Below are 48,752 nucleotides of genomic sequence, written 5' to 3' on the forward strand. Positions count from 1 at the left end.
CGCGATTGATCCTGCATTAAGGCGTCCAGGTAGGTTTGACAGAGAAATTGAGATTAAGGTTCCGGATAAGCGTGGAAGATTGGAGATACTACAGATTCATACGCGTAATATGCCTCTTGATACTGACGTAGATCAGGACAGAGTAGCAGCAGTAACTCATGGGTTTGTTGGTGCAGATCTTGAATATTTGTGCAAAGAAGCAGCTATGAAGTGCCTAAGAAGATTGCTACCTGAACTCAAATTTGGAGGAAGAAAAGCTTGCCCCAGAAGTTTTAAATAAACTTATAGTAATGATGAACGATTTCGAAAATGCTGTCAAGGAAGTAATGCCGTCAGCTATGAGAGAAGTCTATCTGGAATCACCAGATATCCCATGGACAGCAATAGGCGGTCTCGAAGACGTAAAACGCGAATTGCAGGAAGCCGTTAAGATACCCTGATTTGTATACTAAGTTAGGACATTCGATGCCCAAAGGATTACTTATGCATGGACCTTCTGGCACTGGCAAGACACTATTGGCAAAAGCTGTAGCCACGGAATCTGAAGCAAATTTCATTAGTGTCAGGGGACCAGAACTGTTGAGCAAATGGGTTGGAGAATCTGAAAGAGGTATTCGTGAAATTTTTAGAAGAGCTAGGCAAGCAGCGCCGTGCGTAGTTTTTTTTGACGAAATTGATTCAATAGCTCCTACCAGAGGAATGGGCGGAGATAGTATGGTTACTGAACGTGTAGTTTCTCAGTTGCTTACTGAACTCGACGGTATTCAGGCCCTATCAGGGGTAGTAGTTCTAGCTGCAACAAACCGGGCTGACATGATTGATCCGGCATTACTTAGGCCAGGAAGATTTGATAAGATCGTGTTCGTGCCGATGCCTGATAAGCCCGCAAGACAGAGAATCCTTGAAATACACTCTAAGGATAAACCTATTGGACCAGATGTCGATGTATCGAGAGTTGCTGAACTGACCGAGGGATTCAGCGGCGCTGACACAAGTTCCGTAGCAAACACGGCAGTTTCCTTGGTGTTACACGAGTATTTGGCAAAGTATCCCACTCCAGAGGAAGCAGCTAAACATGCTTCTGAGGCTCATGTAATGATGCGGCACTTTGAAGAAGGTGTAAAGAAGATTAAGACTCAAAGAGAAGGCAAACCTGGCGAGAAGGTAACCGTCCCATATTATAGGTAGCAAATAGAACGATCTTATACATAAGTGGGATGCTATGAGTTGATAGACGCTGCGAGTACCAATTTGTGGACCTAAAAATTTTCCAGACGGCTTGTGCAAATCCGAACCTCCTAAAATTATTGAAACGAAGTACTTTAGTCAAATACCTTGTCTGAAAAGAGATTTGTAGGAAACAAAATTGGTGGGTGATTCTGATTCAATATTCCAATTTGATATGATAGCTTTTGCATAAACTCATGATGCTATGTTGTGGTGGTGGTCGGCTCTTTATAGAATACTTGGATCACAAAATCACTGGCAAGTAATTTTGTCTTGTATTTCATGTTCCTTGGCCTTGTTCTTAACCTATACCCGCAACACGGGCACCATATTCCATTCCAATCTATGAATTCTTCACAGACTTGGCACCGTTTCTGTCCACTAGCATAGCGTCCCAAACCACTTGGTTTCCTAGCCTTATGACGTATACAGGTACCTTTGCAAGTCAGAAGATCGTCAAGCCTCCATACATAATATTCAATGAACAAAAATATATTTATATCTTGCCATGAATGTCAATATCTAAGTACTATCATGACTAACTTTGAAAAGGAGATTGCGCTAGATTAACACATATATGCCATTCTAAGCAGTCTTAGTATTTCTTTGAGCCCTTTGAATTCTAGTAAAGCATAACAATATTGACTTTGCATTATTTTAGAATGATAAACGTTGATTTTGATTGTCGCCATCTAAAGTATAAATGTAATTGGTAAGCTACGCTCCAGTTTAGTTATCTAAACAGCTAGTGATCTAAAGGATGAATTGAAAAAGGAATTGTTCAAATTAGGTCCAAAGTCTGGATTATATTTGCGGCCAGTTGCAAAGTCAATTAAATCGTTAAACGACTTTTTATGCCTTTAAATAACCAGATGTTTACAACTAGTAGGGTATTTCTGCAGCTATCTAATTTGGTGGGGCGGCGCAGTTGTACCAAGGTTCTATGAAACGTACTAGCCACATCATCCATAATAGGTATTGTAATCATCTGGTCATAATAAAAAGCTTCTTAACAATGTGTCTTGTATAAAATCAAATACTTTATTTGTAGCAGGAGGGTTCAAATTTATTCTTCCGTATTTCTAATCTGTTTATCATGTACTGTACTTAAAGCACTAGGAATTCTAGAAAGAACATTCTACTGACAGTCGGTACGTTAAAAGTAAAAAATGGTACTTGTTAATAGTCTTCTTTAAGGCCGACACCAGTCAATTATTATTTACGAAATAAAATAGATTGCTTCGACTACAAAAACTGCAGAAAAATTGTCGATAAGGGATGTCGAAGCGTACAAAGAGAAAAGGGAATGTGGGGTGTAAACGAAACAGTCTAACACAAATTTCAGTGGTTCCATAAGCATTCAACGAAACGTGTAACATCGATAGTACTAGGCAGAGAGTTGCCACCTATGTTGGTATCTGAAAGTTTTACCTAGCTCTGCAAGTACTACCGCTAATAATTATGATTAATATAACTCCATCACGTGATTAAAAAAGATGATGTGGTCTGAGGTCTATCGGCCGAGAACAGTAGAGCAGATGTTTGGAAACGAGGATGCCAGGATAAATGTGATCAAATGGCTGTCAAAATGGATTGACGGAGCTAGGCCTCTACTCTTAGTTGGCCCAAGCGGAGTTGGGAAGACAACGCTAGTCAAATTATTAGCACTTAAATTTGACTACGATTTAGTTGAAATGAATGCTAGCGACACCAGAAACAAGATAGATCTTGAAAGGTTAATTCTTCCACTGTTTAATAACAAAAGCGTGTCTGGAAGAAAAGTATTGCTATTTTTGGATGAAGTGGATGGAATATCCGGAAGAGAGGATTTAGGCGGATTAGAATATTTGATCAAAATAATGAAGGAGTCAACTATCCCTGTCATTATGGCCGCTAATACTCAAGATAATGCGAAGATTAAACAACTGTCAAAAGTTTGCAAGACTGTAAAGTTTAGTCCGGTACCTCCCAGAATTCTAGCTATATTCTTAGATTATGTGCTACGCAGTCATGATAAGAAGTTGGACGTAAAAGAAAAAAAATTAGTTATAGATCGCAGCAACGGAGACATTCGGGCTTTGCTGAACAATGCCCAAGCAAAGGTTGCTGGCTATGACGCAGTAGCAAATGATGTCTCCGAAATAGATATTGCGACTGCCATAAATGGATATTTCTCGTCTATTAATAGCCTAGAGGCAATGAACTACATCTCCCACGCAAATGCAACTTACTCAGATCCACGATTTGGCATGTCCTCTGATGAGAGGAGAAAAGATAAGCTTAATGCTTTCTTTTCCAGCATAGTCTCGTCAAGGATTCGGTATGATAGCATAGCCTCACTTCTTGATGTACTTTCCAAGGTAGATTTGGTTGTAGGACGCATGGCAAAAAATAGGCGATGGAGTCTATTGAGATATATAGATTACATGATCGCATACGGTCTTTTTGAAAATTCTAGGAAGCTCGGGTTAAAATATAACCAATATAGTATGATCTGGCCAATAATGGCGCCGATTTCTGCAAGAGGTCAATTAATGAAGAATTTGCTTCTTAAATTCGCACTAAAGACACACACATCGAAGAGCATATTCGGATCGCTGTATCTACCGTATCTAGTGAAGATTATGCATGATAATAACATAGATCCTAGAGAATTAGTAGTAGAGCTGAATTTGGATCAAAAAGAAGGCGAAGCACTAGCGAGAGAATTGGAAATAATGGCAAAAAAAGATCGGTAGTACATGTATTGGTTTTGACTACTGGTGCTAATAATTACGGGTTAAAGGACATTGTTAGTGAAAAAAGCCGTTAATAAGCAATATTTGATTACCGGCTCTTTTCGATCTGCTGATCAAGAAAACTATCTGTTTATAATAGTCAGAATCCCACAAGTTTGGTTAATTTCCCATTCATTAGACAATATTCAGAAGAAATCAAGGCAAGACCTCTACACAGCACTCATCACTTGTGAGATCACTCCTCCAAGGGTGATGATTATACCAAATACGGCAGTCAGATTGTTACTAAGCTGTAGTTTTTTAATCATTCTAATGTTGAGATCACATCGCAGAGAAGAGGTGTTAACTCCTAAAGAAAAATCAGAAGTTGAATTGTGAATGAAATAGTTCTAATCTGCTAAAACCTACTAACACCAAAGTTCTACCATAGTTTTAGAAATCTCAGAATAAAGCTACTATGCAAAACCAAAGGAATACATTCAGTATACACACTGGCTAATGCAGTAACCTCTTCTCATGATAGTTTCCCCATGTCGATAACTGGACTTGTAAATTAAGCAAGTTATCTAAGTATAGTAGCTAACAATATTCCGTTCAAGATAACTTTACAACCCTTGGTTAGGTATACAGATATTGAACAGAAATAAGTATGAGGCGGGATTCGTGAGAAGCAGTTGAGTTTGATCATTTTCGAATCTGTTCATCTGCAGACCGGTCAAGTGGTCAAATCTTCATTCTTGATCAGTGTCACAGAAGATGTGATATTAGCTATTTTTTTTAAATCAGTCCCAAGAGCTCTATTGAGATCTTCAATTGTACCTGCCTCGACTCTAGCTATGATGTCATATGGACCAAAATAGAGACTATCTGCTTCAACAACCTCTGATAATTCTCCGAGCTTAGCCAACACTTCTTCTAGGAAGCCGGTGTTACAAGTTATCAATACATATGCTATTGGCATAGTGATTTACTCTGTTCGTAAATAATTCTTCTAAAATATTTCTGGCACATGTTGTTAGAGCTAGCTAAAATCGTGATGACGAATGTAACATAACTCTTATTATATAGTAGAATTAAAGGCAATGCTGAAGTCGAGCTAAATTCTATCCTAGCCATTACTCATAACAATATATTTGGTTGAACCCTGCAGATCAATAGCCATCTGTTTTTTCGCTCCAGCCATATATCCTATTGAGATTTTTAATATAAATTCGAAGATATATACTTATGTTATGAAACGCAGGATTGACTTGAACCTGGTCTGATTGATTCCCTATGAGTCTAGGAAGTATGTCTCAAATTAGAAGCAGTCACTTGGACAGGTTTTTTAATGTAGTAGCAACAGCTTTAAGGATCAATTTAATTACTTAGAATCATGATTCGGTGCCGTCTCTTTATTGAGCAATTGCCAAATTCTTTAAAATTGCTCAAAGACCAGCCTCTATTATTCTTCCCTTCCAGTTAGTTAGTCCAGCAGATTCGGCCCCCTAGTGAATTAAAATCCGATTCATAGACCTTACATAAATGCACTCATAACATATACTCATTTATTTTTGGGCAAGCCGAAGAGTTAATATACTCTATTTTCATCTGCATTTGATTTAATTTTTATCGGTGTCCAAGGTTTACTAGGATCGACGATTTTTTAATGTTTGAAATCTGAGGAGGCTGATAGTGGCCTTATGTCAATCTAGGTTTGTATTAATTATGGGTGGTATCAATTTATCATATTCCCTTGTCCTAATTTCTAATTTTATCAAAAGATAAGCCTATTATTGTGTGCCATGTAATTCACTTTTTGATGGGGAAATTTTCTAGGAAGTATTTTCTGAGTCTATCTGCATTTGTATTACTTATCTTTATGTCGTCGCGAAAAACCTCTGTGATCCCTTTTAAAATTTTGCCCTTGTATGCCCTGATTTTTAAAAATGAAGGGGCATCTATCGATTCTGCTTGAACGAGTTCCATTTTTAATGCCGGACCTCTGGAAAGCATACCTTGCTCTGCTTCGCCACGAATCATGGAATCGTTCTCTTTATCTCTGTGTGGCCTATCAAATTGCATCGTATGTAAATTTATCTTATCTTCTATTACTACCCTTAATTTGTTCGCATCCTTCTCTAGCTTGAATGTATACTTCTCAAGTCCTTCCACCTCAATTATATTTCCTACAGACTTGTTTTTATTGCCGTCTATATTCGCAAAACCTGTCGCCTTCCAGACTACTCCTTCTTTTCCCACCGTTATCTTAAACCTTCCACCATCTCCACTAATCATGAGATGGGAGTCAATAACCTTTTGAAGATCATTGGTAGTCATAGATTTTACTGGGCCCCTGAACCACTGATTTTTTTTCTCATCAAAATCGTTTAGTCCAGAATAATGAACGAGATAACATTCTTTCACATTCCACGTTCTAAGCAAAAAATATGACTCACTTACTGAAATCATTCCAGTCTCGGGATGAGGGTTATAGGTTTGAGTGCCGAGAATCAAAAGATCTGGGTTCCACATCAGGTTCTCGTCTACATTGATCAGTGTCAAAAAATCCCAACCCATGATGATTTTTTTGTCCTGGAACTTAATGACATAGATAACAGAGCCAGGAGGGGTATTTTCGCCATGATTTGCAGGAACAGGTATAACATGTAGGGGACCTATTTTGACATCTTCATTAGCTAGAATCGGGGTAAAATTCAAATAATTTGTTTCCATTATGGTCGGAAATTTTTTTGTTATTTGCTCAAGGCACTCTTTCGTGCAATAAATAGTGATGGTACACGAAAATTCTTTGGCCTTGTCTGCAAGTTTAGGAAGATCGCTTACATGATCATCATGGGAGTGCGTTATAAGGACGGCATTAGGGATTTTTGATAGTGGCAATTCTAGTATCGGATTGATGCCGGAACCATGTGCAAGTTTCTCTAAGCTTCCCACTACGCCCTCACCTATGTCAACCAACAAATGAAAGATGATTTCTGATTGGGAAGCTGAAGCGAGTGTGCTGAAAACAGAGCAGGATGTATTCGCTTTTAATTCCTTTTGATTTATTTCGGCTGCTCTCTCAGAATGTTTCTCCTCGCCAATTGTAGAGACAGGGGGAAGAGTTCCATTGATTCTTACCAATAGCCCATCTACTGCTTTCATCTGAATGCGTGGAGAATCAGAGACCGATTTATTTACTAAAGCCATCAAATATCATTATTTGAATGTCTTATATATTGTATTTACGAAGGTCAAATACGGATTGATTCTGTGATGCAAATCATTTCATTTCTGTGGGCTAGGCTCACCCTCTTTAGCGCGCTTCAGCTGAAGTACAGCCTCATCTAAGGGTAGCTATGTTATAAAGGGCCCACGAAGCCTTTAACAACGACCTCTTCTAGGATCTAAGTACATAGATGGATAAGAAATTTTGAACAATGTAACCGATACTCAAAATAGGCTCCTAAAAATATACTTATAAAACCAGAATTATACATCAGTGTCAGATTATGTAGAAACGCGGGGGTTGCCAAGCCCGGTCAACGGCGTGAGATCAAAAAGATGGCTTACCGACACGACGCTCAGATGTATCGATTGACTGAGGTACCTCATCCCTTAGGGGTTCGTGGGTTCGAATCCCACCTCCCGCACCTGTATTTCAATACTCCTGAATTATATTTACATTATTATTAGAAAGAATAGTGGATTCCTGTAAAGAAGTTACTTCAGAAGTATGCCAACTACTTGGACAGATCGTTTTCATGTTCGACTTAGTCAAAGGAATATAAGCCAGGTACATTCTCTGATAACATGACATATCATCTACTCAGAAAGGAAAGTCATCCAATTCTTTCTATATATGCTATTATGTCTCTTCCTGTATATTCTAATCCATGCCATTGAAGAGTATATCTGCTCACAAAATATTTCTAAGAATGGAATCTGCGCTCTACAATGGGAATCTACCTAGACCAACTGCACTTAAGGGCCTTCAGGCAGAGCAGCAAGATCCATTCAAAATCCTTATTGGAACTATTTTATCAGCCAGAACTAGAGATGAAATTACAACGAGGGTTGTTCATAACTTGTTTAAGAAATTTAAGAATGCTAATGCACTTGCTGAGGCAGACTTAGAGGATATCAAATCCATCATCCGAAGTATTGGTTTCTATAACGTTAAAGCCGAGCGAATTAAGAAGGTATCGCAATTAATAGTCAAGGGTTTTAATGGAAAAGTTCCAAACGACATTAAAGATCTTATTGAATTACCGGGTGTGGGGCGGAAAACCGCCAACTGCGTTTTAGTATATGGATTCAACAAGGCTGCAATTCCTGTTGACGTACACGTTCACCGAATTTGTAATAGATTGGGACTTGTTGATACTTTGAATCCAGAAGACACCGAAATGGAGCTGCGACGAATTCTTTCTAAGAAATATTGGCTAAAAGTGAATAATACGTTGGTTATGTATGGCCAAAATATTTGTCTTCCTATAAGACCAAATTGTAACTTATGCAGTGTAAGGACAGATTGCAAATTCTATCGTACAATCATTCTACCCTCTCATAACTTGACAGGGAACAAAAAGGGCCAGCGGGTAACCTAATTTTGCATTTATTGTATGGAATACAATATTTGGAGTCTTAAACCTCGTGTTATTATTGTATGAATCTAATGCAGGAAACTGAGTAATTGCAACGAGTGCTTACGACAGTCCGACTCAAACAACAAACAAACTGACTGTTTGAGAATTTAGTGAATAATCTTTTATGTTTTTAAGTTAGGTGCTCTATTATTATCTAGATTGAACACCCCGCAAAGACGACGTAATCGTGCTACTAGATCGCAAAAGAAAATAGACCCTACTGAAGGTGCTGAGAAGGTGAAGGATATCGCAAAGACTATTCGTGCTGCCTCATACACGGCAAGAGATACAGTAAAAAAATTTCATGAGAGTGGAGCTATTACAGATCTTGCCGAAGCAGTACATGAGGCAGCTGTTGCAACTAAGGATACAGCAAACGAAATCAGTGATACTTCTAGAGAGATTAGAGATAGTCACGTAGCTGGCGATACGGCTAGTGCTGTTGAACAGACTGCCAAAGCGGCAGGTGAAACATTAGTAGCTGTAAAACAAACAGCCAAACAGCTCCCACGGGCGGCGCCGAGAACTACTAAAACCATTACAACAAGAGCCAGAGGTACACGGAAGGCAATTAAATTCATTAGAAATAAAACTGAAAAGAGAGTAAAAAACAATACTGCCAAAGCAAAGAACACGATGCCTAGAGTCAAACGAAAAGCAAAAGCATCATTGGCCGGGCGCAGGCAAACACCGAGACGGGAAAATAGCAAGTAGAAAAAAGAATTCAGGTTAATCTTGAGCAATTCCATTTTTTAGAAAATGCTTGAGCATTGCTATTAACGAGAATGCCGGTATTAGTTATATGATCCCTTCTTCCAAGCATACTGATATGGATCTTAATGTCCCAATTTTGCTGCAGTAATCTATTTTTTTTTGATTCGAAATATGACCCGATGGTATAGAAATTACAAATCATTCAGCAACGGTTTATATCGATTTTCAAGAGTATACATCATTGACCAATTCAACAATCTTATTATTTTCGCAAAATCAACTAAAAATAGATTGCAAACTGAGCGTGACCAAAAAGATGCAGCTACTGTTCCATAGCTTGTGATGAATAAGCTTAGGATAGCCGGCTGAACACTAGCAAGAGTCCGTTCAAATATACGCAATAATGAATAGAATCATCGCACCAGCCATGGTACATGCCCACAATATTTTGTTCCAATCGAAGATTTTCTGTCCGTCTAACACTCCAAATGGTAACATGTTAAACATCGCTATCCAAGCATTGAATGAAGCACCTGCATATAGGTATGACTGATATGGGTACAAGTGGGTTGATATTAGAAATGAAAATCCCATTATCAAATTAGTTAGTGGTCCAATGAGTGCAACCCTTCCAAACCTATTCTTGTCTGATAATCCAACCATAACTGCTCCTGGAGCTATAAACTTGAATGGCATAATGGGTAGTGCTGATATTGCTGTGATTATGAGGCCGTACAGCTGTGCGCGAAACTCGGCCCAGCTTCCATAGTATTGGGCTAAGAACTTATGAGCCAACTCGTGAACTAGGAAGGCGCTTACGAATATTGCAAGGATTTGCCATGAAACATGTCTGTAATGGTTAAGGGATAATCCCACTCCCACTATTAATATAGTAGCAACCACAAGATGTAACAATTCTGTTTTTGAACTCTTTATCCTTATGGCTCTTGAGACAGATCTTCCAACACTATTACTGAATGATCTTTGTGCACCGTTACCATCATTGGTGCGCTGTATCATGAGTCTTCTCTTTTCGGCAAAGTCATTAATGAAGGGACATGAATGATACATAGGAATCCTATGAAGATGACAAAAAAAATTCCCACAATAGTTGCACCGGAACGGTATGCTTTCTTCAGCGCTACACTTCTTACACTTCATTAATCGTATTTCAATTAATATGTAAATTTTGGATATATTAACTCAATCCCCCTACAGAACTATTTTAGAGCAGTTACCTAACTAAGTACTTACAAAATTACCTAACTATTATTCAACTAATCGAGATTAAGAGAAATTTAAGTGACCAGAAGGGTAAAATAGCCAACGAGTTCACCTTCTCGAATGAAAATCGGAATAATATCAGATACACATGACGACCTGGAGAATGTTCATAAGGCTATAGATCTTTTTAATGATGAGGATACAAATTATGTAATTCATGCTGGTGATTATGTCTTTCCAGGGGTGGTTAGAGAATTTCAAAATTTGGGCGCAAAATTTATTGGTGTACTTGGCAATAATGATGGTGAAAGATCACTTCTTCTAAAAAGCTTTCTTGATATTGAAGGGGAATTGAGGGGAGAATTAGGTGAAATAGATCTCGATCGGTTGAAGTTCGGAATATATCATGGAACATCGAAGGAAATCAAGGAGATGCTCGTCAATAGCGGCAGATATGATATCCTAGTTTGTGGTCACACTCATATACGAGAATCAACATTGGCTCTCAATGGAACAGGCAAAAACAATAAAAAAACGTTGGTTCTTAATCCTGGAACTGCCCACAAGAAAGTAGCAAGCAAATCCAGAGCATTTGAAGAGAGCGGGGTTATAATATTCGACACCCAAACTAAAGAATATAGATTTGTTGATCTATAGCTCTCGCCAGCAAAATGAGAAAATTTATAAACAAGCATTTGGATGAAGTACAAATTTGTATCGTAAGGACGTAGCTATATTTATGCCACAGTCCACTTTTGATTATGTTTATGATTATTCTAGGTACGTTAGAATGTGTTGATAAGTATGGTTTAACTCTATAACGTGATTTGGCCATAAATCTTTACACATATTCAAGTAATCTCAACATGAGTCCTGATAACGCCAAAGTGGAGCAACATGATCCAGACATTAAGATCGACATTAATAAAACTTCAACCGTACAATTGTTATTTATAGGTCAGTAATCATGGAATTCATTCTATCGACATCTCCGTATCTAAACAATCTAATGAAAATTTGATTCGTCTAAAATCAGACAAACAATGATTATAGACTTATTTATCATGAAGTTCTTCTAAGTTCGTATAAAGGATACTTCTGGTATGACTATTACATGAACACAAATACTAGAGCAACATCAACTATATTTGTACTCCTCGTGGTGACGACAACATCCTTCCTCTTAGTCGCATCAGGCGCAATGGCCGGCCTAGCAGCTAGTTCAGACCTCTCTCACGGTAGCGGCAAAAAAGGTGACCATGGCAGAACCGATAATAGCGTAAGTGAAAGTGGTAATAACATTATTAATAGTACAAAAAATAATAGTCCTTCGTTTACAACAACTAATGAAAATCCAAACTTGGATAATCTCTTGGCATGTGAATCAGGTGCAGCAAATGGATCAGGCCACATTACTATGAGCGAAGTTATGAATTGTTATTTGCAATTCTCCCGCGGTTCGGCTAGTTCTTTGGCAGTTCTAGGAGACCATCAAAATTCAGATAGCAAAGGAGGTGGCAGTGGACTAGGTTTGACTTCAGGCCACCATGCCAATTCCAAAACTATAACTCACTCTAGTCACCATAAGGGCGCAGCCGACTCGACTAGTCCAGGTCATAATCATACTACCACCAGCTGACCATAATATCAACGAGCAGAGCCAGTTCGTCTCTATCTTTTTTAATTACCTACGAAAGTTCAATTACCATATTCTGATCAATATCAACTTATAGTTAATTCTCAACTTTATCATAAAATTTAAAGATTAATCATATTGAAACCTGAACTTTCTAGATTTGGATACTGATTCTTTATGTTCCTCCACTTAATTAATATATCTTTTAAACTAATAAATTCAATTATGTATTAGTGTAATTTATAGGAGTCACACTTGTATTATATAGATCAGATATTTTTGATGTAATTATCTTAGACTGGGGGATAATTCCTTGTTCATATTTTGGCCAGTCTCTAATGTATATATCTGTAGAGCCATTAATAGAGCATATCAAAAATGTCTTCAAAATAGACCAATTACCAGTAGAATATCAGAAAGCCTCAGGTATGTTCATTGTATATTATAATTGCAAGACACACAAACAACATCTGAGTGCAATCAAACAGATGTTAGGAAGCTATATAGTTCAATAAGAGCATGAGAAAAATATGTGATAGATTTATGCCCACTCTCAATTATCTTCTAATGAGTTTTAGAAACCATACCTTTGCCCGGTGAACCCCTGGAAATGTAGACTCCTTTGCAATTACTACTGGACAATTCAACTGATTCAATACGGACAGTAGATTATTGTTATTGAGGAAACTGAGGCTGCTAATACTTGAGCCAGTGACAACTAAATCAGGTTGAGATGCGTTAACAGCAGATAAAATTAAATTTGCAAATTTTTCACTATTCCTTCTCGTTTCGTCTGACAAATAGATCTCATTGAATTCAACTCCCACCTGTTCAAGGTACTCCTTGCGTTTGTTGTCTTGCGTAAGACGATCTTCAAATTCCCTAGAGTTACCCTCCTGCTGGTCTTCTACTCTTTTAATTATGGCCAATACACTAACATTGAACTTTCCGGAATGTTCCAACCAGCTCGTAGCCTTAAGAACAACATTTGAATCAAATCCACCATCATATAAAACCACCATGTTCTTCTTTAAATTTAGGTCCGTTCGGCGATCTGTTTGATTGGAACTTGACCATTGCTCTAGTGAGGGCTCTAGGACAAAATCATCTCCAGTTGTTCTGATAGCTAGTACATCACAGGTAATCAAGGTCTGGAGTTTCCTATTGTTCCTGTATGTTTCAAAATCAATAATTACTAAATTGATTTTTTGTTCTTCGATCGTTGCTAATATCGCTTCGCTTGTATCATGTGAGATCCTAAACAGGTGATGACTCAAAATATTCTCTCCTTCTAGCATTTTTTCTAGGGGCTCAAATGACTTTCTAGCAGCATCTGCGAATGCAGTTCCAGCTGATAATGGGGTCTGTGTCGGTACTGTAAGTACCCTCAATACATTAACTTCCCCATCATTTTCTTTTGCAACTCTGATTGCGTATTTTATTAGCCTGTCAGGATTTTCCGGTGTGTATGGGATCAAGATCCTGTATTCCTTTCTAGTTAAATCTCCTTCACTAGTTACAAGTGGAGCATAATGCTCTATTTCCTTTTTAAAGGTGTACATACGATAGAGTGCAAAGCCGACGATAATCCAAAGGAATGAGATAAACCAACTCATTGGTTGGGTAAAAAGTAGATACAAAGCCAATCCAAGTTTAAGGAAAATACCAACAATTGGTATTATTGGAAAAAAGGGTATCTTAAATCCATAATCTAACTTATCGCCATAAATCCGTCTTATGTTAATCACTGCGATATTCACCTGTGTAAATAGTAATAGGAAAATAACCCCAGCAGCAACTGCGATCTGATCCAATGGAAGCGTGTATGCCATTACTGCCATTATGACGCCAGAGATTACTATGGCTACGTGAGGAGTTCTATACTTTCCATGAATAGCGCTCAGACGGTGTGGCAAATTGTAATGCCTTCCCATCGCAAATGCAACTCTGGAGGAAGAAAACGTGGTAGCATTTAGAGCGGCTAGACTAGATACAATACCTCCTAGCAGCACTATAAATGCGCCATAGGGGAGAAAGAAGCCAGCAGCTCTAGTTATACCTAGGTCTCCGTAATGGCCTATGAATTTCCAGGCTGGAATCCCTTTCGGAAATATTGCACCTATGGAAACAAACGCAACGAGACAGTAAAGAACAACTACTACCGCAAGTGAAATAAAAATAGCTCTAGGAATATTTTTCTTCGGGTTTTTCACTTCCTCGCCTGTTTGGACAATTATCTCGTAACCTTCAAACGCTATAAAAGTTAGCCCCATCGCTGCTACGATCCCGCCAATACCATTAGGAATAAAATCAGCGAAATTGCTTCTCCATTCTGGATGATTGTGAATAGTCCAAAGGCCGGCCCCGATCAAGGCAGCTATTGTCCCTAGCTGGACTACTGTAACTATTGTTCCAGCCTTGCCTGTTTCCGAAACCCCTTTGACATTGATATATGTGAATGCAGCTATTGACGCGACAGCTATTAATTTATCAAGAGGAATAATTCCCAAAAGTGAATGTTCTCCGACCATGTTCAGCATCCTTAAAAGACTGAACACAAATGAACCAAATCCTACCGCATACAAGCTTCCTGCCACGATATGCGCAAACCATGCCATCCAGCCACTTATGAACGCGTTCGGTCTGGGGAGCCCTTCTCTAACCCAAAGATATCCACCACCCGCTTCTGGGATGGCAGATCCGAGTTCAGCGTATCCCATTGCTGTGAATAGGGTAATTACTGCATTAATTATGAAGGCAATTATAACAGATCCGCCTGCTAAACCAATCGCTGAACCGGTTAAGACAAATATAGCTCCTCCCACTAAACCAGCCACGCCGATCATCAATACATCTACAAACCCCAGTGAACGTACTAAGTGCTGGTGTGGGGTATCCTCATTATGCGGGATAGACAAATATTCTATCTACTCTCGCCCCTGTATATTCAATATTAATTAAAGGTTTAGGAGTTTGTGCCCTGCAATTCGCGAGCTTCTAGAGGGAGATATCAACTTCAATATGGCTACGGAAGAACCACTAGTAGACCGGGCATAATTCCCTATTCATATTTCGAATATCCATTTATAATTCGGTAAAGCTAGTCCTTGGCTCAGATGTTTTGTTGACAAACCATCAGTTCCACCCAACTTGATTATTACAAGCGCAGAACACAAACAGCATCCGAATACAGTCAAACACCTTAGACAATATATTAAGAATGGAAGCCAAATTATGCGCCTGTCTCAATTAGTCAATTAACTTCTATCTATGTTTCTGCCCCAATTTTCCCAACTCTGTATTGCTTACCTTTCATTAATCCTAGATACAGCAATGACGATCCAACAAAGCTTGGAATTGTCGCACCGATCTGAGGCCATTGAAAAATGTAGATTGGAGATAATGAGGATAAAAGATAATACAACAAAACACCTACTAGCCAAGATATAATTGCAGGAATTCCAATTAGGAGATGTTTACCATACATCATATCGAGTGTGTATCGCCGGCGGTTAATTATGTAGTAGTCTGTAAGAACAACCCCAAACAATGGGACAAAGACTGCTCCGATTAAAAGGATGAAGGTCTCGTATCGAGATATTGGTATTATAACTGCTAAGACGGTGCTGAGGACTGTAAAGCCGATTATTAGATAACGTTGATTTATTTTGTGAAATACACTTTGGCTGGAAATGGCTGATGAATAGATATCTGCAAACGCGTTAGTAATTTCGTGTAATATAAACATGAACAAAAGCGAGCCAAAAAACATTGATTGAATCGAAACTATGATAGCAATAGTATCAGAACTATTAACTAGCAAACCTCCAAAATAGAATAAAATATTGGTAATTGCAAAGCCTATGAATGTGCCTATAAAGGCGCCTTTGTTATTTCTGGAAAAACGATTATAATCTGCTACTAATGGCATCCAAGATACAGGTAGAGCTATCACAATATCCAGAGCAGAGAAGAAAGACATTCCGGATTCGCCAGACGTAGAGAGTAGCTGTGAGAAATGACCAGACGCTAAAAGATTGATAATGATTAGAATCGAGGCAGCATATACCATCCAAACAGCAAATTTCTCAAGCCATTGTCGTATTATTGTGAGCGGCCCAACTAAACCAAACAGAATAATGGATGCTCCGAATACCAGGGTCCAGGCAGAATAGGAGATTCGATTCCCAGTCAATATTTCAGTTGCTTTAGACATTATCATGATTTCAAATACTGTCCACCCAACTAACTGCATCACATTTAATATTGCCGGGATGGATGCTCCATAGAGACCAAAGGAAGGTCTAGTACTAACAATGGAAGGAACTGCATGACCGCTCCCAATCCTTCCTGCTAAAGCTAGAAGCAATGAGCCTGCTACTGAGCCCACTATTATCGCAGGTATAGCGTAGGCAAATGGAGTAGCTGTGAGAAAAGAACCAGCAGAAAAGACTAGTAATCCTACACCTAGACTAGACCAAAGCACAAAATATTCAATTCCTCTAAGAGTTCTATCACCTCGTGGAATAGGTTCAATACCCCAAGTTGGTAGCTTTGCCCATGGAAACATCTTGCAGGTTACATTATATTTGCGACAATATGAATGTCGAGTTATTGCTAAATAATGGGCTCGAGAACTTTTTTCTGCCGAATCGTAAAATGACATCTCCATCTAATATCCATGTCACTAATTACATGCAACGGGATAATGACTAACCACTAGACTTGACGAAAGGAAATAGAGATATATTATACCATCGCAGAGGAAGTTTGTCAGCGGGGTGGGGAAGCCAGATTCTCAAAAGGACTAGGCTAGGTGATCCCGGCGGGCTCATAACCCGCAGAGCGGTTTCCACTTTATGCACTAAGCATGTGGCCGCAAGTTCAAATCAACCCCCCGCTACTGATCAACTCACAGGAGCCGAAACCATCCTTTGATCAATTCTGCATTCGGCCTAGACCATGATGATTTCTCAATTCCATACCTATGTGGTGGCTTCGTCAAATGTCGGCGAGATTTAGGTGTAGGGATATAAAGGCCAGGTTGAATGCTTCTTTTGTGAGGGATTGGGATCTTTTTGGCATTGATGTTCCTATATTTGCATTTGTCGCATTGAAATCCTTTATTCCGGCCCTCTGACTTCATCTTTTTGCGGCAAAACGTGCATAATGGATTTGACAAATCGTAGGTTTGCACAATAGACAATATTGAGATATATTCTACATTCAGAATCACCTGACTGGCTGTGTTGGAAAGATGAACTCCACACCCAATTTGGATTGTATCTCCTCTCTCAAGTTGCGAAGCAATGTGTGTAATACCAGTTGGTTCATAGACCGCAACTGGTCTAGAGGTGCCACTTGTGTCTTCAACAGCAAAGAATAAGTGACCGCCCTGTATAACCTGAGGTGTAGTGGTGACCGTTCCGACTACATAACCAGACATATAAGGTCTAATAGATGATAGTTGCAATTGGTTTTGCAAATGCATATCTGTACCCTGGTTTGAACGAAAAACCATGTATCCCTCCAAGCTCTCTTCTACACATAGTGAATTTAGAGAAGAGACCACAATTTCAGGACTTTCACCTCTTATGCCACAAAAAACGGGGTCTGGACCATGAGGTGCGATCAACACACGCCTGTGGGTTTGATCATAGTTATTAAAGGTATAAGGAAAAGTTCTATTGTCATAGTTTATGACACTTGTTACATTTATTTGTCTGTATGTTCCACAGTTGTCACGTGTTCGGTATGCTATAACTTCGTAAGTATAATCTCCTTCTTCTAAACTTCCTATTGCCGCCAATGAACCTACAATACCTTGACCGTTTCCAAAGGTGAAATAGCTCATACAATGTTTCTTTGCTACCTTTTCAGCAATTTGCCTACTTTGTACATCATACAGTGCAATTGCCCCGAAATCCTTGATCATTTTCGGGATGGGATTACCATTTAAGAATACAACGCCGGGATTTGCACCATTATTGATAGCTGATTCTTTTTCAACAATTAATCTTAATTCTTGGATTATTTTTTCATGGTCTTTAGCCTTAATTCTTAGACACACTGCTCCATTTCCTCGCGTCTTCATAGGTATATTCGGGTTTAATCTCACCAACAATGGATAATCGATGAATTGTGCATCAGAATTATCTAGTAAAAACCTGGTAATCTTAAAAGCAAGATGCGTAGTGCATTTCCCTTCGAGGGAGTCAGTATCATCAAATCCAATATGGAGTATCTCGCTCTGATTTATATCGTGTAGATTAGGTTCATATAACGAGCTCTTTGTATTCCAGCTCAACATTTAATGTGGTGAATTCTAAAAGTAATTGTAGATATTAACTATAACGATAGTTACAGGTATTAATGTTATGTTAGGTCAGGCCGATCAACAATGGATTTTTGGTAGACGAGATTACCTTAATCATCACCAACCAAACAAATACTTAAGTAGACTGAATTCGAGCCACATTCCCAGTATAAGTAATAATGGCAACTAATTATGTACTATCTTGAGTAGACCATTCAATTCCACTGGATTCGATATAGCTTTTTGAGTAGACCATTCAATTCCACTGGATTCGATATAGCTTTGCTGTGTTTTTATTTTTTAATAGACACTATAAAGCTCGCTCGGCAATTTTCCTCTCGGCGATCGCAAGTAAATAGTTACTGGCCGTGCCATATTGGCATTGGGTAACCTATAGAAATAACACTCGAACGAAGTTAATGCAATATTCACTAGGACTCAATGTAAGATTAATTGCAAAGAATCCGAATCATTTTTAACAATGGACACGAATATATTCAAATGCTAAAGTCAATTGAAGAGATAGACTTTACCAAACGTAATGGCCTTATACCTGTAGTTCTCCAAGATAGAAAGACAAAAGATGTTCTAATGCTCGCGTATACTAATAAAGAAGCACTAGATAATACTCTAAGGACTGGCAATGCCTGGTTTTGGAGCACATCACGCAATAAATTGTGGATGAAGGGTGAAGAATCTGGCAATATTCAACCTGTGCTGGATGTATGCGTGGACTGTGACTCTGATGCATTGTTGTATTTAATAGATTCCGAAGGAGCAGTTTGCCATACTGGTAATCGTTCATGTTTTCATAATAGATTGAATAAGCAATAGCAGGCCTCATTCAGTCAAGGGGAGTGAATAATATATTGACACTAACCTATATAAAGTTAATATTTATTAATGATCAAAATTAAGTATCACTAAAATTTTGATTAGCCAAACTTATCTACTCCTTTTAGAGAAAACTGATAATCACAGATATGGGTATCATACAATCGCTACGATGTAGGGAGTGCAGAAATGAATACGACCCTAAGTTTAGGTACATATGTGAAGAATGTTATGGGCCTCTTGATGTTATTTACAAGTTCGCTTCTGATATAAAAAGAGACACTTTCAGCTTACGAGAGAAGACTTATTGGCGATATTTCGAACTCCTGCCTATTGCTCACAAAGGCAATATTGTAAATCTGAACGCAGGCTTCACTCCACTTCAACATGCAGATATACTCGGCAGACAACTAGGAGGGTTGAAAAACCTATTTATAAAGAATGATTCTGTAAATCCGACATTTTCATTTAAGGATAGGCCAGCTGGCGTAGCCGTGTCAAGGGCAAAGGAGAGTAAATTGAAAGCAGTAGGTTGTGCTTCCACAGGTAACTTGGCGTCCGCAACGGCTGCTCACGCTGCCAAGGCAAAATTACCATGCTATATCTTTGCACCGACTGATATAGAAAATATTAAGATTGCACAAGCATTATCTTACGGAGCAGAATATGTAGCAGTAGATGGTACCTATGACGATGCAAACAGAGTTGCAGCCGTAGTAGGTGACTCAAAGGGCATTGGAGTGGTCAATATTAACATGAGGCCATATTACGTGGAAGGTTCAAAGACACTGGCCTATGAGGTTGCTGAACAGCTGAATTGGCAGGTCCCTGATCATCTTATTATTCCTGTTGGAAGTGGAGCAATGTTAAATGCAATTTGTAAAGGCTTCGAAGAGTTAAGTGATTTAGGATTGATTGATAGCGTAACAAATTTGAAGATCACGGCTGCTCAACCACATGGTTGTGCTCCTGTATTTAATGCATTTAAAAATAACAGCAATGAGGTTATTCCTGTTGAAAGACCTGAGACTATTGCAAAGAGTCTTGCAATAGGAGATCCAGGGGATGGCCTATACGTACTCAGAAGACTCAAACAATACAATGGAATTGCTGAGGAGGCCACAAATGATGAAATCATAGACGGAATACTGGCATTGGCAAAGACAGAAGGTATCTTCACAGAACCTGCTGGTGGAGTGGCAATAGCAGTACTTCAGAAGATGGTTGAAGAGGGTAAGATAGACAGAGATGAAAAAGTAGTTTGCTATATCACAGGAAATGGGCTAAAGGCAACGGAAGCACTAGCAACTGTGTTGCCTACTCTCAGTGTCGTGAAACCTGACGTACAAACGGTTTCAGCAATGATTAGATAATCCTGCAGTAGAGTAGGTATATAATATGGCTAATGTGGAATTTGTGATCCCGTCGGTCCTTAATAAAGGCATGGGAGAGAAAAAAATCTCATTAGAAGCTCGTGATCTGAGCGAAGCGTTTCTGAAAGTCTCGGATATCCTTGGTGATGATTTTAAGCGTAGAATATTTGATCTGAATGGAAAGCCCCGTTCCCTGATCAATATTTACGTTAATGGCAAAAATATGCGTTTTAGCAGTGATGGTATGTCTGCCCTGCTCAAAGACGGAGATTCCCTATATATATTACCAGCCGTGGCTGGAGGAGCAGACCTGACGAATGAAGATACTCAGCGCTATTCTAGGCAAATAATGCTAGATGAGATTGGATTCATCGGAATGGAAAAGTTACGCTCTGCGAAAATATGTGTTGTAGGAACTGGAGGCATAGGAAATCCCGTTGTAACTCAGTTAACAGCAATGGGAGTTGGCAAACTCACAATTGTTGATAGAGATGTTATCGAAATATCTAATTTACATAGACAACATCTATACAACCAAGGTGATCTGGGCAAAGTTAAGGTTGAAGTAGCTGCAGAACGTCTAAAAAGAATAAACCCCCATGTTGAAATCGAAGCTGTCCCCGTTTCTATTACTAAATATACTGCCGAAAGTGTCGTCAGAGGAATGGATCTAGTAATTGATGCACTCGACAGTGTTGATGCAAGATATGCCCTCAATGACGCATGTATCAAAAACAATATACCATTTATTTACGGTGGGGCACTGGGCATGTTAGGCTCGGTGTGCACTATACTCCCTAACAAATCTGCATGTTTACGCTGTATGTTTCCCGCATTGACCGAAGATGACATGCCTACTTGCAGTACCGAAGGGGTTCATCCATCAATCTTGTATTTAGTAGCTGGCACCCAGGTGTCTGAGGCAGTAAGGGTTATTCTAGGGCAAAAACCCAAACTAATAGATAGATTGCTATATATCGACTTAAACGAACTATCCTTCGATAAAATCCAAATGTCTAGGCAAGAACAGTGTCCTTCATGCGGACAAAAAGAAGACAAGAATGTAGACTTAGTTCCGCAGCAGGAAGAAGTGATAATTGAGGAGCTATGTGGAAGGGAGAGAGGCAGACGGGCATATAGCGTTACTCCTACATCAACACTATCTAATTCAATTAGTCTAGCCGGAATAGCAAAGAACGCAGAAACGCTTGGTTATGACATCAAAATGAAGGGGAAGCTAGGTATCACTGCTATAAGCGCAACTGCTAGCAAATTGTCAATCAGTTTTCTTAGAAGTGGCGCAGCGACAATTGTCGGTGCAAAAGATGAGCATGATGCAATGTCAATTTATAGAGAATTTGCAAAGTCTAGTGACTAGTCTTCTTGAGCCGTATCGAGATGTAAGTTTAGAACTCATCTGAAAAGTCTCATTAGAATCGTTATACAGCCAAGTTGTAGTGTTGGTAGAGGAATATTTTGGTCTACCATGTTTTGGTTCAGTATTACTTCTTTCTTTTATTTGGGCTCTAATACGTCTATTGTAAAGGTATGTTAGTACTATAAGCGTATGATATTTGGGATCAGCCCAAATGCATTGTGGTCTGCTCTTTGGCCTTCCACTGTTATTCCTAATTTGTATATTATTCAGGAGGGGAATTAGCTTTCTGCTTTCATCCTCATTTCCTGGATCCAAATCTGTTACTATTGGTAATGATTTAGGCGTTACTGCTACGTGTATCTTGCTTCCCTTTATTCTCTTATAGCCATCAAAGCCTATTTCTTGCCCCCTTTCCTTGATGCTACGGTGCTACTATCTACTGATAGATCGTCTAAGTTTATCAATTCAGAATTATAGCCACGTGATATCAAGTAATTCATCATATTTTTCCACACATCTCTGATATTCCACTTCATATGTCTTTCCCAAGCTGTTTTGTAAGAACCGTATTTTGAGGGCATACCATCCATCTACATCCACTCATAAGGACATATAAGTTGCCATTAACTTTATTCCTGTCATTAGCTCTAGGTTTACCAGTAGGAGCATGAGGAGGAATTGATGGTAGTAAAAGATTCCATTGATTATCTGTTAGCTCTCCAAACCTCACTAGTTTGATAAAACACAATCAAAGCTATACGTAAACTGGTGAGATAGTCTATTACTTTCCAGATGAGTTCTTAATGCAATCCATTTTTATTAAATGAGTGAAGGGTCTATATTGATAGAAAAAGAAATTTCAGCCAGAGTACCTTCCAGGGATCGATCTGCTCCAAAGTACTTCGGCAATAATTTTGGCTACTTAAGTCCTGTACGATTGTAAGGCAACTCAAGAACAGTACCAGACAGTTCCCTCTATGATGCTGATTTAGGAATTGTACTAATTTGAGATATTATAGGCCAGTTTATAGAACGCCAACCATCGAAATGTAAAAAATTTGAAATTTAAATATCGTTTTTAGTAGTACTACCATCTTCTACCCGCAATTTCGCGCATGTGATAGTAGATGAATTGTTGTGCGTATCCGCTATATTCCCCAAAATAGCGCCTTAGGTATCGCGATACTGCTGTGTATTGATTTGTGCTTAAACTCTCGTTCTTGCTTAATTTATCAAGCTTCGTATCTCCGCTCTCATCTAGGAGCCAGTAATAATATCGTGAAATTGCTTTCGAAATCCATACATCAATGGGAAATGCGTCAAGTTTTTCCAGCGAGAATAACAATATACAATCAGCAATTTTATTGCCAATTCCGTATACCTTTAGAAGTTCGCTCTTTGCTTCCTCATATTCTCTATGAATTAGATGATCCGTATCTAGATTGCCAGAGATGAGATGTTTTGCCACAGCCTTAATGGTCTTGGCTCGATAACCGACGCCACATGCTTGTAGGTCACTCAGGGTTGCCATGTTCAAACTTTTGGTAGAGGGGAAAGTATAAAATTCTCTTCCGTCAAATGTTAATTTGGTGCCAAATTTTTTCGAAAGATTCATTAGCATTCTACGAATCATTGTTATATTGGTATTACTGGCACATGCGAAAGAGAAAAGACATTGGTGGGGCTCTTGTCGCATCAAACGCAAACCATGATATTTTTTAATTGCTTCATGGACCAAAGCATCATTTGAAAGGATTGACAATACTTTACCTATGTTATCGTCTAACCTAAACACCTTTCTTTCCCATCCTTGGATTTCAGGATAGGAGCTAAATTCGAATTTATTATCTTTACTACTATTACTATCTCTATCACTATTACTACCACTATCACTATTACTAGTACGTCCATCATCCAAAACTGTAAATTTAACGATATTGTCCCCATAGGTGCCGTACCAAGAATTACCGATTTGTTGCCATAGAAACATTTGGCCGCTACTAACACTGATAGTTGGGTTAAAATAATAATACCTATAATAAAGAGAGTCTGGATCAGACAATAAGATCGAACCTAAAAGATGTGGTCAACCCTATTGAACCTTTTTATCTTTTTCAGGTTGACCTATGATTTCGAAAAGCAAGTTATGAAGTGATGCTAGCCTTTCAGAAATTTAATGAATCAGACTTCAACTACTTCTCCTGCATTTGGCGCCTTTGATTCAAATCCAAATTTGACTCTTATCTCCTCTGCAAACTTGGTACATGAAGGTCCGTCACCATGGACTGTTAGCACCTTTGGGTTACCCCGTATGTGCTCAAGGATCTCAAACAATTCGCTTCTACTATTGTGTCCTGAAAATTCAAACCGCCTAACATCAGCTAGACATTTTCTTTCCCTGCCATCAAAATTTACCACTTTTCTATCGAGAAGCGTTCGGCCAGGAGTACCTTCACCTTGATATGATACCATGGCAACCCCGTTCCGTTCGCTCTTGGCAATTTCCTGTAAATAAAATACGGCAGATCCTCCAACCAACATCCCGGCAGGCGAGATTATAACACAAGGTTCCCTGATCACGCTCTTTCTTCTATTCCATCCAGTTATCCACTCTGCCTCATTTATTGCACGCTTGAACACTTCAGCGTTTTTAAGGAAAGTGGGATGTTTCAACATTATTTGGTTTGCCTTCACCGCCATCCCATCCATTACAACTTTATATCGAAAATTATAAGATTTTAAGACACATGCAATCTCTTGTGCCCTTTCAACAGAAAAGGCCGGTATAAATAGAGTCCCATTTCTGTCAAGCACTTCGTAAGCAAACTCCAATAACTCCTTCTCGGCATCCTCTCTTGGCATCTGCTCTGTCTGTGAATATGTACTCTCAATTATCATCAAATCAATGTCATCAAAGTTCAAATCCGCAGGTCTAAGCAGTTTTGAACCTCTTGTATTGATATCTCCGGTATAGAATAACCGTTTACCTTCGTGCTCTACGATGATAGAAGCACCGCCCAATACATGACCAGACTCATGCAGAGTTATTTTCATGTCATTTACTTTGTATGTTTCCTTATACTGTAAATTTCTAGAATGTTTCATCATTGTTGATATGTCTATATATTCAAAGGGCAAATAGAATCCAGATATTTTTATCATGTCTTCAATTAACAATTGTGAAAGCTCGAATGTGGGAAGAGTAGCTAATACTTGAACAGCTGCTGAATCAGACAAAAACAGCGACGGAACAAATCCTGAATGATCCAAGTGGGCATGGGTAATCACTACTGCGTCAACGTCTTTTGGTCTTACGTGCATAGGAAAAATCGGTTCTCTTTTTAAGAGAACACCATAATCCATCAAAATACCGGTACTGTTGCTATTTACAAGGAACGCCGAACGACCTACTTCTTTCGCGGCACCTAATACTGAGACTTTCAATATAACCCCTTATTTTTATCTAAAGTGCTTTAAGTCTTTCACAATTATTAGCATTGCCGGTGTCATTCTTCCGAAAGGGCAATAGAATCTAGCTAACCCTTATACAAGACTCACGAAAGGATTAATAAAAAGGCAGAACTTTTCTATGAAAAATTATATTGATTTCTTTGAATCTAGTATTTTAATATGGCTCCTGCTAATACCAGAAATAACAAATTTATTTCCTAAAATGCTTAATTTTCAATCCTGATAATAAAGCATTAATAGCCTACTTCACTAGGAAAACAGGATTTGGGCAAAGATGAACTTACTTCCATCTTTTCATCAGACCCTGATAGATACTATAGGGTTAGGTTATTCGATGAATTGGGATTCGAGCGTCAACGATGCATTAAGTGTAGCAAATTTTTTTGGGCCCTTGGGAAGAAGTTGAATTGTCCCGATCACGATAATTATGAATTCCTTACTGATCCCCCTACGAAAAAGAGGCTCGATTATATTAATGCATGGAATGAAATTAAACGTTATTTTCAGTCGAATGCACACGCTTATGTGAACCGATATCCTGTAGTTTGTAGATGGCGAGATGATCTGCATTTCACTATAGCGTCAATAGTAGATTTTCAAAGAGTTATTGGAAACAACGTTATATTTGAGTTGCCTACAAATCCGCTTATTGTTCCCCAAATTTGCTTGCGATTTAATGATATAGAAAACGTGGGCCTAACAGGTAGGCATTATACAAGCTTTTGTATGGTTGGCCAAGTATCTGATGCTGACGCATCAGGTGGCTATTGGAAAGATAAGTGTATCGAGCTCGACTTTGGAATGCTTACACATGCATTAGGAATAAAACAAGAGGAAATAACTTTCGTAGAGGATGTTTGGATGGGCGCTGGTGCCTTTGGTTGCTCATTAGAATATTTCGTTAGTGGACTTGAACTAGGCAATGCCGTTTTTACTGAATTCGAGGGAAATTTAAACAATTATACTCAAATGAATAATAAAATTATTGATATGGGTGCAGGGCTCGAACGACTCTCTTGGATCACAATGGGAACACCAACTAGCTATGATTGCTCATTCGGGCCAGTTGTACAGAGATTAATAGACAGTTCTGGAGCCCCGAATAATTCCGAACTCCTTTCGGCATATTTTAAGGCAGTTTCTAATCGATTTGACAGTTTGAATGGCGATCTTGAAGGGCTGAAGCGTTCTGTAGCCAAGGAACTGAAGTTATCTAGTGACATGCTTGCAAAGCTGATAATTCCTCATGAAGCAATCTATACAATTGCAGATCACACGCGCACCTTGGCTTTTGCTATATCTGATGGAGCCCTTCCATCAAATGTCGGAGGTGGATATAATCTAAGAGTAATTCTGCGTAGGGCTCTTTCGATTATTGAGAGATTAGGTTGGGTAATGAAACTCGATGACATCGCGGATGCTCACATTGATTATATGAGAGGCATGTATCCAGAACTTGAAGAACATAGAGAAGAGATTAGGACAATACTTCAAATCGAATCTCGCAGGTATGTAGGATCTAAGCAAAGGATGGAAGCTCTTGCTACCTCGATAAAGAAAACAAAGAAGAAGTTATCGGTAGATGATTTGATCAGAATGTATGACTCTGATGGTGTTACGCCTGATTTTCTGGTCGATTTTGGAGTGTTGGAGGGCATCCCGCCTACCTTTTATACAAAACTTGCCGAGCTTCATACAGACCAGGTAGCAAAACATGTTCAACATCCTGTCTATGGAATAGATGGTATTTCACCGACTAGATTATTATATTACGAAGATAAATCAATACGGAAATTCACCGCCAAAGTTCTCAATGTTGTCGATAAATGTTTTCTGGTTCTAGATCGGACAGCATTCTATCCTAGGGGGGGTGGCCAGGAGCCGGATACAGGCGATATTAATGGTCTGAAAGTGATTGAAGTTTTAAAACAGTCAGATGTAGTAGTTCATAAACTCCAAACTCCATATGATTTTAAATGTGGTGATACCGTGCATGGAACAGTGAATGATCGAAGGCGTGAGTCAATTACAAAACACCATACTGCTACACATGTGCTCAACACATCTGCCAGAGAGAATCTAGGATCTTGGGTATGGCAGAATTCTGCATATAAAGATGAGAATTATGCCAGGTTGGATATAACTCACCATTCTTCTCTCCATACCCAAGATATTGAAAGAATAGAAATGACTGCAAATCAAATAATTAGACAAAACTTGCCTGTTAGGATTGACTTCTACGATCGTGTTGAAGCTGAGCGAGCCTTCAGCTTTAGAATCTATCAAGGCGGCGCTGTCCCTACCAATAACCTTAGAATCGTTAAAATCGGGAATCGGGATATAGAAGCATGTGGCGGAACGCATGCTACCACTACGGGTGAAATAGGATTAATTAAAATCACAAAATCGGAAAGAATTCAGGATGGGGTAGTCAGATTAGAGTTTGTTGCTGGTCAAGCTGCTATTAGTTATATTCAAAAGGAAGACAACCAGCTTGCTACGATCTCTCAATCACTGGGCTCTAGTAAGGAAAGAGTGGTTGATTCACTTCAAAAGACATTAGAAGATTCTCTAACAACAAAAAAGAAGGCGAAACACATGCTCCGGAGATTCGTTCCATTGATATCTAAATCTGTATCGAAATCAGCTGTGCAACTGACCTCAGATGGAGTTAAATTTTATAATGTGAACGATAGTGAATTGGATGAGGAATATCACATCACTGTTGGCGAAAGATCAATCCAAGACGATCCTTCTCTCATCTATTTAGCACTAATCTCAAAAGACGGAGGAATAAGGGTGATCGTTTTTGTAGGTGAAAATGCACAGAAAAAGATAAGTGCAGCCGTGATTGCAAAACAGGTTTCTGCTGATTTGGGAGGTTCAGGTGGTGGTAATAATAAGTTCGGGCAAGGCGGAGGGAAGTTTAAAGACAAAATAAATTCCGTATTACTCTCAATAGAAGATTTAATACAGAAATATGAAGGGGAATCGAAGTAATCGCAATTTATGACCAAGATCGGCTCTAAAAAATTGGGAAATAAAGGAAGAATGTATGATTGAGATAGATTGGAATTCTATTGAAGAAAAGTGGAGGGAAAGGTGGGAAAAGCAGCAGATTTTTGAATCAGATCCTGATTTGCTTAAGAAGAAATACTTCATAACAGTTGCATTTCCGTATCCAAACTCTCCTCAACACGTAGGTCATGGAAGAACGTATGTTCTTGCTGATGTTCATGCTCGTTATATGAGAATGAAAGGTTACAACGTGTTATTTCCGATGGGCTTCCATTATACTGGCACGCCTATACTTGCTATGTCACGAAGGATAATATCCGGGGATAAAGAGTTATTGGAAACATTTCATCAGGTTTATAATGTTTCAAGAGCTTTAATTCCAAGCTTTGCAGACCCTCTTAAAATCGCTGAGTACTTTCATAGCGAGATTAAGCTTGGAATGAAAGAGATAGGATTTTCAATCGATTGGAGACGAGAGTTTACAACAGTAGACAAGGCATATTCAAAGTTTATCACCTGGCAGTTTAACATCTTTAGAGAAAAAGGATTGATTATTCAGGGATCACATCCGGTAGGTTGGTGCCCTAATGATCAAAACCCAGTTAGCCAGCACGATACTATAGGAGATGTTGAGCCAGAATTCATTGAATATATATTGATTAAATTCAGATCAGAAGATGGATACATTATTCCGACAGCGACACTGAGACCAGAAACAATTTATGGTGTCACTAATTTATGGGTCAATCCAACTATAGATTATGTTAAAATTTACCTCAAAGATAAAAAAGAAAAATGGATTGTGAGTAAGGAAGCAGCATTAAAACTAACTTATCTTAACCATGGAATTACAATCGAATCCCACGTTTTGGGAAAGGATCTGATTGGCACCATGGCAGAAAACCCGGTCACCCGCGTATCATTTCCTCTCTATCCGGCGTCCTTCGTAGAGGCTGATGGTGGCACCGGGTTTGTAATGTCTGTACCAGCCCACGCACCTTATGATTATCTAGCACTAGAAGACCTAAAAAATAATGCTGCGATTAGAAATGAATTTAATTTAAAAGAGATCGAGATAGAGCCAATAAAGGTAATCGAGTCTGAAGATTATATGGAAAACCATGAAATACCTGCAAGAAAGTTGTTAAACAGTCGTAAAATACAGAATATGTCAGACCCGCAAGTTGAAAAGCTCACTAATGAGTTATACTCGCACGAATACTATAAGGGAAAGATGCTTCAAATGGCGGGAAAATATGCTAGCACCCCCGTATTTGAGGCAAAGGACAAGATAAAAGATGAGATCCTCCAAAGCGGTGATGCAGAAATAATGTTTGATCTGACAAATAAATCCGTTAGATGTAGATGCGGTACAAAATGTGTGGTAAAGATACTAAACAATCAATGGTTTTTAGACTACGGGAATCCGGATTGGAAACGTTTGGTGCATGAATGTCTTAACGAGATGGATTTAATACCTGGAGAGATTCGACAAGAATTTACAAATGTCATCGATTGGTTAAAGGAAAGAGCTTGTGCTCGGAAAAGTGGATTAGGCACTAAACTGCCGTGGGATAATGAATGGATAATTGAAAGCTTATCAGACTCTGTCATTTATATGGCATATTATACACTTGCAAAGTATGTTAATAATAACTCTATCCGCGATCCTGATAGTTTAACTAATTCGTTTTTTGATTATGTATTCTTGGGAAAAGGAAGTTTAGACGTTGTCGCACGAGAGCTGCGAATGTCCACGACATTGCTCAGTCAAATTAGGGACGAATTTTTGTACTTCTATCCTGTTGACTCGAGACATTCTGGAAGAGATTTAGTACCTAACCACTTGTCATTCTTTATTTTCGGTCAGGTTGCAATTTTTGAAAAAAAACACTGGCCTAAACAGATAGTTATTAATGGTTCAGTTTTGATGGGAGGCAAGAAAATGTCAAAGTCCCTTGGAAATATTATCCCACTGCGTAATGCAGTCAGAAAAAATAGTGCAGATGCGATTAGATTAGCGATGGTTATTTCAGCTGAGCTGCTACAGGACGCTGACTTTTCATTAGAGACAGTAAAAGGCCTACGTTATAAGCTAGATGATTTGTATGAAAAAGCGAAGGAGTACTCTCAACCTCTCCTATCTGATTTAGAGCAAGAAAGAATAAATGAAGAATCAGAAGATAGGTGGCTTTTAAGTAGGCTTCAACATATTATTGAGAATACAACAAAATCTTTGGATAGGCTACGTATAAGGGAAGCGGTACATAACATATTATATACTATGGATTACGACATCCAGTGGTATGAAAAGAGGGTAAAAGCCAAGAATCGGGAGGGTTTATCAGTTGACTATGCTCGCTCTACTTTCATTGATGCTCGTATTCGAATGTTAGCGCCGTTTGCTCCATTCATAAGCGAAGAAATCTGGGAATTAACTCGCAAATCGACTACTTCGATAATGTTTTCCCAATGGCCGATAGTGGATAAAGGCAAAGAAGATGTAATTGCAGAAGAATCAGAACAATTAATAAAGAATCTAATTACGGATATTCAAAAGATTGTCAAAGTGGCCAGAATTAAGCCCAAAAGAATATATATTTATACTGCATCAAAATGGAAATTTAAAATTTATAGTAAGATCCTCTCGAAATTATCAGAAAGCAATCTTAACTTCGGCGACATAATAAAAATACTTATCAAAGACCCTGAAATCACCGAAGTAAAAAATAACTTGAATATGGTGCGAAAGATGGTAGAAGATATCTTATCTGAGCCACTGGAAACCAGAAACAGAAGGTTACTACTCAAGGTTTTCGATGAGAGATCGCCAATAGAGGACGCCGAGAGTTTGATACGACTGGAAATTGACACTGACACTGTGGATGCTCAGATTTCAGTTCGTTCCGAGGATGATTGTGATGTTTCAAATTATGACCCAAAGTTAAGAGCCAAAACCTCAAGGCCATACAAGCCAGCAATCTATCTGATGGAATAATCAGAAATTTATTAAAATAGAATACGATGAGTTATCTAGAAGATTACTATTTTGTTGGTTTATTTCTTTTCTTCCTCGCGGTGATAATCGATGAGAACATGTATAGCAAAAAGCCAAGTATAGCGATAGGAAGGCCATACAGAGCGAATCCTCCTTTGTGCGTGTAGCTTCCTATTCCCACGAATATTGCACCTACTAGTAACAAGGACAGTCCAAACCTAGCTGCTGTGGGCATTTGGATCTTCGTAGCCGACAATTTCTTTGCCTTCACCATTGTTTCGCAAACACCAATATCATTTTATGGTTACTAACTAATCACAAAATTATAATTATGGCACAGAAGTGGATCCAGGTGTTACTTTAAATGAGAGCAGGAGATATTCAAAATGCAAAATGAAAGCCATGAATTCCCTACTCTAGATGACATATTTAGAGCGAGAGACTCAATAGGTAATTCCATTAAGAAAACTCCCTTACAAAGGTCAGAAACATTTTCCAAATTAATTGGCACGAATATCTTCCTGAAGCTCGAGTCTCTACAAAAGACTGGCTCTTTTAAGGTTCGAGGCGCATTGCTTAAACTTGGCATGTTATCAAGGGAAGAAGAAAAAGGAGGCGTCATAGCAGCTTCTGCAGGCAATCATGCTCAAGGAGTAGCATATGCTGCTCTCAAAAAAAATATTCCATGTACAATAGTTATGCCCAGGAATGCTTCCCCTGCCAAAGTTGCTGCCACCAAGGCCTATGGGGCAAATGTGATTCTTCGTGGGCTAACCTATGAAGAATCATGGCTTGCTGCACAGGAAATCTCAAGAGAGAGAGGTCATGCAATCATTCACGCTTTTGATGATCCGCAAATAATTTCTGGTCAAGGGACAATTGGATTAGAGTTGCTTGAGGATCTTCAGAAGGTTGATGAGGTTTACTTACCAATTGGGGGTGGAGGACTGGCTGCAGGAGTAGCAATAGCAATAAAAACAAAAAATCCCAGAGTTAGGATAATTGGAATAGAGTCTGATGCATTTCCTTCAATGAAAGAATCTTTAGAGCATGGATCCATCCGACACATAGTTGCAGGCCGTACCATCGCAGATGGCATCTCGGTAAAGTCGCCTGGACGACTGACTTATGAGATAGCAAGTCAATACCTAGACGATCTAAGACTAGTTGACGACTCCTCAATCGTTCAAACCATGTTTTTACTCATGGAAAGAGCAAAGCTGGTTGTAGAACCAGCAGGCGCAGCAAGTCTTGCATATCTAATTGAGAAAGGTCATCCTAACAAAGAAAAGAACGTAATAGCGTTACTATCAGGAGGCAACGTGGATATGTATCTACTGGGACAAATAGTTGCAAAGGGCTTAATGAATATGGGAAGAATGCTCAAAATCTTTATACAATTACCAGATAGGCCTGGTGCGCTAAAGACCATAGTTGATATTATTGCAGATATGAGTGTCAATATTGTCGAAGTAGTTCATGACAGACTTAGCTCCAATGTTTTTGCCGGTACCGCTGGAGTCTACTTGAGCCTTGAAATGGAAAATTCAAGCCATGCAGAACGATTACTTGGCCACCTAGACGCAAAAGGAGTAAAATTCAAGATAGTAAACTGATGGTACGCTTGGCAGTTGAATTACTAGTGCTGTGCATTTATGGGGTGTCTTATTATTGAAATGGTCTTAAGTGACGATACGACATTCAACTGGGACAGTCATACTCCCTGAATCCTGCCTTTAGTTTTATTAGGACGAATTCATTGTGGCCAGCTGGCAAAAAGGATGTATCAAATTTTCCTTCCCTTCTAAGTCGTTCATATTCGTTTATAGAAATCTTCTTTCTTGTTCCTATTTCTTTCTCTAAATCCATTCCTGCAACTATCTCTTTGTACTCTGGCTGCATCACGCCAGTAAACACCATTGCACTACTACCACTACCATAAGATCCGAACCCTACCCTCTTGTTTTCTAGATCTGTGCCTTTTTTATGCTCAAATTCTAATAAGCTTCGAAATCCCATGTACATGGAAGCAGTATACAAATTACCTATTATGGTCGACGCTTCGAGTGAGCTTGCCATTTTCTTTTCAAAAACTTCATTGTAAAAAGATGTTTGCATAAATGCTCTTCTGAACTTCTCGTCTGCTCTCATAAATTCAGTGTCTGCTAAAATTGATTCAATTGTACCTCTTGGATCCTTAGGAACTGGTTCTTCTAGACCTACTTCTTTAATAACCTGATTCCATCTAGGGAGATACCTCCATTCGTGTCTAAGTAAATATGCCAGTGCTTTTTCTCCCATCCTCCTATAGGGGAGATGAACGCTAAATAGATCTATGTGATCTGTTATGGATTCTCCATCATCCAATCTAATCAATTTTGTTCTAATTGCTTTTTCTTTGTAACTATCAAAAGCTTTTCTTACTTGAATCAAATATAGCAAATTTGAGTAATTCCCATTAACTACGGGCGTTTCTTTTCCACATGGTCTGTAAAAATCATATTCATTTTTAATAATTGTTGATGTGACCTTTTGATCGAAAGCCAATAGTCTTGGATTGTCTTTTATCAACATGGCAACAGAACCTGCACCTTGAGTATACTCTCCAGTAGAACCAATATCGTATTTTGCAATATCGCTAACGATGACTATAGCGGCTTTGCCATTATTTTCGTCTGCCCTAATCCAATTAGTATTATCATAAAGTGCGTAAGATCCGCTCACGCATGCAAATTTGCATTCTATACCGCCTACGTGCTCGAACGAGCTCTCACCATAAACCTGCTCGAGCATTCCAATCACAAAAGAATTCATTGCTTTGGATTCGTCTATCCCTGATTCTGTTGCGACATATATTCTCCCTATTTCTTGGGGGTGTAAATGGTTTTTTTGCATAAGTTTTAAACACGCGTTAGCGGCCATACAAGCTGGATCTTGATTTGTATCTACAAGGGCCATTTTTTTAACCCCTATGCCATACTCTAGTTTGCGGGGATCAATGCCCCTTGCCTCGGCAAAATCCTTGTAGTCTATATAAAGCTTAGGTACATAAATAGCTAGATCATCAATCCCTACCTGCATTATTCATCTACCATACAGGAGGGAACTATAGATAAAGACAATTTAAAGTTATATGTGGCTATTTTTAACTAGGTGTTATAATCTCTTTGACATGAAGATATAGGCTTTAACAATTTTTTATAGTATGATAGAAGTTGTCTCTCTCTGCCACTTGAAACCCAATCTGTTTTATGGAACTGATAATTTTATAAGAGCTCAGCTCCGTGGATCTCGAGCCGGTAGCTGTAACCACCTCTTCTCCGATCAGAGTACCACCGAAATCATCAGCCCCATAATTTAGCGCAAGCTGAGCCATGCCAATCCCATTTGTAAGCCATGAAGATTGAAGGTGGTCAATTAAGCCATGATACATAATTCTTGCAATAGAAATCATCTTCAAAAGGTTAAGTCCCCCTGCAGGATATTTAACTTTGCCTTCTGCCTGCATACGTGTTTTATTAGGCTCAAAACTCCATGGAATAAATGCCATAAAACCTCCTGTCTTTTCTTGTAACTCAGCTATCTTCACGATATGACTTGCTCTTTGTTCTTCGGTTTCTGTGGTACCATACATCATAGTAGCAGATGACTTGATGTTTAATTTGTGTGCTTCCTCCATGATTCTAAGCCATTCGTGACTCTTGATTTTGAGTGGACTGATCTGTGCTTTTACTTCATCATCTAAAATTTCGGCTCCGGCTCCCGGTAATGAATCCAAGCCGGCACCTTTGAGTCTTGAAAGAACCTCCTTAGTGCTGCAATTCTCGACTGCTGCAATATTATCAATTTCAGAAGCAGATAGCCCATGGATACCAACTTGAGGACAATTTTTTTTTATTGCTTTGAAAGCATCTTCATAAAACTCGAGCTTCAATTCTGGATTGTGTCCTCCCTGAATCAAAACTTGGGTGATCCCAAACATTTCTCTAGCAACTAATACTCGTTTTGCGATCTCCCCCAAAGATAACGTATATGCTTCTCCATGTCCGACTGGTCGATAAAAGGCGCAGAATTTACAGTACGTTATGCATACATTAGTGTAATTTAGTATAATGTTATTAACAAATGAAGCCCTGTTTCCGAAGAGTTTCTGCCTAATCATATTGCTGACAAGTGCTATCGGATATATGTCGTTGGATTTGAATAGCTTAATGCAATCATTTAGTCCAAGTTTTTGACAATCCAATGCTCTGTACAGAATGTCTGCTACGTCTGATTTTGATATCAAATTATATGCAAGGCTACTTTTTTGCAACTTCGGCACATTCGGATAGATTACAATGATATTTATTTCTTACAAAGTTGGTCATCTCTAATAATAATTAACCTAAGCAATAGATATTATATCTGAGGTTCAATGGTACGATTAGTTTGCTAAGGAATAGCGAATTGGGTGGAACGCCCGCACTGGAAAAGGCATTGGCCGGACATGAGTTGACGTATAAAGATGGACTAGAGCTTATGAACGAGGAGAACCTTTTTTTGTTGGGTTCTGCAGCTGACAATATTCGTAGAAGTATCAAGGGCGATACCGTCACTTTTGTTGCTTCATATTACTTAAACTACACGAATGTATGCGCCGCCAGTTGTCCTCTGTGTGCATTTTACAGAACCAATGGCGCTCAAGATGCATTTACCCTAACTACCGAACAGATAATATCGAGAGCACGAATTGCAATTAAACAGTTAGGAACAACAGAATTGCATATAGTCGGCGGATTTCATCCAAAGCTCGGCATAGATTATTATGAGAATATGATCAGGGCAATAAAAAGGGAATTTCCTGACGTTGTAATTAAGGCCTTGACACCTGCGGAAATCTTCTTTATCTCCAGAGTAACGAAAAATTCGACAAGGGAGGTGCTACAAAGGCTGAAAGCAGCTGGCTTGGATGCTCTTCCTGGGGGAGGAGCCGAAATTTTTGCCCCGGAAACAAGAGATATTATCGTAAGAGGAAAGTGTTCTGGCAAAGAGTGGTTAGATACTGCCCGTCAAGCTCACGAGATTGGGCTGAAGAGTAATTGTACAATGCTCTTCGGCCATGTAGAGAAACCAGAACATATTGTTGACCATGTATTAAAAATCAGGGATCTTCAGAAAAAGACTCGTGGCTTTACGACCTTTATCCCATTAAAGTTCAGCTTGGAGAACACCGAATTAGAACAAAAGGGACTTATAAAAGCCGAAAGTGCTGCTACTTATGACCTGAGAGTTATTGCTGTCTCTAGGCTGCTACTGGCAAATGTATTAGACAACTTGTCAGTTTATTGGGTAGCCTTGGGTAAGAAGTTGGCACAAGTGGCATTATCTTTTGGAGGTAATGATCTGGTCGGGACTGCATTTTCTGAGGAAATATTCAAAGCAGCTGGTAAAAATTCCGGCACTTCTATTCAGGAATTAACCAGTTTGATCAAAGAAATCAAAAGAGAGCCTGCGCAAAGAGATACATTCTTCAACATCATGAGGAGGTTCAATTGAAAATTTGTCTGAAATAATAACTAGTGTTATGAACCTAACTCCGGGCCTGGATCGGACAGATCTGATCTAGTGGGATTCAGGCGAAAATTGGCTCGGTAGCGGATGGGACTATTCCCTCGCGTAGTCCCATCATGAGCAATTTATTGATGGCCTTTTTGCCAGTTTCGCCCATCTCAACAGTGTTCTCATTGACGTACATTTTAATGAATTTTTCCATGACTTGTTTTGTATGTCCCCTGCTATACTTCATCGCATAATCTACAGCACTGCTTACGTTTCGAAGCCCATATACAATTGAATCTCTGAGTAGACTGTTAAATGCACCAATTTCTTCGGAACTCATGGACTTAATATTCGCAACATTAATTCCTAATGGTACGGGTAGCCCATCGGTATTGATGTGCCACCAAGCTCCCAGATCGATTATCTTGCGTAGGCGTTCTTTTTCATATGTTATTTGCGATTCATGGATTACCAGCCCAGCATCAACCTTGTCAGATAAAATTGCATCGGGAATATTCCGAAAATTCATTTCAAAATACTTGAATTTTCCGATTACTAAGCTCAGTAATAGATTGGCCGAAGTCATCTTTCCTGGTATCGCAATAGAGCATTCCTTCAACTGAGAAAGTGATAATTCTTTTTTCGAAAGTACAGTTGGACCGTAGTTCACCCCAAAGCTAGCGCCGGACGTAAGAATTACGTGGTTTTTTATAAAAGAATATGCATAAACCGAGATTGCAGTGACATCCAAGGTACCTTTGAGTGCATATTTGTTGAGAGTTTCTATATCTTCTATAACATGTTTAAACGTAAAGATAGGAGATACGACTTTACCTGTTTCTAAACCATAAAACATGAAAGCGTCATCTGCATCAGGCGTATGGCCGACTATTATTTCCTTCATAAACTAGACCAACATTGAAATATGACCCACTATTATAGATTGCAACAAATTTCTATGCTGTAGTTTAGTATGATATCCTGGTCCAAAATGATTATAACCGAATCGTCTCGATGCATATTTTTGTTACATTAACTTACTGACGTTAAAACTCATGTATGTAGGGAACGTTTAATAGTCTTGCATAAAGGTTTTTTCGACTATATATGCCGAAATTTAAGTCCACTCAAGATATTTTGAGAATTATTGGTAATCAAGACCAAATCCGTAACTTCGGAGTTATAGCTCATGTCGACCATGGCAAAACAACCATGAGCGATAGTCTGTTGGCCGCCTCAGGTATTATCTCTCCATCTGTGGCTGGTCAGGCTCTTGCCCTCGACTCAATGAAGCTTGAACAAAATCGCCAAATGACTATTCGTGGAGCGAATGTTACTTTATTTTATGAAAGTGGGGGCAAGGAATACGTAGTTAATATGATCGACACCCCTGGCCACATCGACTTTACCGGCAGGGTCACACGGGCACTTAGGGCAATTGATGGTGTAGTCGTGGTATCAGATTCAGTAGAAGGAATTATGACTCAAACAGAAACGGTAACAAGACAAGCGCTTGAAGAACGGGTACGACCAGTTCTTTATATTAACAAAATTGATCGGCTAGTAAAGGAATTACGCCTAGATCCACAGGCAATGCAAAAATGGCTATCAAACATTATCGGTGAATTTAACAGACTTGTCGATATTTATGCCGAACCAGAACTCAAAGAGAAATGGAAAGTTAGCATACAAGGGAATAGTGTTGCATTTGGGTCTGCGAAAGATAGATGGGGCTTTAACTTCTCAATGGCCCAGAAAAAGGGAATTGGTTTTAAGGACGTCTACGATGCGTACACTTCTGATGATCCTGCTCCTATAAAGTCATTAGCTGAAAGGGCGCCGTTACACGATGCGGTTCTGGGAATGGTTGTCGAGCACCATCCTCCACCACATGTGGCACAAAAATATAGGATTCCAAAGATTTGGAGTGGAGATTTAGACTCGGATATAGGCAGAGCTCTATTATCATGCGACGAGAAAGGGGCAGTAGTAATGATGGTTACTACAATTAACGTAGATCCTCAAGCTGGAAGAGTTGCGACAGGAAGATTATTTTCAGGAACTGTGAAGGATGGTGATGAAATTTATCTCATAGACGCAAAGAGACCTGGAAAAATTCAGTCAGTCAATATCTATATGGGCAATACGAGAGAGGTAGTAGGTATTTTGCCTGCGGGGAATATTCCGGCATTGCTGGGTGTAGATTATGCTATTGCTGGAGAAACAATCTCTACTGTTAAAAATGTTCCAGCTTTCGAATCAATAAAATATGTTTCAGAACCAGTAGTTACAATCGCTGTGGAGCCAAAACACCCAAAGGATCTGCCGAAGCTCGTTGAGGCATTGCGGCGGATAACGGTGGAAGATCCTAATCTTATAGTCAAAATAAATGAGGAGACAGGCGAAACTCTGATGGCTGGAATGGGTGTCCTACATTTGGAGATAGCTACTTCTCTATTGCAAGAGGCTGGTTTGGATATATCTACTAGCCAGCCATTGATCAATTACAGAGAAACTATCCGGGCAAAAGCAGGACCTGTTATGAGTAAATCCCCTAACAAGCATAACAAGATCTTTATGCGCGTAGAGCCACTTGATGAAAACATAATTGAACTCATTAGAAACCGTCAGATTAGAGAGGATATGGACAAAAAGGAATTGGCCAAGTTTCTTCGTGACAAAGGCTGGAGTGCTGATGAAGCGAGGAGTGTAGCTGCTGTCGATATAAGTGGGAATATTTTGCTTGATGAAACTAAGGGAGTTCAGTTTATCCAGGAATCTATGGATTCAATTAAATCAGGCTTCGAAGATGTGATTTATTCTGGCCCAATTGCTCACGAAACCGTGAGAGGTGTTAAGTTCGTATTACACCATTTTGTGCCTCATGAGGATCCGGCGCATAGAGGATTAGCCCAGCTGATGCCGGCAACACGTAGATCAATGCTGGGTAATATGCTTATAGCAGATCCTGTACTTCTAGAGCCAATTCTAGGCATAGAGATCAAATGTCCTCAAGAACAAATAGGTACAGTTGCTGGGATTCTATCTGGAAAGAGAGGTAAATTGTTGCATGTAGAACAAAAGGGGTTGATTACTATTATTCGAGGAGAAGTACCAGCTTCAGAAACATTTGATTTATCTGAAGTAATGAGAGGAGGAACCGCAGGCAAGGCCTTATGGAATACATACTTCAAGACTTGGCAAGCAGCCCCCCATATTCAGAACCCTTGTACGAGATATTAGGAGCAGAAAGGGTCTAAACCCAGAGCCACCAAGTCCGGATGAATTTATAGATAAGGAATAATATTATCGATGAATAAAATCAGCGGTGCTTCAGCTGATTCTGTCTGGATATCAGAGGACTCATATAAACAATACAACAGTTACATATCTTGCAATATGTGCCAGTTTCGTTGCAATTTTGTCAATCCAGTGAATCATTAGGAACTCAGTTGCACTTCCCTGTCTTCAAATAATCATATGTCTCTTACAATTCAGCATTAGCTCTCGAGTCGATCAAGAATCTCTGTACACTGCCTTCAAGTTTACTAAAAGTTAACATTCTGGAATGGTATGGTTAATGTGTAATCTAGCCTCTCTAACTTTTAGATGGGTGGTGATCCTTAATTTAACCTCTGTGCGCAGGAAGTGCTATCAAAAATGAGTTATTTATAATAATATCCCCTGTAGACTCCACTTATCGCATCGCTCGAAAACTATCTCGGCAGAATTATAATTGGGGTGCATTTTCATTACTAATCTGCCCGCAATCGTAAGCACACAAAAGGCTATTGAATCCGCTCAAATAAACATAATCCATCAAAATAAGTCTGGGAAATTAATTATGTTAGCTAATTTTGTTAATAATCCATTAGCTCTTTAAATCTTATTATAGAAATAATAATCTAAACTTGAGACGGAATAAAAGAAGTGCTAGAGATGAGATTAATTTCCAAATGTACATACGAGCTAGTGTTATATACTAACTTAAGTTATACCGTTTGTATGAAACTCGACCTGCCAAGGTATACTGAAAGGTTTGGTGCGATAAGCCTTCACGGCGTGCAACGTGTTTACGAGTTGGATTCAGGATTTAATGAAGGTAGGCCTGCTTCAGAGGCAATTCGCAGTGTAGGGAATGTGGAAATTTCCGAAATTGAGAGGAAAATGGCTATAGTTATCCCTATTAAGGGAGAGCGCTTAAAGCTTTTAGAAGGAGTATTAAGCGGTATTCCGCATGATTGTCTAACGATTATTGTTTCGAATAGCCCTAGACAACCGGTTGATAGGTTTAAGCTCGAAAAAGAAGCACTTGAGCAATTTAACCGATTCGTTGGAAAAAATACATTAATCCTACACCAAAAAGATCCTGGGCTATCTGATGCCCTTAAGGAAGTAGGGTATAACAGTATATTTGGTCCCGATGATATTGTCAGAAATGGTAAGGCTGAGGGAATGGTTATTGGCATGCTCCTTGCAAAAATGGCAGGAAAGGACTATGTTGGATTCATAGATGCTGATAATTACGTCCCTGGAGCTGTAAATGAATATGTAAAAATATTTGCATCAGGTATTGCTATGTCTAATACACCGTACACTATGGTCCGGATTTCTTGGATTTACAAACCAAAAGTTTCAGAAAGCGGCCTTTATTTTTCAAAATGGGGTAGAGTCTCGGAAATAACGAATCAATATCTTAACTCATTGGTCTCCTATTATACCGGCTTTGAAACTGAAGTTATGCGTACCGGTAATTCCGGCGAACACTGTATGTCGATGAAATTGGCAGAGCTTTTAACCTACTCTTCTGGGTTTTCCGTTGAACCTTATGAAGTGGTTGATATTCTCGAAGAATTTGGCGGTATACTGCCTACCGAAAATCAGGACGCAATGGATAAAGGTATAGAAGTCATGCAAGTGGAAACGCGGAATCCACATTTCCACGAAGAGAAAGGTGAGGATCATTTAAAAGAAATGTTTAACGGCTCACTAGGTTGTATTTATCATAGCAAAATATGTCCCCCAAGGTTAAGAGACAAGATAAATGAAGAATTACGGGGACGAGAAATATTACAGGAGGGACGAGAGCCAGATATGCAAAGAAATATACAATCCTTCAAGAGCGTCGATATACATCAGTTCGCAAAGATATTACATGATCGTGCAATAAGTTTCGTTCATTCTAATTGATGGTTAAGCGACTGATACTTGATGTTTTTTTTAATACGCGATAGCCTGAACCGAAAAATGCAAAGAATAATTCGGTCCTCCTGTAATGACTAGTATTACAGCTAGAAAAATCCCCAATAAAGCTCGATTCCAGAAAAAAATGCTCTCCTTTTAGATAGCATAGCTTAATTCATTTTGATCCCCTTTGTCTAATAACCATTCAGTTAGAAAGTGTATCTCAAGTGGGCTCACTCTCCTTCGTCAGGAGTAAACTGTTTGCAAATAACTACTTTATTAAAGTTAGAAAGAGGCCATTTACATTCTATAGAAGAGAATTTCGTAAAAGATAATGATATACTTGACTTAAAATGTTCGGCAATTCAATACTCATGTCGACCATAACCGAAGCATATTTCTTGGAACTTATTTTTTGCTATTCCAAAGAAGCTTATTAGTTTAGCTTATAAATAAATATTTTATAAAAAGGCTTTTAAGGCATTAAGAATAACGTATTATGATTGAAGTCGAGTTTTGTAACGAAGCCTATGTTGCCGTTTTCGACCCACTAATCGAGATGAGGATAATATGTGTGGAATAGTAGGGTTATTGAGTAAGAAGGACGAGAATGTGGTACCACTCATAGGATCTATGCTTTCCTGTATGATACATCGTGGTCCTGATGGGGCTGGGATCACTGCAAATCGGTGTGTAATACAGTCAGAATCTTTTTCGGATTTACAATATCATAAAATATCAGGTGATAGTGCATTAGGCCACGTTAGGCTTGCAATTGTTGGTGGCACTTGTGGTCAACAACCGTTCTGCAGTTGTGATGGGCGGTTGACTATAGAACATAATGGCGAGATATATAATTACAAAAAGCTCCGAAAACAGCTATTAAAGGGTCATAAATTTGCCAGCCAAACTGACAGCGAAGTCATAGTTCATTTATTAGAGGATTATTTGAGAAACGACAACCTCATATACGCCATTAGGAAAACCGTCGCTCGGCTCGATGGAGTTTATGCTCTTGCTATTAAGGATGAAAAGTCAGGAACTATTACCTTGGTCAGAGATACTATGGGTGTTAGACAGATTTATTATGGGGAAAATGATCGCTTCGTGGCTTTTGCATCAGAACGTAAGGCTTTGTGGAAGGTGGGAATAAAGGAGCCAACACATCGTGTATTGCCAGGTTGTGCAGTTGTGATTAGGCCGAAGGAAAGGTTGCAAGAAATACAGGTATCAGCACCTCCGGTTCACCAGGCCAAGGTTATCTACAATTCTCTTTCTGTAGCAGTAGATGCATATCAAAGAGCCTTGGTTACTTCAATGAAGAAGAGAACTCAGGATTTCGATAGAGTCGGGATAATTTTTTCAGGTGGAATTGACAGTGTAATTGTTGCTTGGTTAGCAAAGAAAATGGTCAAGGATGTCGTGTGTTATACAGGTGGAGTTCATAACTCAAGTGATATAGTCTTTGCTCGGCAGATAGCTCGGAAATTAGATCTTAAATTGAGGGTAAACGAATTAACATCTGATGAGGTAGAACAATGTATACCTGAGATTATCGATACTATTGAGGACTCAAACGCAGGACAAGTGGAGGTAGCTATCCCTGTATATGCGGCAGTAAAGCTCGCCCATGAAGATGGAATAAACGTAATGCTGAGCGGTCAAGGTGCAGATGAGCTTTTCGGTGGCTATCCTTGGTACGCGCGAGTTCTCGAAAAAAATGGATATCAAGTATTGCGCGAACATATGACCGAAGACTTACTTTTACTGTATAAGGAAACACTCGAACGTGAAGATAAAATAACTATGGCGCATAGCATAGAGATGCGTGAGCCATTTCTTGATAAGAGGATCATCAAACTCTCTATGCAGATCGATCTCAAACTAAACGTGAAGGGGACAGAGGATCAGTTTGGAAAACATGTACATCGAAAACTAGCCCAAAGATTGGGTATACCTAAGAATATCGCCTATCGTCCTAAGGAAGCCGCACAACATGGATCAGGTATGCATGGGGTAGTTGATATGATTGCCAGAAAACACGGATTTGACGAATCTACTATCTCTCGAGGATACATTGAGGTTCTCAGGACCCGCGAGAAAGTGGGGAGCTCTCAGAGATATGGGTATCTTTTTGAGAATGAGAAATTGTGGATTGCAGAACCACATGTACAAATGTATTTTGATAGCCTCTCTAAGAAATTGCCTACGTTCGAGCCAAAGGTCCTCGCCAAGCCAAACAAGAGATAGTCATAGGTGTTGGTTAGTTAGTCCTTGCTACTACCTTAATTGTAACTTTATAATGGTGCAGTCGTTTCTAATAAATGGAAAACGTGTACAAATAACCAATTAATTCTCGTACCAAACCTCAAAAGTACTATATTCTTGGTATCAAAGTATTCGTCAACGTGAGTCAAAAAGGGCTATTAGCAAATGGTTAGGTTATTTATGGCCGTTTAATGTACTGTTCATATTGTTCGATACATTTTTCTTGTGTTTCTGACTGAACTGATCCAGGCCTAACCCGTCTTATCTTAAGTAAAGCTTCCTCAGCGTCTAAACCATGTTCTTTAATTAGATATGCAGCAAGCACTGTTCCTGTTCTGCCCCTGCCTGCAGCGCAGTGTACCATGACAGGTTTACCATGGCCAATTTGGGTACGGATATACTCAACTGTGTCATCTAACTGCTCAAGTGAAGGGGCACCATAATCCTCTACTTTTACGTGAAGATAATTGATCTCATTTTTATTATCTTTGAATGGGCTTTTAACGAGATTGCCAAACCACTCTATTGGTAGAGGCACCTCTCGCACCGTTATTATTGTTCTTATACCATGTGCTAACACCCATAGGAATTGCGAATAAGTGATCGGAATGCCGCTTCCAGCTAGCTGATCCTTTATGATCCAGCTGTAATTTGTCGGCTTATTAGCTATACGTCCATGAATCCATCTATAGGTATTGCCTATTACGGTCATTGCCAATATAGCAGACACCATTTAGTATATATTATAAGATATATTGTTCGCTGCAGATATTGGTTCACTAACCAGAGGTCATCCCTCTGTATCCTGCAGTTAGTCTATTTGATGGGATCCTACCATGCGTGATCACGGATACATAGGTATCGATACTAACCTGACGCCCGAGAATATTATGATGCACGAATAAATCAAAAATAATAGATCATGCATTAAATCCGCTTTCAAATCAAGCGTACCCGGCTTATTGGACAAATCTAGGCAATATTTAACCATCAACGTAGCATAGCTGACTAATCTCTGCCATAATCGATTGCTCACAACCCTTAATTCCTAGCAAGGACATATTCAGTGCATAATACAAATGCCTGATGAAACTTCGGATACGGACGAGCAGTACGTTTTAGCAAGAATAAGTAAAGTCGGTTTTGTGGATCAGTTGGGATTGGAAGGGGTGGTGATACTGCAGACTCCTGAAGGGAAAGAATTTCCTATGCGCGCTTTTTCTGGGGAGGTTGCCAAGCATATATCGCGATTCACAAGCGGTGATAAGAATACTATTCCTACAATTTACAACCTAGTAGAGGAAATTGCAGCAATGCAAGACCTATTATTGATGGAGGTGAGGGTTTATCAGAGCGGTTCGGTTTTGCGCGCAAATCTTTATTTCAAAACCAGAGATGCGAGTCTAGTGTTGAGAAACTATAGAGCATCTGATTCGATTGCTTTAGCAGCTTATTACGATGTACCAATTAAGGTAAGAAAGGGAATATTTGAGGAGGCAATTGAACAGTAACATTTCCATAGGGTACCACGGATAACCACTTTTGAACTACATATTCTCTTTGAGTTTCTGTTTGATTGGTTCCTGATCTGAATTGGTCTCTACTATTGGCTCACATGCGAAGGCGTATTTTGGGTAAATTGCCATTTAAACGTACGAGTAATCACTAGAGACTTTTTCGCTCTAGTTTATTTGATAGTACCACAAATTGCCTATTGATAGTTCAGATTTACTAGACTTTGTACTATCATGGCTCAGCCATCCAAACCCAGCAGAACAAACATTTGCTTACATTTTGACTTTTTGATCCATAATCATTCTAATAGGCACATCCAATTATATTCGGATGAATGACTATATTGTACCAGAACACACTAGGTACTTCTTATAGTTGTTGAAGTGTTCTAAAGGCATTTTCGTTAATCTTCTTTTTTTCGACCGATCGAGCATGAGCTCTTTCCTATTATTGATATCCCGACATATTTCATAGCCTTTCTGTCCAAACGATGTCATTTATGCAGTCCACGCCATTGCAGTCAGGAGCGAGCTAATTCAAACCGCAGAGGGGAAGTCTTTCTTTGCTCAACTCTAGATATCCAAATGGAAGTTGATGACTATCTGGTTCATTTCGATACGTGATGGTGATAACGTTGTATTTAATTGGTATTTTTGGCAATCGAAGGAAAGGAAAAGCACACAAAAATAGAGTCAAGTATGTAACCAACACTTAAATCATCAGTCTTGATTAATATGATCGCAAAATGCCAGTTGAGTTAACCATCCTTTCGATGGCCCTAATGAACAGCATGGAAGTGATAATTATTATACTGATAGGAGTAGTTCTCATTTTTGGGGTTAAAAAGATCCCTGAACTAGCCCGGTCATTTGGAAAGGCGACTTCAGAATATGAGAAAGCTAGGATCGAGGCACGGATGGAGCTTCAACATGTTAGGAACCAAAATTCTGGCGTAGTTGGGAGAGAAAAACTGGAAGTTATCGCTGAGGGACTTGGGATCGACTATGCGAACAAGGATGATGATGAGCTAAGAATTGCGATTGAAGCAGAAATCAACAAAAACAGGGGTAAATGAATGACAAGGAAGGAAATGCAGGACGATCGAGTATTATTTTCCTAATCTAGCTTTAGAGATTTACAATCGGTTGCCTTTTCCTTAAAATGATCCCCAGAACACGGATGGAGAACATCGTTGCTAAATATGATAAGAAAAATATTATGGTTGGTGTGATAGGTAGTCACTCTGCTTTAGAAATTATGGATGGTGCAAAGGATGAAGGTATTAAAACCGTATGTATTTGCGAAAAAGGTCGAGAAATTGCTTATCAAAGATTTGCAAGACTGACAGACAAGCTCATTTTGTTAGACAAGTTTTCGGACATTCTTTATAAAGAAAATCAAGAAGCTCTCTTATCACTAAATACGATTATAATTCCCCACCGTGCGTTTACAGCTTACCTTGGATACAATAATATTGAAAATAATTTGGAAATACCAATCTTTGGGAACAGAGCGCTACTGAGAGCAGAGGAGCGTAGATCTGAAAAATACCTTTTAGAAAAGGCAAAGATTAGACACCCTAGAATTTACTCAAAAGCGCAAGATATTGATGGGTTAGCTGTGGTGAAGGTCCAAGAGGCTAAACGGTCACTAGAGAGAGCATTTTTTGTAGTTTCTTCCTATGAGGATTATGTCAGGAAAGCAGAACTACGGCTAAAACGTGGTCTGATTACAGCGAATGATCTCGAGTCTGCCGTCATCGAAGAATATGTGATTGGTACTTATTTTAATCTTAACTTTTTTTCTTCGCCATTAACTAAAAGTACTGAGTTCCTAGGAATAGAGAGAAGATTACAAACGAATCTCCATGACTTTACTACATTAACTGCCAGACAACAAATGGAAATTGACATTGAGTTACAAAACATAGAGGTGGGACATACGCCCGCGAGTATACGTGAATCACTACTGGAGAAGGTCTTTAAAATTGGCGACTGCTTTATTAATGCAGTAAAACTAGAGTATCCGCCAGGACTTATTGGACCCCTGTCTCTACAAAGTATTGTGACAGCTGAGCTTGATCTCGTGGTTTATGATGTCTCCCTTAGAGTTCCGGGAAATCCTATTATGGCAACCACAAGTCCCTACACAAAGTACTACTTTGGTTACACCATGGGTGTGGGTAGACGAATTGCAATCGAAATAAAAAGAGCTATCGAACAACGAACTCTTGGACAAATTATTACCTAATGATACTATGGAATAATCGATCTTATTACTAATTGTAGAGCAGTTATATGTTTACCTTACTAGTACTCTACTGTATGATAAGTTAAGTACCAAATTGCTCATTTACAACCTCAGTACTATTCATGATGGGAAATAGGATGTCTTGTTAGGATAAATGAAGGTACTTGATTTATGGTATGAAATATTATTCTATATAGGTTATTGATATCGTGACATTCCATTCACCTTATTTCAAAATACCTTTCCTAAGCGAGCAATCTAGAAAAGACAGAAAGTATTGGCAAAAAGGTAAAGGTATCATTGGAATGGTGGCGACTTGACCTTTAACGTGCGAGTCATTGTATATAGGTATTTTATCGAGTCCATTTAATAAACAGCCAGTCAATATTTACTAGATTTGTCAGCTACACCATTTGTATGGTCATAAGCGGGAACA

Annotated in this window: 33 protein-coding genes, 2 tRNA genes and 3 pseudogenes; 21 read left to right on the forward strand and 17 right to left on the reverse strand. The window is 39.0% G+C overall.

What is annotated here, in order from left to right; all coding sequences use genetic code 11:
* Both DYY65_RS12900 and DYY65_RS04090 read left to right on the forward strand, forming a co-directional pair.
* Positions 1 to 1,188, forward strand: a pseudogene (locus DYY65_RS12900) (AAA family ATPase); the annotation flags it as partial.
* Positions 1,189 to 2,765: 1,577 nt separating this feature from the next.
* On the forward strand, positions 2,766 to 3,965 hold the full coding sequence (locus tag DYY65_RS04090; protein ID WP_201449319.1) for an AAA family ATPase: 1,200 nt from the start codon (positions 2,766 to 2,768) through the stop codon (positions 3,963 to 3,965).
* Positions 3,966 to 4,680: 715 nt separating this feature from the next.
* Here the strand turns inward: DYY65_RS04090 and DYY65_RS04095 are convergent.
* Both DYY65_RS04095 and DYY65_RS04100 read right to left on the reverse strand, forming a co-directional pair.
* The gene (locus tag DYY65_RS04095; RefSeq protein ID WP_162476714.1) at positions 4,681 to 4,926 is read right to left on the reverse strand and encodes an Lrp/AsnC ligand binding domain-containing protein; all 246 of its coding nucleotides are present in this window, start codon (positions 4,924 to 4,926) and stop codon (positions 4,681 to 4,683) included.
* Positions 4,927 to 5,756: 830 nt separating this feature from the next.
* Entirely contained in the window at positions 5,757 to 7,157 is a 1,401-nt protein-coding gene (locus DYY65_RS04100; protein ID WP_162476715.1) for an MBL fold metallo-hydrolase, read from the reverse strand.
* Positions 7,158 to 7,469: 312 nt separating this feature from the next.
* Between DYY65_RS04100 and DYY65_RS04105 the strand changes: the two genes are divergently transcribed.
* The 3 genes from DYY65_RS04105 to DYY65_RS04115 all read left to right on the forward strand — a co-directional run bounded on the left by DYY65_RS04105 (position 7,470) and on the right by DYY65_RS04115 (position 9,310).
* Positions 7,470 to 7,600, forward strand: a tRNA-Leu gene (locus DYY65_RS04105).
* A 249-nt stretch (positions 7,601 to 7,849) separates the two neighbouring features.
* Positions 7,850 to 8,557, forward strand: a complete 708-nt coding sequence (locus tag DYY65_RS04110; RefSeq protein WP_236561653.1) for an endonuclease III domain-containing protein — start codon at positions 7,850 to 7,852, stop codon at positions 8,555 to 8,557.
* A 198-nt stretch (positions 8,558 to 8,755) separates the two neighbouring features.
* Complete coding sequence (locus DYY65_RS04115) at positions 8,756 to 9,310, forward strand: hypothetical protein (RefSeq protein WP_162476716.1); 555 nt, start codon at positions 8,756 to 8,758, stop codon at positions 9,308 to 9,310.
* Between the two features lie 387 nt (positions 9,311 to 9,697).
* Here the strand turns inward: DYY65_RS04115 and DYY65_RS04120 are convergent, their stop codons facing one another.
* Together DYY65_RS04120 and DYY65_RS12905 are read right to left on the reverse strand one after the other, a co-directional pair.
* The gene (locus tag DYY65_RS04120; RefSeq protein ID WP_236561654.1) at positions 9,698 to 10,330 is read right to left on the reverse strand and encodes a hypothetical protein; all 633 of its coding nucleotides are present in this window, start codon (positions 10,328 to 10,330) and stop codon (positions 9,698 to 9,700) included.
* 39 nt (positions 10,331 to 10,369) lie between these two features.
* Positions 10,370 to 10,471: pseudogene (locus DYY65_RS12905) on the reverse strand (AN1-type zinc finger domain-containing protein); the annotation flags it as partial.
* 183 nt (positions 10,472 to 10,654) lie between these two features.
* Between DYY65_RS12905 and DYY65_RS04125 the strand changes: the two are divergent.
* The gene (locus DYY65_RS04125; protein ID WP_162476718.1) at positions 10,655 to 11,191 is read left to right on the forward strand and encodes a metallophosphoesterase; all 537 of its coding nucleotides are present in this window, start codon (positions 10,655 to 10,657) and stop codon (positions 11,189 to 11,191) included.
* Between the two features lie 457 nt (positions 11,192 to 11,648).
* Positions 11,649 to 12,173 carry a hypothetical protein gene (locus DYY65_RS04130; protein ID WP_162476719.1) on the forward strand — a complete coding sequence of 175 codons (525 nt, stop codon included), beginning with the start codon at positions 11,649 to 11,651 and terminating at the stop codon, positions 12,171 to 12,173.
* A 554-nt stretch (positions 12,174 to 12,727) separates the two neighbouring features.
* Here DYY65_RS04130 and DYY65_RS04135 read toward each other — a convergent pair.
* Together DYY65_RS04135 and DYY65_RS04140 are read right to left on the reverse strand one after the other, a co-directional pair.
* Positions 12,728 to 15,088, reverse strand: coding sequence for an amino acid permease (locus tag DYY65_RS04135; RefSeq protein ID WP_162476720.1), 2,361 nt, complete (start codon positions 15,086 to 15,088; stop codon positions 12,728 to 12,730).
* Between the two features lie 350 nt (positions 15,089 to 15,438).
* Entirely contained in the window at positions 15,439 to 16,836 is a 1,398-nt protein-coding gene (locus tag DYY65_RS04140; protein WP_201449320.1) for a cytosine permease, read from the reverse strand.
* Positions 16,837 to 16,945: 109 nt separating this feature from the next.
* Between DYY65_RS04140 and DYY65_RS04145 the strand changes: the two genes are divergently transcribed.
* Positions 16,946 to 17,073 (forward strand) — tRNA-Met (locus DYY65_RS04145).
* A gap of 9 nt (positions 17,074 to 17,082) precedes the next feature.
* On the opposite strand, the gene DYY65_RS04150 is transcribed toward DYY65_RS04145, so the two are convergent.
* The gene (locus tag DYY65_RS04150; RefSeq protein ID WP_162476722.1) at positions 17,083 to 18,480 is read right to left on the reverse strand and encodes a tRNA(Ile)(2)-agmatinylcytidine synthase; all 1,398 of its coding nucleotides are present in this window, start codon (positions 18,478 to 18,480) and stop codon (positions 17,083 to 17,085) included.
* Between the two features lie 507 nt (positions 18,481 to 18,987).
* On the opposite strand from DYY65_RS04150, the gene hisI reads away from it, so the two are divergent.
* The 3 genes from hisI to DYY65_RS04165 all read left to right on the forward strand — a co-directional run bounded on the left by hisI (position 18,988) and on the right by DYY65_RS04165 (position 22,071).
* Positions 18,988 to 19,320: a phosphoribosyl-AMP cyclohydrolase gene (gene hisI, locus DYY65_RS04155; protein ID WP_162476723.1), complete on the forward strand. Its 333-nt coding sequence runs from the start codon at positions 18,988 to 18,990 to the stop codon at positions 19,318 to 19,320.
* Positions 19,321 to 19,469: 149 nt separating this feature from the next.
* Positions 19,470 to 20,693: a threonine synthase gene (gene thrC / locus DYY65_RS04160; protein ID WP_162476724.1), complete on the forward strand. Its 1,224-nt coding sequence runs from the start codon at positions 19,470 to 19,472 to the stop codon at positions 20,691 to 20,693.
* Between the two features lie 25 nt (positions 20,694 to 20,718).
* Complete coding sequence (locus tag DYY65_RS04165) at positions 20,719 to 22,071, forward strand: ThiF family adenylyltransferase (protein ID WP_162476725.1); 1,353 nt, start codon at positions 20,719 to 20,721, stop codon at positions 22,069 to 22,071.
* Here DYY65_RS04165 and DYY65_RS12910 read toward each other — a convergent pair.
* The 5 genes from DYY65_RS12910 to DYY65_RS04185 all read right to left on the reverse strand — a co-directional run bounded on the left by DYY65_RS12910 (position 22,036) and on the right by DYY65_RS04185 (position 25,515).
* A complete protein-coding gene (locus DYY65_RS12910; RefSeq protein WP_370519290.1) occupies positions 22,036 to 22,491 on the reverse strand; it encodes a transposase in 456 nt (151 codons plus the stop codon). The two genes, DYY65_RS04165 and DYY65_RS12910, sit on opposite strands and share 36 nt — an antisense overlap.
* A complete protein-coding gene (locus DYY65_RS12915) occupies positions 22,467 to 22,652 on the reverse strand; it encodes a hypothetical protein (protein WP_201449324.1) in 186 nt (61 codons plus the stop codon). Before DYY65_RS12915 ends, DYY65_RS12910 begins: the two co-directional genes overlap by 25 nt.
* Complete coding sequence (locus DYY65_RS12920; protein WP_162476726.1) at positions 22,604 to 22,801, reverse strand: transposase; 198 nt, start codon at positions 22,799 to 22,801, stop codon at positions 22,604 to 22,606. Before DYY65_RS12920 ends, DYY65_RS12915 begins: the two co-directional genes overlap by 49 nt.
* Before the next feature lie 357 nt (positions 22,802 to 23,158).
* Positions 23,159 to 24,133: a DNA-3-methyladenine glycosylase 2 gene (locus DYY65_RS04180; protein WP_162476727.1), complete on the reverse strand. Its 975-nt coding sequence runs from the start codon at positions 24,131 to 24,133 to the stop codon at positions 23,159 to 23,161.
* A 119-nt stretch (positions 24,134 to 24,252) separates the two neighbouring features.
* A complete protein-coding gene (locus tag DYY65_RS04185; protein ID WP_162476728.1) occupies positions 24,253 to 25,515 on the reverse strand; it encodes an MBL fold metallo-hydrolase in 1,263 nt (420 codons plus the stop codon).
* 291 nt (positions 25,516 to 25,806) lie between these two features.
* Here DYY65_RS04185 and alaS point away from each other — a divergent pair, with 291 nt between their 5' ends.
* Together alaS and leuS are read left to right on the forward strand one after the other, a co-directional pair.
* The gene (alaS, locus tag DYY65_RS04190; RefSeq protein WP_162476729.1) at positions 25,807 to 28,542 is read left to right on the forward strand and encodes an alanine--tRNA ligase; all 2,736 of its coding nucleotides are present in this window, start codon (positions 25,807 to 25,809) and stop codon (positions 28,540 to 28,542) included.
* 55 nt (positions 28,543 to 28,597) lie between these two features.
* Positions 28,598 to 31,558: a leucine--tRNA ligase gene (leuS, locus tag DYY65_RS04195; protein ID WP_162476730.1), complete on the forward strand. Its 2,961-nt coding sequence runs from the start codon at positions 28,598 to 28,600 to the stop codon at positions 31,556 to 31,558.
* A 46-nt stretch (positions 31,559 to 31,604) separates the two neighbouring features.
* On the opposite strand, the gene DYY65_RS04200 is transcribed toward leuS, so the two are convergent.
* Entirely contained in the window at positions 31,605 to 31,832 is a 228-nt protein-coding gene (locus tag DYY65_RS04200) for a hypothetical protein (RefSeq protein ID WP_201449321.1), read from the reverse strand.
* A gap of 112 nt (positions 31,833 to 31,944) precedes the next feature.
* Here DYY65_RS04200 and ilvA point away from each other — a divergent pair, with 112 nt between their 5' ends.
* A complete protein-coding gene (gene ilvA, locus DYY65_RS04205; RefSeq protein WP_162476732.1) occupies positions 31,945 to 33,174 on the forward strand; it encodes a threonine ammonia-lyase in 1,230 nt (409 codons plus the stop codon).
* A gap of 85 nt (positions 33,175 to 33,259) precedes the next feature.
* Here ilvA and DYY65_RS04210 read toward each other — a convergent pair whose 3' ends face one another.
* A complete protein-coding gene (locus DYY65_RS04210; protein ID WP_162476733.1) occupies positions 33,260 to 34,639 on the reverse strand; it encodes a hydroxymethylglutaryl-CoA synthase family protein in 1,380 nt (459 codons plus the stop codon).
* 106 nt (positions 34,640 to 34,745) lie between these two features.
* Complete coding sequence (locus DYY65_RS04215) at positions 34,746 to 35,873, reverse strand: CofH family radical SAM protein (RefSeq protein WP_201449322.1); 1,128 nt, start codon at positions 35,871 to 35,873, stop codon at positions 34,746 to 34,748.
* 116 nt (positions 35,874 to 35,989) lie between these two features.
* Between DYY65_RS04215 and DYY65_RS04220 the strand changes: the two genes are divergently transcribed.
* Positions 35,990 to 37,096: a radical SAM protein gene (locus DYY65_RS04220; RefSeq protein ID WP_236561655.1), complete on the forward strand. Its 1,107-nt coding sequence runs from the start codon at positions 35,990 to 35,992 to the stop codon at positions 37,094 to 37,096.
* 76 nt (positions 37,097 to 37,172) lie between these two features.
* On the opposite strand, the gene DYY65_RS04225 is transcribed toward DYY65_RS04220, so the two are convergent.
* Positions 37,173 to 38,003, reverse strand: coding sequence for a menaquinone biosynthesis family protein (locus DYY65_RS04225; protein ID WP_162476734.1), 831 nt, complete (start codon positions 38,001 to 38,003; stop codon positions 37,173 to 37,175).
* A gap of 203 nt (positions 38,004 to 38,206) precedes the next feature.
* On the opposite strand from DYY65_RS04225, the pseudogene DYY65_RS04230 reads away from it, so the two are divergent.
* The 3 genes and pseudogenes from DYY65_RS04230 to asnB all read left to right on the forward strand — a co-directional run bounded on the left by DYY65_RS04230 (position 38,207) and on the right by asnB (position 44,533).
* Positions 38,207 to 40,403: pseudogene (locus DYY65_RS04230) on the forward strand (elongation factor EF-2).
* A gap of 701 nt (positions 40,404 to 41,104) precedes the next feature.
* Entirely contained in the window at positions 41,105 to 42,289 is a 1,185-nt protein-coding gene (mpgS, locus tag DYY65_RS04235) for a mannosyl-3-phosphoglycerate synthase (RefSeq protein ID WP_162476735.1), read from the forward strand.
* Positions 42,290 to 42,853: 564 nt separating this feature from the next.
* On the forward strand, positions 42,854 to 44,533 hold the full coding sequence (gene asnB / locus DYY65_RS04240; RefSeq protein WP_162476736.1) for an asparagine synthase (glutamine-hydrolyzing): 1,680 nt from the start codon (positions 42,854 to 42,856) through the stop codon (positions 44,531 to 44,533).
* A gap of 196 nt (positions 44,534 to 44,729) precedes the next feature.
* On the opposite strand, the gene DYY65_RS04245 is transcribed toward asnB, so the two are convergent.
* A complete protein-coding gene (locus DYY65_RS04245; RefSeq protein WP_162476737.1) occupies positions 44,730 to 45,263 on the reverse strand; it encodes a phosphatase domain-containing protein in 534 nt (177 codons plus the stop codon).
* A gap of 367 nt (positions 45,264 to 45,630) precedes the next feature.
* On the opposite strand from DYY65_RS04245, the gene DYY65_RS04250 reads away from it, so the two are divergent.
* The 3 genes from DYY65_RS04250 (at position 45,631) to DYY65_RS04260 (ending at position 48,316) form a co-directional block, all read left to right on the forward strand.
* A complete protein-coding gene (locus DYY65_RS04250) occupies positions 45,631 to 46,062 on the forward strand; it encodes a bifunctional nuclease family protein (RefSeq protein ID WP_162476738.1) in 432 nt (143 codons plus the stop codon).
* Between the two features lie 749 nt (positions 46,063 to 46,811).
* Positions 46,812 to 47,141, forward strand: coding sequence for a twin-arginine translocase TatA/TatE family subunit (locus DYY65_RS04255; RefSeq protein ID WP_236561656.1), 330 nt, complete (start codon positions 46,812 to 46,814; stop codon positions 47,139 to 47,141).
* An 86-nt stretch (positions 47,142 to 47,227) separates the two neighbouring features.
* Positions 47,228 to 48,316, forward strand: a complete 1,089-nt coding sequence (locus DYY65_RS04260; RefSeq protein WP_162476739.1) for a formate--phosphoribosylaminoimidazolecarboxamide ligase family protein — start codon at positions 47,228 to 47,230, stop codon at positions 48,314 to 48,316.
* The last annotated feature ends 436 nt before the right edge of the window (positions 48,317 to 48,752 follow it).

The sequence above is a fragment of the Nitrososphaera sp. AFS genome, from assembly GCF_009898475.1.
GTDB lineage: Archaea > Thermoproteota > Nitrososphaeria > Nitrososphaerales > Nitrososphaeraceae > Nitrosopolaris.

What these genes read in the sequence shown, in the direction of transcription:
- DYY65_RS04090 (WP_201449319.1), top strand. Translation starts at nt 2,766, where the DNA reads ATGTTTGGAAACGAGGATGCCAGGATAAATGTGATCAAATGGCTGTCA.
- DYY65_RS04095 (WP_162476714.1), bottom strand. Translation starts at nt 4,926, where the DNA reads ATGCCAATAGCATATGTATTGATAACTTGTAACACCGGCTTCCTAGAA.
- DYY65_RS04100 (WP_162476715.1), bottom strand. Translation starts at nt 7,157, where the DNA reads ATGGCTTTAGTAAATAAATCGGTCTCTGATTCTCCACGCATTCAGATG.
- DYY65_RS04120 (WP_236561654.1), bottom strand. Translation starts at nt 10,330, where the DNA reads ATGATACAGCGCACCAATGATGGTAACGGTGCACAAAGATCATTCAGT.
- DYY65_RS04125 (WP_162476718.1), top strand. Translation starts at nt 10,655, where the DNA reads ATGAAAATCGGAATAATATCAGATACACATGACGACCTGGAGAATGTT.
- DYY65_RS04130 (WP_162476719.1), top strand. Translation starts at nt 11,649, where the DNA reads ATGAACACAAATACTAGAGCAACATCAACTATATTTGTACTCCTCGTG.
- DYY65_RS04140 (WP_201449320.1), bottom strand. Translation starts at nt 16,836, where the DNA reads ATGTCATTTTACGATTCGGCAGAAAAAAGTTCTCGAGCCCATTATTTA.
- DYY65_RS04150 (WP_162476722.1), bottom strand. Translation starts at nt 18,480, where the DNA reads ATGTTGAGCTGGAATACAAAGAGCTCGTTATATGAACCTAATCTACAC.
- hisI (WP_162476723.1), top strand. Translation starts at nt 18,988, where the DNA reads ATGCTAAAGTCAATTGAAGAGATAGACTTTACCAAACGTAATGGCCTT.
- thrC (WP_162476724.1), top strand. Translation starts at nt 19,470, where the DNA reads ATGGGTATCATACAATCGCTACGATGTAGGGAGTGCAGAAATGAATAC.
- DYY65_RS04165 (WP_162476725.1), top strand. Translation starts at nt 20,719, where the DNA reads ATGGCTAATGTGGAATTTGTGATCCCGTCGGTCCTTAATAAAGGCATG.
- DYY65_RS12915 (WP_201449324.1), bottom strand. Translation starts at nt 22,652, where the DNA reads ATGCCCTCAAAATACGGTTCTTACAAAACAGCTTGGGAAAGACATATG.
- leuS (WP_162476730.1), top strand. Translation starts at nt 28,598, where the DNA reads ATGATTGAGATAGATTGGAATTCTATTGAAGAAAAGTGGAGGGAAAGG.
- DYY65_RS04200 (WP_201449321.1), bottom strand. Translation starts at nt 31,832, where the DNA reads ATGGTGAAGGCAAAGAAATTGTCGGCTACGAAGATCCAAATGCCCACA.
- ilvA (WP_162476732.1), top strand. Translation starts at nt 31,945, where the DNA reads ATGCAAAATGAAAGCCATGAATTCCCTACTCTAGATGACATATTTAGA.
- DYY65_RS04210 (WP_162476733.1), bottom strand. Translation starts at nt 34,639, where the DNA reads ATGCAGGTAGGGATTGATGATCTAGCTATTTATGTACCTAAGCTTTAT.
- DYY65_RS04225 (WP_162476734.1), bottom strand. Translation starts at nt 38,003, where the DNA reads ATGAAGGAAATAATAGTCGGCCATACGCCTGATGCAGATGACGCTTTC.
- mpgS (WP_162476735.1), top strand. Translation starts at nt 41,105, where the DNA reads ATGAAACTCGACCTGCCAAGGTATACTGAAAGGTTTGGTGCGATAAGC.
- asnB (WP_162476736.1), top strand. Translation starts at nt 42,854, where the DNA reads ATGTGTGGAATAGTAGGGTTATTGAGTAAGAAGGACGAGAATGTGGTA.
- DYY65_RS04245 (WP_162476737.1), bottom strand. Translation starts at nt 45,263, where the DNA reads ATGACCGTAATAGGCAATACCTATAGATGGATTCATGGACGTATAGCT.
- DYY65_RS04250 (WP_162476738.1), top strand. Translation starts at nt 45,631, where the DNA reads ATGCCTGATGAAACTTCGGATACGGACGAGCAGTACGTTTTAGCAAGA.
- DYY65_RS04255 (WP_236561656.1), top strand. Translation starts at nt 46,812, where the DNA reads ATGCCAGTTGAGTTAACCATCCTTTCGATGGCCCTAATGAACAGCATG.
- DYY65_RS04260 (WP_162476739.1), top strand. Translation starts at nt 47,228, where the DNA reads ATGATCCCCAGAACACGGATGGAGAACATCGTTGCTAAATATGATAAG.